Annotated in this window: 53 protein-coding genes and 1 tRNA gene (1 of these 54 running past the window's edge); 33 read left to right on the top strand and 21 right to left on the bottom strand. The window is 72.9% G+C overall.

Translation table 11 applies throughout. The annotated features are described in order from the left end of the window. The 3 genes from IN07_RS13140 to IN07_RS13130 all read right to left on the bottom strand — a co-directional run. Window positions 1–1,194 carry the 5' portion of an MFS transporter gene (locus IN07_RS13140; protein ID WP_081975388.1) on the bottom strand. The gene continues 471 nt to the left of window position 1, outside the view, so 1,194 of the gene's 1,665 nt are visible here — the first part of the coding sequence; it begins with the start codon at window positions 1,192–1,194; the stop codon falls past the left edge of the window. A 229-nt stretch (window positions 1,195–1,423) separates the two neighbouring features. Beyond that, window positions 1,424–4,342 carry an FAD-binding and (Fe-S)-binding domain-containing protein gene (locus tag IN07_RS13135; protein WP_036336348.1) on the bottom strand — a complete coding sequence of 973 codons (2,919 nt, stop codon included), beginning with the start codon at window positions 4,340–4,342 and terminating at the stop codon, window positions 1,424–1,426. After that, a complete protein-coding gene (locus tag IN07_RS13130) occupies window positions 4,339–5,511 on the bottom strand; it encodes a pyridoxal-phosphate-dependent aminotransferase family protein (protein ID WP_036336347.1) in 1,173 nt (390 codons plus the stop codon). Before IN07_RS13130 ends, IN07_RS13135 begins: the two co-directional genes overlap by 4 nt. 239 nt (window positions 5,512–5,750) lie before the next feature. Here IN07_RS13130 and IN07_RS13125 point away from each other — a divergent pair, with 239 nt between their 5' ends. The 3 genes from IN07_RS13125 (at window position 5,751) to IN07_RS13115 (ending at window position 9,353) form a co-directional block, all read left to right on the top strand. Then, entirely contained in the window at window positions 5,751–7,262 is a 1,512-nt protein-coding gene (locus IN07_RS13125; protein ID WP_036336346.1) for an SLC13 family permease, read from the top strand. Window positions 7,263–7,371: 109 nt separating this feature from the next. After that, window positions 7,372–8,586, top strand: coding sequence for a CaiB/BaiF CoA transferase family protein (locus tag IN07_RS13120; RefSeq protein WP_036336345.1), 1,215 nt, complete (start codon window positions 7,372–7,374; stop codon window positions 8,584–8,586). Continuing rightward, the gene (locus IN07_RS13115) at window positions 8,583–9,353 is read left to right on the top strand and encodes an enoyl-CoA hydratase/isomerase family protein (RefSeq protein ID WP_036336344.1); all 771 of its coding nucleotides are present in this window, start codon (window positions 8,583–8,585) and stop codon (window positions 9,351–9,353) included. Before IN07_RS13120 ends, IN07_RS13115 begins: the two co-directional genes overlap by 4 nt. On the opposite strand, the gene IN07_RS13110 is transcribed toward IN07_RS13115, so the two are convergent. Further along, on the bottom strand, window positions 9,334–10,137 hold the full coding sequence (locus tag IN07_RS13110; RefSeq protein WP_036336343.1) for an IclR family transcriptional regulator: 804 nt from the start codon (window positions 10,135–10,137) through the stop codon (window positions 9,334–9,336). The two genes, IN07_RS13115 and IN07_RS13110, sit on opposite strands and share 20 nt — an antisense overlap. 254 nt (window positions 10,138–10,391) lie before the next feature. Here IN07_RS13110 and aceB point away from each other — a divergent pair, with 254 nt between their 5' ends. The 4 genes from aceB to IN07_RS13090 all read left to right on the top strand — a co-directional run bounded on the left by aceB (window position 10,392) and on the right by IN07_RS13090 (window position 16,357). Further along, window positions 10,392–11,993, top strand: coding sequence for a malate synthase A (aceB, locus tag IN07_RS13105; protein WP_036336342.1), 1,602 nt, complete (start codon window positions 10,392–10,394; stop codon window positions 11,991–11,993). A gap of 142 nt (window positions 11,994–12,135) precedes the next feature. Beyond that, window positions 12,136–13,692, top strand: coding sequence for an FAD-linked oxidase C-terminal domain-containing protein (locus IN07_RS13100; RefSeq protein WP_197058473.1), 1,557 nt, complete (start codon window positions 12,136–12,138; stop codon window positions 13,690–13,692). Next, a complete protein-coding gene (locus tag IN07_RS13095; RefSeq protein ID WP_036336341.1) occupies window positions 13,692–14,954 on the top strand; it encodes an FAD-binding oxidoreductase in 1,263 nt (420 codons plus the stop codon). The genes IN07_RS13100 and IN07_RS13095 overlap by 1 nt, the downstream gene beginning before the upstream one ends. Next, on the top strand, window positions 14,954–16,357 hold the full coding sequence (locus IN07_RS13090; RefSeq protein ID WP_081975386.1) for a (Fe-S)-binding protein: 1,404 nt from the start codon (window positions 14,954–14,956) through the stop codon (window positions 16,355–16,357). The genes IN07_RS13095 and IN07_RS13090 overlap by 1 nt, the downstream gene beginning before the upstream one ends. A 38-nt stretch (window positions 16,358–16,395) precedes the next feature. Here the strand turns inward: IN07_RS13090 and IN07_RS13085 are convergent, their stop codons facing one another. From IN07_RS13085 to IN07_RS13060, 6 genes are all read right to left on the bottom strand, one after another. Next, complete coding sequence (locus IN07_RS13085) at window positions 16,396–16,923, bottom strand: MarR family winged helix-turn-helix transcriptional regulator (RefSeq protein WP_231558300.1); 528 nt, start codon at window positions 16,921–16,923, stop codon at window positions 16,396–16,398. 44 nt (window positions 16,924–16,967) lie between these two features. Then, on the bottom strand, window positions 16,968–17,399 hold the full coding sequence (locus IN07_RS13080) for a heat shock protein transcriptional repressor HspR (protein WP_036336340.1): 432 nt from the start codon (window positions 17,397–17,399) through the stop codon (window positions 16,968–16,970). Continuing rightward, the gene (gene dnaJ / locus IN07_RS13075) at window positions 17,396–18,640 is read right to left on the bottom strand and encodes a molecular chaperone DnaJ (protein ID WP_036336339.1); all 1,245 of its coding nucleotides are present in this window, start codon (window positions 18,638–18,640) and stop codon (window positions 17,396–17,398) included. The genes IN07_RS13080 and dnaJ overlap by 4 nt, the downstream gene beginning before the upstream one ends. A gap of 82 nt (window positions 18,641–18,722) precedes the next feature. After that, window positions 18,723–19,475: a nucleotide exchange factor GrpE gene (gene grpE, locus IN07_RS13070; protein ID WP_036336338.1), complete on the bottom strand. Its 753-nt coding sequence runs from the start codon at window positions 19,473–19,475 to the stop codon at window positions 18,723–18,725. Between the two features lie 64 nt (window positions 19,476–19,539). After that, window positions 19,540–21,426, bottom strand: coding sequence for a molecular chaperone DnaK (dnaK, locus tag IN07_RS13065; protein ID WP_036336337.1), 1,887 nt, complete (start codon window positions 21,424–21,426; stop codon window positions 19,540–19,542). A gap of 300 nt (window positions 21,427–21,726) precedes the next feature. Then, entirely contained in the window at window positions 21,727–22,716 is a 990-nt protein-coding gene (locus IN07_RS13060) for a type IV toxin-antitoxin system AbiEi family antitoxin domain-containing protein (protein ID WP_036336336.1), read from the bottom strand. A 304-nt stretch (window positions 22,717–23,020) separates the two neighbouring features. Here IN07_RS13060 and IN07_RS13055 point away from each other — a divergent pair, with 304 nt between their 5' ends. The 3 genes from IN07_RS13055 to IN07_RS13045 all read left to right on the top strand — a co-directional run bounded on the left by IN07_RS13055 (window position 23,021) and on the right by IN07_RS13045 (window position 27,351). After that, complete coding sequence (locus IN07_RS13055; RefSeq protein ID WP_052091229.1) at window positions 23,021–25,312, top strand: (Fe-S)-binding protein; 2,292 nt, start codon at window positions 23,021–23,023, stop codon at window positions 25,310–25,312. A 117-nt stretch (window positions 25,313–25,429) separates the two neighbouring features. Further along, window positions 25,430–25,990, top strand: coding sequence for a hypothetical protein (locus IN07_RS13050; protein ID WP_036336335.1), 561 nt, complete (start codon window positions 25,430–25,432; stop codon window positions 25,988–25,990). A 50-nt stretch (window positions 25,991–26,040) separates the two neighbouring features. Then, window positions 26,041–27,351: a CynX/NimT family MFS transporter gene (locus IN07_RS13045; protein WP_036336334.1), complete on the top strand. Its 1,311-nt coding sequence runs from the start codon at window positions 26,041–26,043 to the stop codon at window positions 27,349–27,351. 2 nt (window positions 27,352–27,353) lie between these two features. Here the strand turns inward: IN07_RS13045 and IN07_RS13040 are convergent, their stop codons facing one another. Both IN07_RS13040 and dcd read right to left on the bottom strand, forming a co-directional pair. Next, window positions 27,354–28,127, bottom strand: a complete 774-nt coding sequence (locus IN07_RS13040) for a methyltransferase domain-containing protein (RefSeq protein ID WP_036336333.1) — start codon at window positions 28,125–28,127, stop codon at window positions 27,354–27,356. Between the two features lie 87 nt (window positions 28,128–28,214). Further along, the gene (gene dcd, locus IN07_RS13035; RefSeq protein ID WP_036336332.1) at window positions 28,215–28,808 is read right to left on the bottom strand and encodes a dCTP deaminase; all 594 of its coding nucleotides are present in this window, start codon (window positions 28,806–28,808) and stop codon (window positions 28,215–28,217) included. 138 nt (window positions 28,809–28,946) lie between these two features. Here dcd and IN07_RS13030 point away from each other — a divergent pair, with 138 nt between their 5' ends. The 5 genes from IN07_RS13030 (at window position 28,947) to IN07_RS13010 (ending at window position 34,826) form a co-directional block, all read left to right on the top strand. Continuing rightward, the gene (locus IN07_RS13030) at window positions 28,947–29,525 is read left to right on the top strand and encodes a PAS domain-containing protein (protein WP_197058472.1); all 579 of its coding nucleotides are present in this window, start codon (window positions 28,947–28,949) and stop codon (window positions 29,523–29,525) included. 1 nt (window position 29,526) lies between these two features. After that, window positions 29,527–30,477 (top strand): methyl-accepting chemotaxis protein, encoded by a 951-nt coding sequence (locus IN07_RS26705; protein ID WP_269429965.1) that lies wholly within the window; start codon window positions 29,527–29,529, stop codon window positions 30,475–30,477. A gap of 123 nt (window positions 30,478–30,600) precedes the next feature. Then, on the top strand, window positions 30,601–33,288 hold the full coding sequence (locus IN07_RS24025) for a S8 family serine peptidase (RefSeq protein WP_052091228.1): 2,688 nt from the start codon (window positions 30,601–30,603) through the stop codon (window positions 33,286–33,288). Between the two features lie 84 nt (window positions 33,289–33,372). Continuing rightward, window positions 33,373–33,443 (top strand) — tRNA-Gly (locus IN07_RS13015). Between the two features lie 444 nt (window positions 33,444–33,887). After that, window positions 33,888–34,826 (top strand): ABC transporter substrate-binding protein, encoded by a 939-nt coding sequence (locus IN07_RS13010; RefSeq protein WP_052091227.1) that lies wholly within the window; start codon window positions 33,888–33,890, stop codon window positions 34,824–34,826. Window positions 34,827–34,895: 69 nt separating this feature from the next. On the opposite strand, the gene fdhA is transcribed toward IN07_RS13010, so the two are convergent. Then, entirely contained in the window at window positions 34,896–36,122 is a 1,227-nt protein-coding gene (gene fdhA / locus IN07_RS13005) for a formaldehyde dehydrogenase, glutathione-independent (RefSeq protein ID WP_036336329.1), read from the bottom strand. 237 nt (window positions 36,123–36,359) lie between these two features. Between fdhA and dhaK the strand changes: the two genes are divergently transcribed. The 3 genes from dhaK to dhaM are packed head-to-tail and all read left to right on the top strand — an operon-like array spanning window position 36,360 to window position 38,406. Then, window positions 36,360–37,361, top strand: a complete 1,002-nt coding sequence (gene dhaK, locus IN07_RS13000; RefSeq protein ID WP_036336328.1) for a dihydroxyacetone kinase subunit DhaK — start codon at window positions 36,360–36,362, stop codon at window positions 37,359–37,361. Between the two features lie 2 nt (window positions 37,362–37,363). Beyond that, the gene (gene dhaL, locus IN07_RS12995) at window positions 37,364–37,993 is read left to right on the top strand and encodes a dihydroxyacetone kinase subunit DhaL (RefSeq protein WP_156119176.1); all 630 of its coding nucleotides are present in this window, start codon (window positions 37,364–37,366) and stop codon (window positions 37,991–37,993) included. Window positions 37,994–37,995: 2 nt separating this feature from the next. Further along, window positions 37,996–38,406 (top strand): dihydroxyacetone kinase phosphoryl donor subunit DhaM, encoded by a 411-nt coding sequence (dhaM, locus tag IN07_RS12990; protein WP_081975384.1) that lies wholly within the window; start codon window positions 37,996–37,998, stop codon window positions 38,404–38,406. A 42-nt stretch (window positions 38,407–38,448) separates the two neighbouring features. Here dhaM and IN07_RS12985 read toward each other — a convergent pair whose 3' ends face one another. From IN07_RS12985 to IN07_RS12975, 3 genes are read right to left on the bottom strand one after another with little or no spacing between them, the layout of a single operon-like run. Next, window positions 38,449–39,477, bottom strand: coding sequence for a type III polyketide synthase (locus tag IN07_RS12985; RefSeq protein WP_081975383.1), 1,029 nt, complete (start codon window positions 39,475–39,477; stop codon window positions 38,449–38,451). A 43-nt stretch (window positions 39,478–39,520) separates the two neighbouring features. Further along, on the bottom strand, window positions 39,521–40,267 hold the full coding sequence (locus IN07_RS12980; protein WP_052091226.1) for a class I SAM-dependent methyltransferase: 747 nt from the start codon (window positions 40,265–40,267) through the stop codon (window positions 39,521–39,523). A gap of 10 nt (window positions 40,268–40,277) precedes the next feature. Beyond that, complete coding sequence (locus IN07_RS12975; protein ID WP_036336326.1) at window positions 40,278–40,631, bottom strand: DUF3140 domain-containing protein; 354 nt, start codon at window positions 40,629–40,631, stop codon at window positions 40,278–40,280. Between the two features lie 48 nt (window positions 40,632–40,679). On the opposite strand from IN07_RS12975, the gene IN07_RS12970 reads away from it, so the two are divergent. The 13 genes from IN07_RS12970 to IN07_RS12925 all read left to right on the top strand — a co-directional run bounded on the left by IN07_RS12970 (window position 40,680) and on the right by IN07_RS12925 (window position 49,680). Beyond that, window positions 40,680–41,177, top strand: coding sequence for a DUF6328 family protein (locus IN07_RS12970; RefSeq protein WP_052091225.1), 498 nt, complete (start codon window positions 40,680–40,682; stop codon window positions 41,175–41,177). Between the two features lie 32 nt (window positions 41,178–41,209). After that, a complete protein-coding gene (locus tag IN07_RS12965) occupies window positions 41,210–42,133 on the top strand; it encodes a ribokinase (RefSeq protein ID WP_036336325.1) in 924 nt (307 codons plus the stop codon). 36 nt (window positions 42,134–42,169) lie between these two features. After that, entirely contained in the window at window positions 42,170–42,334 is a 165-nt protein-coding gene (locus IN07_RS25275; protein ID WP_156119175.1) for a hypothetical protein, read from the top strand. A 339-nt stretch (window positions 42,335–42,673) separates the two neighbouring features. Further along, window positions 42,674–43,729 (top strand): metal ABC transporter solute-binding protein, Zn/Mn family, encoded by a 1,056-nt coding sequence (locus IN07_RS12960; RefSeq protein ID WP_036336324.1) that lies wholly within the window; start codon window positions 42,674–42,676, stop codon window positions 43,727–43,729. After that, on the top strand, window positions 43,726–44,523 hold the full coding sequence (locus IN07_RS12955) for a metal ABC transporter ATP-binding protein (protein WP_036336323.1): 798 nt from the start codon (window positions 43,726–43,728) through the stop codon (window positions 44,521–44,523). Before IN07_RS12960 ends, IN07_RS12955 begins: the two co-directional genes overlap by 4 nt. Window positions 44,524–44,527: 4 nt before the next feature. Beyond that, the gene (locus IN07_RS12950) at window positions 44,528–45,409 is read left to right on the top strand and encodes a metal ABC transporter permease (RefSeq protein ID WP_231558285.1); all 882 of its coding nucleotides are present in this window, start codon (window positions 44,528–44,530) and stop codon (window positions 45,407–45,409) included. A gap of 68 nt (window positions 45,410–45,477) precedes the next feature. Continuing rightward, window positions 45,478–45,600 carry a hypothetical protein gene (locus IN07_RS26700; RefSeq protein WP_269429964.1) on the top strand — a complete coding sequence of 41 codons (123 nt, stop codon included), beginning with the start codon at window positions 45,478–45,480 and terminating at the stop codon, window positions 45,598–45,600. A 156-nt stretch (window positions 45,601–45,756) separates the two neighbouring features. Next, window positions 45,757–46,401 (top strand): TetR/AcrR family transcriptional regulator, encoded by a 645-nt coding sequence (locus tag IN07_RS12945; protein WP_036336400.1) that lies wholly within the window; start codon window positions 45,757–45,759, stop codon window positions 46,399–46,401. Window positions 46,402–46,543: 142 nt separating this feature from the next. Continuing rightward, window positions 46,544–46,966, top strand: coding sequence for a hypothetical protein (locus IN07_RS12940; RefSeq protein ID WP_036336322.1), 423 nt, complete (start codon window positions 46,544–46,546; stop codon window positions 46,964–46,966). A gap of 44 nt (window positions 46,967–47,010) precedes the next feature. Continuing rightward, window positions 47,011–47,166 (top strand): hypothetical protein, encoded by a 156-nt coding sequence (locus IN07_RS25800; protein WP_197058471.1) that lies wholly within the window; start codon window positions 47,011–47,013, stop codon window positions 47,164–47,166. 117 nt (window positions 47,167–47,283) lie between these two features. Then, entirely contained in the window at window positions 47,284–49,128 is a 1,845-nt protein-coding gene (locus IN07_RS12935) for an acyl-CoA dehydrogenase (RefSeq protein ID WP_036336320.1), read from the top strand. 114 nt (window positions 49,129–49,242) lie between these two features. Then, window positions 49,243–49,476: a hypothetical protein gene (locus tag IN07_RS12930; RefSeq protein WP_052091224.1), complete on the top strand. Its 234-nt coding sequence runs from the start codon at window positions 49,243–49,245 to the stop codon at window positions 49,474–49,476. A 24-nt stretch (window positions 49,477–49,500) separates the two neighbouring features. Next, window positions 49,501–49,680 carry a hypothetical protein gene (locus IN07_RS12925; RefSeq protein ID WP_036336318.1) on the top strand — a complete coding sequence of 60 codons (180 nt, stop codon included), beginning with the start codon at window positions 49,501–49,503 and terminating at the stop codon, window positions 49,678–49,680. Window positions 49,681–49,740: 60 nt separating this feature from the next. Here IN07_RS12925 and IN07_RS12920 read toward each other — a convergent pair whose 3' ends face one another. Genes IN07_RS12920 through IN07_RS12900 form a run of 5 tightly spaced genes read right to left on the bottom strand, consistent with a single transcriptional unit; the run spans window position 49,741 to window position 54,772 of the window. Further along, entirely contained in the window at window positions 49,741–50,994 is a 1,254-nt protein-coding gene (locus IN07_RS12920) for an ABC transporter substrate-binding protein (protein WP_052091223.1), read from the bottom strand. Next, a complete protein-coding gene (locus tag IN07_RS12915; protein WP_052091222.1) occupies window positions 50,991–52,226 on the bottom strand; it encodes a branched-chain amino acid ABC transporter permease in 1,236 nt (411 codons plus the stop codon). Before IN07_RS12915 ends, IN07_RS12920 begins: the two co-directional genes overlap by 4 nt. Further along, on the bottom strand, window positions 52,219–53,109 hold the full coding sequence (locus IN07_RS12910; protein WP_036336314.1) for a branched-chain amino acid ABC transporter permease: 891 nt from the start codon (window positions 53,107–53,109) through the stop codon (window positions 52,219–52,221). The genes IN07_RS12915 and IN07_RS12910 overlap by 8 nt, the downstream gene beginning before the upstream one ends. Continuing rightward, entirely contained in the window at window positions 53,106–53,996 is an 891-nt protein-coding gene (locus IN07_RS12905) for an ABC transporter ATP-binding protein (RefSeq protein ID WP_231558283.1), read from the bottom strand. The genes IN07_RS12910 and IN07_RS12905 overlap by 4 nt, the downstream gene beginning before the upstream one ends. Continuing rightward, window positions 53,984–54,772, bottom strand: coding sequence for an ABC transporter ATP-binding protein (locus tag IN07_RS12900; RefSeq protein WP_036336312.1), 789 nt, complete (start codon window positions 54,770–54,772; stop codon window positions 53,984–53,986). Before IN07_RS12900 ends, IN07_RS12905 begins: the two co-directional genes overlap by 13 nt. A 487-nt stretch (window positions 54,773–55,259) precedes the next feature. Here IN07_RS12900 and IN07_RS12895 point away from each other — a divergent pair, with 487 nt between their 5' ends. Both IN07_RS12895 and IN07_RS12890 read left to right on the top strand, forming a co-directional pair. Next, window positions 55,260–56,015: a 3-hydroxybutyrate dehydrogenase gene (locus IN07_RS12895; RefSeq protein WP_036336311.1), complete on the top strand. Its 756-nt coding sequence runs from the start codon at window positions 55,260–55,262 to the stop codon at window positions 56,013–56,015. Between the two features lie 17 nt (window positions 56,016–56,032). Beyond that, on the top strand, window positions 56,033–57,529 hold a 1,497-nt coding region (locus IN07_RS12890), incomplete at its 3' end, for a GAF domain-containing protein (protein WP_064972409.1).

Raw genomic sequence — 57,529 nt, 5'->3', positions numbered from 1 at the left:
GATGCCGACGCCGAGCACGGCGAGGAAGACGCCCAGCACGACCATGTTGGTGGCGTGGTCGATCGTGGCCAGCAGGCCGAACCCGAGGGCCACCAGCAACGAACCGGCGACCAGGTAGCGCTTCCAGAACCCGGTGCGGGTGATCAGGATCCCGGAGACGGTCGAGGAGACCAGCAGGCCACCGACCATCGGGATGGTGAGCAGCCCGGCCGCCGTGGGCGAGTAGCCGCGGGAGATCTGCAGGTACTGGCCGAGGAACACCGTGGAGCCGAACATCGCGACACCGATGGCGACGCTGGCGATGATCGCCAGGGTCGTCGTCCGGTCGCGGAACAACCGGAGCGGGACGATCGGCTCCTCCGCACGCAGCTCGGTGACCACGAACGCGACGAGGGCGAGCACGCCGCCCCCGACGAACAGCGCGGTCTCCAGGGAGGCCCAGGCGAAGCTGTCCCCGGCCAGGGTCACCCAGATCAGCAGCGCCGAGACGCCGGCGGTCAGGAACGTCGCACCCAGGTAGTCGATGGAGACCGCACGCCTGGTGACCGGCAGGTGCAGGGTCCGCTGCAGCAGCACCAGGGCGACGAGGGCGAACGGGACGCCGACGAAGAAGCACCAGCGCCAGCCCAGCCAGCTGGTGTCGACCAGCAGGCCACCGATCAGCGGGCCACCGACGGTGGCGACCGCCATCACCGAGCCGAGCAGGCCGGAGTACCGACCGCGCTCCCGCGGGCTGATCATCGCCGCCATCGCGATCTGCACCAGCGCCTGCAGCCCACCCAGGCCCAGGCCCTGCAGCACCCGCCAGCCGATCAGCGTCGGCAGCGACTGCGAGAGCCCGGCCAGCATCGAGCCGACGACGAAGACCACGATCGCGATCTGGATGAGCAGCTTCTTGCTGAACAGGTCGGCGAGCTTGCCCCAGATGGGCGTGGACGCGGTCGAGGCCAGCAGGGTGGCGGTGACCACCCAGGTGTACTGGCTCTGCGAGCCGCGCAGGTCGGTGATGATCGTCGGCAGGGCGTTGGAGACGACGGTCGAGGACAGGAACGCCACGAACATCGCCAGCAACATCCCCGACAGCGCGCTGAGGATCTGCCGGTGCGTCATCCGGCCCTGCTGCTCGGCGGGGCCGGGCGCCGCCGAGCCGGCGGTCGCCCCGGCGGCCGGCCGGGGCGGTGCGGAGCTGCTCATCCGTGGCTCTCCTGGACGTTGCGAGTACGGGGGCGAGCGCCGTCCGGTGGCCGATCGGCCCCGCGCGCCGGGAACCCGGTACATGTAGACAGCAACCATCGTGCACCCGTTTGTTGCAGCATGCAACAAGGGTGTCCGGTGAGCCGCGTCTCCCGGAAGCAGGACGGGCGGCGACCGGACCTCTGGGGTCCGGTCGCCGCCCGTCCGGCGGTACTCGCTCAGCCTGGGGTCAGGCCGACACCTGCAGCGCCTCGAGCACCAGCTCCGCCGGGTGCCAGGCGGTGCGCTGCGTGCCGTGGAAGATCTGCTGGCGGCAGGACACCCCCGTCGCGGCGATGACCGCGTCGGGCGCGGCGGCCCGGACGGCCGGGAACAGCCGGTCCTCCCCCACCTGCAGGGACACGTCGTAGTGCTCGGACTCGAAACCGAACGACCCGGCCATGCCGCAGCAGCCGGCGTCCAGCTCCTGCACGGTGACCCCGGGGATCCGCGACAGCAGGGCCACCGTGGCCGCCGTCCCGGCCTCGGCCTTCTGGTGGCAGTGGCCGTGGAAGACCACCGTCCGCCCGGCCAGCCAGCTGTCCGCCCGCAACTGCAGCCGGCCGTCGTCGATCGCCTCGACCAGCAGCTCCTCCGGCAGCTTCACCCGCGCCGCGACGTCCCGGACGTTCGGGTCGTCGGGGAGCAGCTCCACGTGCTCGGCGCGCAGCGTGAGGATGCAGGAGGGCTCGCAGCCCACGATCGGCGAACCCGGCTCGGAGCCCTCGCAGAGGTTCGCCGCCAGCTTCTGCGCCTTGCCCCGGGCGTCGTCCAGCAGGCCCTTGGAGATGCTCGCGCGGCCGCAGCAGCCCTTGCTCTCCAGCCGCACCGGGTGCCCGGCGGCCTCCAGCAGCCGCACCACGGCCTGGCCGATGCCCGGCTCGGTGTAGCTGGTGAACGAGTCGGCCAGCATCGTGACCGGCTGCTGGGTGAGCGCCGCCGGCGCCTCGTGCCGCTTGAACCAGCGCATCAGCGTCGTCCGGTGGAAGACCGGCAGGTCCCGCTGGCGCGCGATCCCGAGGCGGGAGTCCATCAGCGCCCGCAGCGGCTTGATCCGCAGCGGCAGGTTGGACAGCGGCGCCGTCGCCGAGCCCAGCCGGTTCAGCGTCCGGATCGCCCCGAACGCCCGCGACCGCAGCGGGGTGCCGTGCACGTCGTGCTTGGCCGCCAGCGCCTCGCTCTTCATCGCCGAGACGTCGACGCCGAGCGGGCACTCGCTCTTGCAGGCCTTGCACATCAGGCACAGGTCGAGCACCTCGTGCAGCCGCTCGTCGGCCAGCGCGGTGTGCGGGTCGCCCTCGCTCAGCGCCTTGACCAGCGCGCCGGCCCGGCCGCGGGTGGAGTGCTCCTCCATCCGGGTGGCGATGTAGGACGGGCACATCGCCCCGGTCGTGGACTTGCGGCACAGCCCGATGTTCATGCAGCGGTCGGCGGCGCCGAACATCCCGCCGACGACGTCGAACTGCAGCCGGGTGCGCAGCGGGCCGGGCGTCGGCGGGTTCGCGTCCCGCAGGTGCTCGGTCATCGCCGGGGAGTCGACGATCTTGCCGGGGTTGAGCGTGCCCTGCGGGTCGAACAGGCCCTTGACCTGCCGCATCGCCTCGTAGAGGTCGTCGCCGAACAGCTCGCGGTTGAACTCGCTGCGGGCCAGGCCGTCGCCGTGCTCGCTGGAGTTCACCCCGCCGTACTCACGCACCAGGTCCTTGATCTCCACCGCCACCGAGCGCATGACCTCGACCTGGCCGGGCTGGCTCAGGTCGACGAACGGGCGGATGTGCAGGCAGCCGACCGAGCAGTGCCCGTAGAAGCCCGCCTCCAGCTGGTGCCGGTCCAGCACGTCCTTGAACCGGGCGGTGTACTCGGCCAGGTGCTTGGGGTCGACCGCGGTGTCCTCGATGAACGCCAGCGGCCGGCGGGCGCCCACGGAGTTGGCCATCAGCAGGCCCAGGGCGGACTTGCGCACCTTGAGCAGCGCGCCCTGCTGGGCCGGGGTGACCGCCCGCAGCGTGTGGTAGCCGTGCCCGTTGCGCTCCCACAGCTCGATCAGCCGGTCCATCGACTCGACCAACTGGGCCTCGTCGTCCCCGGTGAACGAGACGAACAGCAGCGCGTCGGGGTCGCCCTGCAGGATCTTGCCCAGCCCGGCGTACTCGATCTTCTGCCGGGAGAGGTCGAGGATCGTGCGGTCCAGCAGCTCCACCTGGGCGGGGTCGACCGTCAGCGCGTCCTCGGTGGCGTTGATCGCCGCCTGCACCGTCTCGAAGTGGCCCACCGCGAAGACCTGCTTCGACGGCTTGGGCACCAGCCCGACCCGGGCGGCGGTGATGATCGCGAGCGTGCCCTCGGAGCCGACCAGGAACTTGGCCAGGTCGAAGGGCTGCCCCTCGGCCAGCCGGTCGAGCCGGTAGCCCCCGGCCCGGCGCCAGAAGGACGGGAACCCGGTGGCGATCGCCTCCGCGTTCTCCGCGACCAGCTCGGGCAGCCGGCGGTAGATCTCCGCCTCGAGCGTGTCGCCCTGCGCCCGGCGGGCGCGCTCGGCCTCGTCGACGACGCCGAACGTGGCCGTCGACCCGTCGGCCAGGACGACGTCGACCTCCTCGACGTGGTCGATCGTCATGCCGAAGCGCACCGAGCCGCTGCCGGCGGAGTTGTTGCCGATCATCCCGCCGATGGTGGCGCGGTTGGACGTCGAGGTGTCCGGCCCGAACATCAGCCCGGCGGCCGCGGCGGCCCGGTTCAGGTCGTCCTGGACGACGCCCGGCTCGACCCGGGCGGTGCGGGCCTCGGGGTCCAGCTCGGTGATCCGGTGCATGTGCCGGGAGAGGTCGAGCACCAGGCCCGGGCCGACGGTCTGCCCGGCCAGGCTGGTGCCCGCGCCCCGGGCGAGCACCGGGATGCCGGCCTCGCGGGCCAGCCGCACCGCGGCCACCACGTCGGCGGTGTGCGCCGGGTAGGCGACCCCGACCGGGGTCATCGTGTACATCGAAGCGTCCTGGCTGAACAGGTGCCGGGTGTAGTCGTCGAAGGCGACCTCGCCGTCCAGCGCCCGGGTCAGCTCCTGCTCGAGGTCCGCCACCCCCACGCGGGGGCGCTCCGGGGCCGCCGTCATGCCTGCTGCAGGCGCTCGAGGGCCGCCTGGATGCCGTTCGGGTCGATCTGCACGCCGCTGCGGACCAGGCCCATCTGCACGCCACCCAGGGTGCCGACGAGGGTCAGGTCGTTGAAGTGGCCCAGGTGCCCGATCCGGAAGACCTTGTCGGCCAGCTTGCCCAGCCCGGCACCCAGCGACATGTCGTACTCGCGGAGGATCACCTCGCGGATCGCGTCCGCTCCGCCGTCCGGCAGGTAGATGGCGGTCAGCGAACCGGAGTACTCCCGCTCGTCCAGGGCCAGCACCTCCAGCCCCCAGCCGCGCACGGCGGCCCGGGTGGCCTCCGCGTGCCGGGTGTGCCGGGCGTAGACGTTGGCCAGGCCCTCGTCGTCCAGCATCTCCAGCGCCACCTTCAGCGCGTACAGCAGGTTCGTGGCCGGCGTGTACGGGAAGAAGCCGCGCTCGTTGGCGGCCAGGATCGGCTGCCAGTCCCAGAACGACCGGGGCAGCCCGGCGGTCTTCGACGCCTGCAGCGCCTTCTCGCTGACCGCGTTGAAGCTCAGCCCCGGCGGGAGCATGAGCCCCTTCTGCGACCCGGCGACGGTGACGTCGACGCCCCACTCGTCGTGCCGGTAGTCGATGCTGCCCAGCGAGGAGATCGTGTCGACCAGCAGCAGGGCCGGGTGCTCGGCGGCGTCGATGGCCTTGCGCACCTCGGGGACCCGGCTGGTCACGCCGGTGGAGGTCTCGTTGTGGACCACCATGACGGCCTTGATCTCGTGGCCGGTGTCGGCGGCGAGCCGCTCCTGCGCGGCCTGCGGGTCGGCGCCGTGCCGCCAGTCGCCGGGGACGAACTCGACCTGCAGGCCCAGCCGGCTGGCCATGTCCTGCCAGAGGGTGGCGAAGTGGCCGGTCTCGAAGGCCAGCACCTTGTCCCCGGGCGAGAGCGTGTTGGTCAGCGCCGCCTCCCAGGCCCCGGTGCCCGAGGCGGGGTAGATGACCACCGGCTGGGTGGTGCCGAAGACCGGCTTGACGGCCTCGAGGACCTCCAGGCCGAGAGCGGCGAACTCCGGGCCGCGGTGGTCGATGGTCGGGGCGGACATCGCCCGCAGCACCCGGTCGGGCACGTTGGTCGGCCCCGGGATCTGCAGGAAGTGGCGCCCGCCGGTCGTCGTCGTCACTGACATGCCCGTGCCTCCATGGGTGTGGCCCTCTCGTCCGGATCCCCGGCTCGACACCGGAAGTCCACCATGCGGGAGGCTACTACCGGCAGGCGGATTGGCGCAGAGACATCTCGGACGTCCTGTGACCCTTGACACTGGCCGCGCCACGCCATCTAATCCCCGCTAGCGAAAGCGCGGTTCCGTATCGCGGAAGCGCCTGACCGGCGGGTGACACCCGCCTCGACCGAACCCTGGGGACGCCGGTGTCCGTACAGCTCGTGCTGATCTCGATCCTGCTGGTGGTGTTCCTGATCGCCACGGTGATGCCCGTGCACATGGGCGCCTTGGCGCTGGTGGCGGCGTTCATCGCCGGCTACTTCATCTACGGCACCGACGGCGACCCGACGTACGACGACGCGGTCTTCGGCTTCTTCCCCGGGTCGTTGTTCATCGTCCTGGTCGGGGTGACGTACCTGTTCGCCATCGCGAAGAACAACGGCACCGTCGACTGGCTGGTGCACGCCGCGGTGACCGCATCCGGCGGCCGGCTCGCAGCCATCCCGTGGGCGATGTTCGCCGTCACCGGCGTGCTCACCGCCATCGGCGGCGTCGTGCCGGCGGTGGTGGCGATCATCGCCCCGGTCGGCATGTCCTTCGCGCGGCGCTACCAGATCAACCCGGTGCTGATGGGCCTGTTCATCATCAACGGCGCCACCGCCGGCGGGTTCTCGCCGCTGTCGATCTTCGGTGTCATCACCAACACCGTGGTCGCCGACAACGGCCTGGAGGGCAGCCCGCTGTTCCTCTGGGGTGCCTCGATCGTCATCAACATCCTGCTCTCCATCGCCGTCTTCTTCCTGTTCGGCGGCCGCAAGCTGCTCGGCGGCGGGCGGGTCGACCTGACCGACAGGCGCGACGACGACTTCGTGGCGGCCTCCGTCGCCGGGGACGCCACCGAGGACACCGGCGAGGACATCCCCGGCGGCCCTGCCCGCGGCGTGGCCATCGGCAGCACCGGCACCGCCGGTGCGGCGGTCTCCGGCGGCCGGGTCACCGAGGCGCGGCACGGCGAGCCGGGCCACCAGCACTCCCACGTCGAGGACCGCGCCGACCAGAAGGCGCTGCAGACCACCGCGCTGGCCGTCGACAACGCGCCCGACCCGGTCACCACGCTCGACCGGGACCGCACGCTGACGCTGATCGGGCTGGTCATCCTGGTCGTCGGGTCGCTGCTCCCCCTGGGCCTGGACATCGGCCTGATGGCCATCACCGTGGGCGTCATCCTGTCGGTGGTCGCGCCCCGTGGCGCGAAGGGCGCCGTGGGCCAGATCGCCTGGCCGACCGTGCTGCTGATCTGCGGCATCGTCACCTACGTCGGTCTCATGCAGGACCAGGACGTGCCCGGCTGGCTCGGGGACAACGTCGCCCAGCTCGGCCTCCCGCTGATCGCCGCCCTGCTGATCTGCTACATCGGTGCCGTCGTCTCGGCCTTCGCCTCCACCACCGGCATCCTCGGTGCGCTGATCCCGCTGGCCGTGCCCTTCCTCCAGGGCGACAACGCCATCGGGGCGATCGGCCTGATCACCGCACTGGCGATGTCCTCCTCGATCGTCGACTCCAGCCCGTTCTCCACCAGCGGGGCCCTCGTCGTCGCCAACGCCACCGAGGCCGAGCGGGACCGGACCTTCCGGAACCTGACCGTCTGGGGCTTCTCGATGGTCGCGCTCATCCCGCCGATCACCTGGCTGATCCTGATCGTGCCCGGCTGGCTCTGAGCAGGACCCGCACCACCCGCGCCCCGGTCGGCACCCAGCCGCCGGGGCGCGGTCACGTCCGGACCCCGACATCCCGACCACGACGAGACCACCACCCGCGGAGGCAGACGTGAGCACACCCGCACCGCCCGACCAGCCGCCCCTGACCGGCATCACCGTGCTGGAGGTCGGCGTCTTCATGGCGGCGCCGTACGCCGCGATGCAGCTGGCCGACCTGGGCGCCCGGGTGGTCAAGGTCGAGGACCCCCGGTCCGGTGACCCGGTCCGGGCCAGCGGGCCGTTCGTCGACGGCGAGAGCTCGCCGTACCTGCGGCTGAACCGGAACAAGGAGTCCGTCGCGCTGGACCTGAAGTCACCCGCCGGCAAGCAGGCGTTCCTCGACCTGGTCGCCTCCGCCGACGTGGTGATCGAGAACCTGCGGCCCGGCGCGATGGCCCGGCTGGGGCTGGACGCCGAGGGGATCTGGGCGGTCAACCCGCGGGTGGTGCACGCCTCCGGGTCCGGCTGGGGGCAGGACGGGCCGCTCGCCCCGCTCCCCGGGCTGGACATCATGGCCCAGGCGCGCAGCGGGATCATGAGCATCACCGGCACGCCGGGCGGCGAGCCGGTCAAGGTCGGCGTCCCGGTCTGCGACCTGGTCTGCGGCCTCTACCTGGCGCTCGCGGTCACCGCGGCGCTGCGCGAGCGGGACCGCACCGGCGTCGGCCAGTCGATCGACGTCTCGCTGTTCGAGGCCGGGGTCAGCCTCGCGGTGTGGGAGGCCGGCAAGTGGTTCGCCACCGGCGAGGTGGGCGGCCCGCTGGGCTCGGCGCACCAGAGCCAGGCGCCCTACCAGGCGTTCCAGACCGCCGACGGCTGGGTGACCATCGGCGCGAACACCCCCAACACCTGGGCCGGGCTCTGCGCCACCCTGGACATGGCCGACGAGCTCGCCGACCCCGGCTACGCCGACGCCAGCCGCCGGCACGCCCGCCGCGGCGAGCTGCTGGACGTCGTGGAGAGCCGCACCCGGGCCCGCACCACCGCCGACCTGCTCACCGCGCTGGGTGCGGCCGGGGTGCCGTGCGCCCCGATCAACGACTACGGCGAGGTGTTCACCGACGAGCACTTGAACGCCCGGGAGTTCTTCTGGGACGCGCCGCACCCCACGCTCGGGCCGGTGCGGCAGATCGGCTCGCCGATGCGGTTCTCCCGGACCCCCGCCGTCCGCGGCGTCGCCGGCCCCCCGCTGGGCGCCGACACCCGCGCGGTGCTCACCCGGTACGGCGTCCCCGCCGACGTCGTCGACGCCGTCGCCCCATCCAGCCGAGAGGACGACGCATGAGCGAGCTCGAGGTCACCCAGGACGGCGCGGTGCTGACCGTGCTGTTCAACCGCCCCGAGGCCCGCAACGCGATGACCTTCGCGATGTACGAGGGGCTCGAGGAGGCCTGCGCCCGGGCCGACGCCGAGGAGTCGGTGCGGGTGCTGGTGCTGCGCGGCGCCGGCGGCCGGGCCTTCGTGGCCGGCACCGACATCGCCCAGTTCCTGGAGTTCACCAGCGGGGACGACGGGATCGCCTACGAGGCCCGGATCGAGCGGGTGGTCAACCGCCTGGAGGACGTCACCGTGCCGACCGTCGCCGCGGTCGAGGGCTCCTGTGTCGGCGGCGGGCTCGCCCTGGCCGCCGCCTGCGACCTGCGGGTGGCGACGGCGTCGTCCCGGTTCGGCGTCCCGATCGCCCGCACGCTGGGCAACTGCCTGTCGATGAACACCTACTCGCTGCTGGTGCACCACCTGGGCCCCGGTCGCACGCTGGACATGCTGCTGCGCGCGAAGCTGCTGTCCGCCGCCGACGCGGCCGCCGCCGGCTTCGTCGGTGAGGTGGTGCCCGACGGGGAGCTGGACCCGGCGCTGGCGTCGCTCGTCGAGACGCTGCTCGGGCACGCGCCGCTGAGCATGAAGGCCGCCGGCCAGGCGGTGGCGCGGCTGCGCCGGGCCGACCTGCCCGACGGCGACGACCTGGTGCGGGAGGTGTTCGGCAGTGCGGACTTCCGGGCCGGCGTGCGGGCGTTCGTGGACCGTGGACAGGTCAGCTGGACCGGCCGCTGAGCGCGCGGGCGCCGTCCTCCCGCAGCTCGGCGGCCAGCCCGGCGGCGGTCCGCTGCAGCAGCGCCACGATCGCCGGCACGCTCTCCATCGGCACCCGCCCCTCGGGGCCGGAGACCGAGATCGCGGTCTGCGCCGGGCCGCCGGGCACCGGGACGGCGACGCAGCGGACGCCGATCTCCTGCTCACCGTCGTCCAGCACGTAGCCCTGCGCGGCGATCTGCGGCAGCAACGCCAGCAGCTCGTCGGGGTCGGTGATCGTCTTGTCGGTGCGGCGGGGCATGCCGCCGCGCTCCAGCAGCTCACGGGCGGTCGAGACGGGCAGCTGGGACAGCAGCGCCTTGCCGACCCCGGTGCAGTGCAGGTGCACCCGGCGGCCGACCTCGGTGAACATCCGCATCGAGTGCTTGGAGGGCACCTGAGCGACGTACACCACCCGGTCGCCGTCCAGCATCGCCAGGTTCGCCGTCTCCCCGGTGGAGTCGACCAGGTCGCTCAGGTGCGGCCGGGCCCAGGTGCCGAGCGTCCGCGAGGAGCTCTCGCCGAGGTGGATCAGCCGGGGGCCCAGCACGTACCGCCGGGAGGGGAGCTGGCGTACGTACCCGCGGGCGACCAGCGTGCGGACCAGCCGGTGGATCGTGGACAGCGGCAGGCCGCTGTCCACCGCGAGCCGGGAGAGCGCGACCTCGCCGCCGTCCTCCGCCATCAGCTCCAGGAGCAGGAAGGCCCGCTCGAGGGACTGCACGCCCCCGTCGGAACCGCTGATCGCGCCGCCGGTCTCGGCCATGCCACTCCTCCGTCGTCCCGCGCACCCGGGGCCCGCCACCGTGCTCGCTCCCCGGGAACCCGGGGCCGCACGGCCGCCGGGCACCGGAGCGCCCGCGGTCGTCTTGACCCCACTGGTGACCGAGGATACGTTTTCCACATCACAGATGGAACCTTCCGCTTCTCGGAAGGTGACACCACTCGTACGGCCCGTCCCGCCGGCCCGGGGAACGCCTCGGTGGCGCTGCCGGACGGCACCGACCCCCAGGGAGAGCAATGAGCACCGTCGACGGCGTGGAGATCACCGGCCCGATGGGCCCGCGGTTCGACGAGGTCCTGACGCCTCAGGCTCTGGAGCTCATCGCGCTGCTGCACCGCGAGTTCAACGGCCGCCGGCTGGAGCGGCTGCAGGCCCGCACGGAGCGGGTGCAGGCACTCGCCGACGGCGGCACGCTGGACTTCCTGCCGGAGACGGCCTCGGTCCGCGAGGACGACTCCTGGCGGGTGGCCCCGCCGGCCCCCGGCCTGGTCGACCGCCGGGTGGAGATGACCGGCCCGACCGACCGCAAGATGACCATCAACGCGCTCAACTCCGGCGCGAAGTGCTGGCTGGCCGACCAGGAGGACGCGAACTCCCCGCTGTGGGAGAACGTCGTCAACGGTCCGCTCAACCTGATGGACTCGATCGACCGCACCATCGACTTCACCAGCCCGCAGGGCAAGAGCTACGAGCTCAAGCCGGACGACGAGCTGCCCACGATCATCGTCCGCCCCCGCGGCTGGCACCTGCCGGAGAAGCACATCACCGTCGACGGTGAGCAGACCTCGGGCAGCCTGGTCGACTTCGCGCTCTACCTCTCCGCCTGCGGGCAGAAGCAGATCGACCGCGGTCAGGGCCCGTACTTCTACCTGCCGAAGATGGAGAGCCACCTCGAGGCGCGGCTCTGGAACGACGCCTTCAACCTCGCGCAGGACCAGCTGGGCATCCCGCGCGGCACCATCCGGGCCACCTGCCTGATCGAGACCTACCCGGCGGCCTTCGAGATGGAGGAGATCCTCTACGAGCTGCGCGAGCACTCTTCCGGCCTCAACGCCGGCCGCTGGGACTACCTCTTCAGCGTGATCAAGACGTTCCGCACCCGCGGTGAGGACTTCACCCTCCCCGACCGGAACTCGATCACGATGACCGTGCCGTTCATGCGGGCCTACACAGAGCTGCTGGTGCGCACCTGCCACAAGCGCGGCGCGCACGCGATGGGCGGCATGTCCGCGTTCATCCCGAGCAAGGACCCGGAGAAGAACGAGTTCGCGTTCAACAAGATCACCGAGGACAAGAGCCGCGAGGCCAACGACGGCTTCGACGGCTCCTGGGTGGCCCACCCGGGCATGGTCCAGACCGCGATGGACGCCTTCGACAAGGTGCTCGGCGAGCGGCCGAACCAGCTGGACAAGCTGCGTGAGGACGTGTCGGTCAGCGCGGCCGACCTGCTCAACGTGAAGGCCACCCCGGGCGAGGTCACCGAGGCGGGCCTCCGGGCCAACGTCAGCGTCGGCATCCAGTACGTGGAGTCCTGGCTGCGCGGCTCGGGTGCCGCCGGCATCAACGGCCTGATGGAGGACGCCGCCACCGCCGAGATCAGCCGCAGCCAGGTCTGGCAGTGGCTGCACAACGGGGTGTCGCTCAACGACGGCCAGCAGGTCACCACCGAGCTCGTGCAGCGGGTGATCGAGGAGGAGATGGCCGCCATCGCCGAGGCCAAGGGAGATGCGTACTCCTCCGGCCGATGGGACGATGCCCGTGCGCTCTTCACCGAGATGGCCCTGGGCGACGAGTACAACGACTTCCTGACCGTCCCGGCCTACGAGCGCATGCCCTGATCTCCGCCCCTGGGGGCCAAAGTCGCTATTTTGGCCCCCAGGGGCACACCCCCGCTGACCACCGAAATGGCCATTTCGGTGGTCAGCGGGGACCGCACCAGATCGCACGTCACAGCAGGTCCGGCAACGAAGGCGGAACCTCATGAGCGGCATGCACGGCACCGAGACGACGGCCGGCCCGGTCCTCGGCGACACCCCACCCGAGGCCACGTCGGCCACCGGTGAGGCAGGGGACAACGCCGCGGGCATCGCGGCCGTGGGCCGGGTGGCCCGCGAGCTGATGCCCGAGACCGGGGTGATCGCCGACCCGACCCAGCTGCGCACCTACGAGTGCGACGGCCTGGCCCACTACCGGGTCACCCCCGCACTGGTGGTCCTCCCGGAGACGACCGAGCAGCTGGCCGCGGTGGTCAAGGCCTGCTCGGAGCACGGCGTCCCGTTCGTCGCCCGCGGCTCGGGCACCGGGCTGTCCGGCGGTGCACTCCCCCGGGCCGACGGCGTCCTGCTGGTCACCTCCCGGATGCGCACCATCCACGAGGTCCGCCGCGCCGACCAGCGCGCGATCGTGGAGCCCGGCGTGATCAACCTCGACGTCACCAGGGCCGCCACCCCGGAGGGCTACTACTACGCCCCCGACCCCAGCAGCCAGCAGATCTGCTCCATCGGCGGCAACCTGGCCGAGAACTCCGGCGGCGCGCACTGCCTGAAGTACGGGTTCACCAGCAACCACGTACTCGGCACCGAGCTGATCACCCCGCAGGGCGACGTCGTGCAGCTGGGCGGCCTGGCGCCGGACTCCCCCGGCTACGACCTGCTCGGCACCGTCGTCGGCTCCGAGGGCACCCTCGGCATCGCCACCACCGCCACCGTCCGGCTGGTGCGGCTGCCCGAGGAGGTCCGCACCCTGCTCGTCGGGTTCCACACCACCGACGACGCCGGCGCCGCCACCTCGGCGATCATCAGCGCGGGCGTCCTGCCCGCCGCGATCGAGATGATGGACGCGCTGGCCATCGAGGCCGCCGAGGCCGCCGTGCACTGCAACTACCCGGACGGCGCCGGCGCGGTGCTGGTCATCGAGCTCGACGGCGCCTCGGCCGAGGTCGAGCACGAGTACGCCCTGGTCGAGCGGTTCTGCCAGGAGAACGGCTCCTTCGAGCTGCGGCTGGCCACCGACGCCATGGAGCGCGCGCTGATCTGGCGCGGCCGCAAGTCCGCCTTCGCCGCGGTGGGCCGGATCAGCCCCGACTACATCGTGCAGGACGGCGTGATCCCGCGGACCGCGCTGCCCGAGGTGCTCCGGGCGATCGCCGAGCTGTCGGAGTCCTCCGGCGTCCGGGTGGCCAACGTCTTCCACGCCGGCGACGGCAACCTGCACCCGCTGGTGCTCTTCGACGGAGAGAAGGAGGGCGCCGGCGAGGCCGCGGAGAAGGTCAGCGGCGCGATCCTGGACCTCTGCATCACCCACGGCGGGGCGATCACCGGCGAGCACGGGGTGGGCGTGGACAAGGCCGCCTACATGCCGAAGATGTTCACCGACGACGACCTGGACACCATGCAGCTGGTCCGGTGCGCCTTCGACCCGGGCAACATCTCCAACCCGGGCAAGGTCTTCCCGACCCCGCGGCTCTGCGGCGAGGTGCCCGGCAAGCGGAAGAAGGCGCACCCGCTGGTCGAGGCCGGTCTGGCGGACGCGTTCTGATGACCACCGTCGACCTCGACAGCGCCCGTACCGCCCTCGCCGACGCCTGCGGGGAGATCACCGACGCCACGCCCGCCGACGCCGTCGACGGGGTGCCCGCCGCACTCGTCGCCCGGCCCGGCTCCACCGAGGAGACCGCCGCCGTCCTGCGCGCCGCCGCGGCCGCCGGGCTCACCGTCGTCCCGCGCGGCCAGGGCACCAAGCTCACCTGGGGCCGGCCGCCGGAGTCCGCCGACGTGGTGCTGGACCTCAGCCGGATGAACCGGGTGCTCGACCACGCCGCCGGCGACCTCATCGTCGACACCGAGGCCGGCGCGCTGCTCTCCGACGTCCAGCAGACCGCGAGCTCGGCCGGGCAGCGACTCGCCCTGGACGAGCCGATCGCCGGCGGCACGGTCGGCGGCATGCTGGCCACCAACGCCAGCGGTCCCGGTCGGGTCGCCGTCGGCACCGCCCGCGACCTGCTGATCGGCGTGACCGTGGTGCGCGCCGACGGCGTGGTCGCCAAGGCCGGTGGCCGGGTCGTCAAGAACGTGGCCGGCTACGACCTGGGCAAGCTGGTCATCGGCTCGTTCGGCACCCTCGTCGTCGTCACCCGGGCGGTGTTCCGGCTGCACCCCGTGCCGGCCGCCCGCCGGTTCGTCTCTGTCCCGTTCGGCACTCCCGAGGACGCCTCCCGGCTGGTCCAGTCGGTGGTGCACGCGCAGGTCGTGCCGGCCGCCGTCGAGGTGGAGTGGCGCGTCGACGGTGCCGGCACGGTCGGCGTCCTGCTGGAGGGCACCCCGGCCGGCGTCGAGGCCCGGACGGCGAGCACCCGGCAGCTGCTGGGCGACGGCGCGTCCGCCGCCGAGGACGCACCCGCCGGCTGGGGCGTGCTGCCGTGGACCGAGGAGCCCGGGTCGACCGGCCTGAAGCTCACCTGCGCGCTGTCCGGGCTGGCACCGGTGCTCACCGCCGCCCGCCGGGCCGCGGAGGACGCCGGGATCGCCCTCACGGTGCGCGGCTCCGGCGGCGCCGGAGTGCTCTACGCCGCGCTGGGCGCCGACGCCCCGGTGGAGGCGCTGGCCGACGTGGTCACCCGGACCCGGGCGGTCTGCACCGAGCACGGCGGCTCGCTCGTCGTCCTCGACGGTCCCCCGGCGGTCAAGACGGCGGTCGACACGTGGGGCCCGGTGCCGGCGATCGACCTGATGCGCCGTGTGAAGGAACAGTTCGACCCCGAGCGCCGCCTGGCGCCCGGCCGGTTCGTCGGAGGCATCTAATGGTCGAGTCCACCCGCGCCCGTTCCGACGAGCCGCAGAGCGACCCGGACAAGGCCGGCGCACTTGCCGCCGGCCCCGTGCCCGTGGGCACCCCGACCGTGCGCCCCGCCTTCGACGACGACCACCCGCCCTCGGCGGAGCTGATCAGCGACTGCGTGCACTGCGGGTTCTGCCTGCCCACCTGCCCCACGTACACGCTGTGGGGCGAGGAGATGGACTCCCCGCGCGGCCGCATCGACCTGATGAAGGCCGGGCTGCAGGGCGCGCCGCTCAGCGACACGATGGTGCAGCACTTCGACGCCTGCCTGGGCTGCATGGCCTGCGTGACCGCCTGCCCCTCCGGCGTCCAGTACGACAAGCTCATCGAGGCCACGCGCGTCCAGGTGGAGCGGCACCACACGCGCAGCCCGGGCGACCGGGCGATGCGTGCGGCGATCTTCGCCCTCTTCCCCTACAAGAAGCGGCTGCGGGCGCTGCGCGGTCCGCTGCGGGCCTACCAGGCCAGCGGGCTGCCGAGCGTCGTGCGCAAGAGCGGGCTGCTGGACCGGCTCGCACCGAAGCTGGCCGCCATGGAGGGCCTGGCGCCGGTGCTGGAGAAGCGGGAGAAGCTGCCCGAGCGCGTGCCGGCCACCGGCACCCGGCGGGCCGTGGTGGGCATGCTGACCGGCTGCGTGCAGGGCGAGTTCTTCCCCGGCGTGAACGCCGCCACCGCGCGGGTCCTCGCCGCCGAGGGCTGCGACGTGATCATCCCCCGCAAGCAGGGCTGCTGCGGCGCGCTGTCGGTGCACAACGGCCGCCAGCAGGAGGCGGAGTCCTTCGCCCGCTCCACCATCGACGCGTTCGAGGCCGCCGGCGTCGACACGGTCGTGGTCAACGCGGCCGGCTGCGGCTCCAGCATGAAGGAGTACGCCGACGTCCTCGCCGACGACCCGGACTACGCCGAGCGGGCGAAGGCCTTCTCCGCCAAGGTCCGGGACGTCTCGGAGTTCCTCGCCGACCTCGGCAGCGTCGCCCCGCGGCACCCGCTGGAGGTCACCGTGGCCTACCACGACGCCTGCCACCTCGGGCACGCGCAGGGCATCCGGAGCCAGCCGCGCAGCCTGCTGCGGGAGATCCCCGGCCTGCAGGTGAAGGAGATCGCGGAGGCCGAGGTCTGCTGCGGCTCGGCCGGGATCTGGAACGTGCTGAACCCCGAGCCCGCCCGCGAGCTGGGCGACCGCAAGGCCCGCAACATCGCCGGCACGGGGGCCCAGCTGCTGGTGACCGCGAACCCCGGGTGCCTGATGCAGGTCTCGTCCTCGCTGGAACGGCAGGGCACCCGGATCGGCCTGGCCCACACCATCGAGGTCATCGACGCCTCGATCCGGGGTCTCCCGGTCAGCACCCTCGGCCCGCAGCACTGACGAACGGCCCGCCCCGGTTGGGGCGGGCCGTTCGGCGTTCAGTCGGTCTGGCCGGTGACCTCGGCCTCGTGCGCCTCGCCGAGCCGGTTCAGCCGGCCCAGCAGCAGGGCGAGGGTCGCGACGTCGGAGGTCTCCCAGTCGGCGAGGTCGGCCTCCCAGCGCGCCCGACGTGCATCGCGCAGCCGGCTGAGCCGCCGGTGCCCCTCCTCGGACGTCGACAGCACCTGGGCTCGGCCGTCGTCGGGGTCGGCGACCCGGTCGACCAGGCCGAGGTCGACGAGCGAGGACACCTGACGGCTGACCGTGCTCTTGTCCAGCCCGAGCCGCGCGACCACGTCACTGGCCCGCAGCGGGCCGGCGTCGTCCAGCAGCACCAGCAGGCCGTACGCCGCGCCGTCGAGGTCCTGGTGCAGCTGGCCACCCAACCGGCCGGAGATGGCCCGAGCTCGGCGGAGCAGCAGGGCCACCTCGCGTTCGAGCGCGACGTAGGCGGCATGCGGGTCCTGCGCGGCGCTGTCCACGTCGGCTCCGTCCGGGGTGGCGCGAGCTGCGCTGTCGACGGTCACACCGTTCTCCACGTCCGAGGCGGACTCGGCGTTCCCGAAACGCGTCACTGCCGGCCTGTCGGCCGCCACACCACCAGGGCAGAACTGGACGTGCGGGGCACCAGGTCCCGGCGGTAGGCCGCCGCCACCGCGGACTCGGCCGCGATCCGGTGGGCCTCGGAGAGCTCCAGCTCGTCGAGCAACTCGGCCACCCGTGCCTGCAGCGCCTCGACCCGGGACTCCAGCTCGATGATCCGCTTGATCCCGGCCAGGTTGACGCCGTCCTCCTGACTCAGCCGCTGCACCTCGCGCAGCAGCGCGACGTCCCGCGGGCTGTACCGGCGGCCCCCGCCGGCCGTGCGACCGGGGCTCACGAGGCCGAGCCGGTCGTACTGCCGCAGCGTCTGGGCGTGCATGCCGGCCAGCTCGGCGGCGACGGAGATGACGAAGACCGGGGCGTCCTCGGCGAAGGAGCGGCCGGGGTCGGGGAGCGTCATCGCGCCGCTCCGTTCCGCAGCGCGGCCGTGACCTCCGGTCGCGGGTCGTCGGGCAGCTCGGCGGCGAGCTTCTCGATCGCCTCCCGGGCACCCGGGGTCAACCGACTGGGGACGGCGACCTCCACGGTGACCAGCAGGTCGCCGGTCGTGCCCTTGGCCGGCACGCCGCGCCCGCGGACCCGGAAGGTGCGGCCGCTGGAGGTGCCGGCCGGGACCTTCAGCGACACCGACCCGTCCAGGGTGGGCACGGTGAGCGTGGTGCCCAGCGCCGCCTCGGCGAAGGAGACCGGCACGGTGAGGGTGAGGTCGTTGCCGCTGCGCCCGAAGAGCTCCGAGCCGCTGACGTGGACGACGACGAACAGGTCGCCCGCCGGGCCACCGCGTCGCCCGGGGGCGCCCTTGCCGGGCAACCGGATGCGCTGCCCGTCCTTGACCCCGGCCGGGATGCGCACGGTGATGGTGCGGGTCTGGGTGGTGACCCCGCCGCCCTTGCACTCCGGGCAGGGGTCGTCGACCACCGAGCCGGTGCCGCGGCACTCCTTGCACGGCTCGGAGAAGGCGAACGCGCCCTGGCTGCGGCTGGTGACGCCCGCGCCGTTGCAGACCGGGCAGGTGTGCGGGCTGGTGCCCGGGCGGGCACCGCTGCCGGCGCAGGTCGGGCAGGTGCCCGGGCTCTGCATCCGCAGCGGCACGGTCACGCCGAGCACGGCCTCGTCGAAGGCGAGGGTGGCCTCCGTCTCTACGTCCTGACCTCGGGCCGGACCGGATGCGGCCTGGCTGCGGCCGCGCGCGGAGCCACCCGGGCTCGTGGCGCCGCCGGTGAACAGGCCGCCGAAGATGTCGCCCAGGCCACCGGCCCGCCCGCCGGCGCCGGGGGCGCCGGACGCGCCGCCGAAGAGGTCGCCGAGGTCGAACGGCTGGCCCGCGCCGGCACCGCCCCCGCCGGGGAAGCCACCGGGGAACCCGCCGGGCGCACCGGCGCCGGGCCGGAAGCCACCAGCACCGAAGAGCCGGCGCGCGTCGTCGTACTCCGCCCGCCGCTTCGGGTCCGACAGGACGTCGTAGGCCTCCGAGACCTCCTTGAAGCGGGTCTCGGCCTGCGAGTTGCCCGGGTTCTTGTCCGGGTGCAGCTCACGGGCCAGCTGTCGGTAGGCCTTCTTGATGGCGGCGGCGTCGGCGTCCTTGGCGACGCCCAGGGCCGCGTAGTAGTCCTTCTCGATGAAGTCCCGGGTGCTGCTCATCGGGCGCCTCCTCTCTGCTGGGCGGGGGACGGGCCGGGCCGGCCTCCGGGAGACGGAGGCCGGACCGGCCGGGGGGTCGGGCTCAGCCGGCGGCCGGGCCGGAGCCCGACTGATCGGCGTCCGCGGCGGTGTCGACCACCTCGGCGTCCACGACCTCCGGTCCCGCAGCCGCAGCAGGTGCGGCCGGGGCCTCCGGCTCGCTCACGCCGACCATCGCGGTGCGCAGCACCCGGTCACCGCGCTGGAAGCCCGGCCGCAGCACCGTGGTGGCGGTCGGCTCGCTCACCTCCGGGGAGGTGTCGTGCAGGACCGCCTCGTGGAGGGCCGGGTCGAACGGGTCGCCCGGCTTGCCGAACGAGGTGACCCCGAGGCCGTCGAGCAGCCCCAGCACCCGGTCGGCGACGACCTTGAAGGCGCCGGTGAGGTCGCCGTGGTCCCGGGCGCGCTCGATGTCGTCGACGATCGGGAACAGCTGGCCGGCGAAGCGCTCGGCCGCCTGGTCGACGACGAGCACCCGGTCACGCTCAACCCGGCGCCGGTAGTTGGCGTACTCGGCGGTGACCCGCTGCAGGTCCTCGGTCCGCTCGGCCAGCTGCCGCGCGGTGTCGTCGGCCCCGCTCTCGATCCCGCCGGTCACCGGCGGTTCGACGACCGGGCCCGCTCCGTTCCCGGAGCCACTCGTGTCGTTCTCGTGCTCGCTCATGTGTTCTCCCTGCTCCGGCGTGGCACCGGCCGGCTCGTCACCGGCCGGCACACGGACCGTGCCGCTGGTCGGGTCGATGCGCCGCTCGTCACGGATGACGACCCGCGGCGCCTGCTCGTCCTGCTGGCTCATCGTCTCCCGCTCGGTGCACCGGCCCGGTCACCCGGGCCGGTGCAGCTGCGCGTCGACGGTGAGGTCAGCGCTTGTCGGACTCGTCGTCCACGATCTCGGCGTCGACGACGTCGTCGTCCCCAGTGGCCCCGGTCGAGGTCGCACCGGTGGCATCGGTGCCGCCGTCGAAGCCGGCGCCACCTGCCGCACCGTCGGTGGCCCCGTCGGCCTGCGCCTGGGCGTAGAGGGCCCCACCGACCTCCTGGGAGATGCGGGCGACCTTCTCCTGCGCGGTCTTGATCGCGGCGATGTCCGACCCACCGAGGGACGACCGGAGCTCGGTCAGCGCCTCGCCGAGCTCTTCCTTCTTCTCGGCCGGGATCTTGTCGCCGTTCTCGGCCAGGAACTTCTCGGTCTGGTACTGCAGCGACTCGGCGAGGTTGCGGGTCTCGGCCTCGTCGCGGCGCTTCTTGTCCTCCTCGGCGTGCGCCTCGGCGTCGGCCATCATCCGGGCGATGTCGTCCTTGGGCAGGGCCGAGCCGCCGGTGATGGTCATCGACTGCTCCTTGCCCGTGCCGAGGTCCTTCGCGTGGACGTGCACGATGCCGTTGGCGTCGATGTCGAAGGCGACCTCGATCTGCGGGACGCCGCGGGGCGCCGGCGGCAGACCGGTCAGCTCGAACATGCCGAGCTTCTTGTTGTAGGACGCCATCTCGCGCTCGCCCTGGAAGACCTGGATCTGCACGCTCGGCTGGTTGTCGTCGGCCGTCGTGAAGATCTCCGAGCGCTTCGTCGGGATCGTGGTGTTGCGCTCGATGAGCTTGGTCATGATCCCGCCCTTGGTCTCGATGCCCAGGGAGAGCGGGGTGACGTCGAGCAGCAGGACGTCCTTGACCTCACCGCGGAGCACGCCGGCCTGCAGCGCGGCACCCACGGCGACGACCTCGTCGGGGTTGACGCCCTTGTTGGGCTCCTTGCCGCCGGTCAGCTCACGGACGAGCTCGGTGACGGCCGGCATCCGGGTCGAGCCACCCACCAGGACGACGTGGTCGATGTCGCCGACCTTGACGCCGGCGTCGCGGATCGCCTGGTTGAACGGGGCCTTGGTGCGGTCCAGCAGGTCCTGGGTCAGCCGCTGGAACTCGGCGCGGGTGATCGTGACGTCCAGGTGCATCGGGCCGTCGGCGCCGGCCGTGATGTAGGGCAGGTTCACGTTCGTCGACTGCGCGCCGGACAGCTCGATCTTGGCCTTCTCAGCGGCCTCACGCAGACGCTGCATGGCCAGCTTGTCCTTGGCCAGGTCGATGCCGGACTGGGCGTTGAAGGTCTGCACGAGGTGCTTGACGACCCGCTCGTCCCAGTCGTCGCCACCGAGCTTGTTGTCACCGGCGGTGGACTTGACCTCGATGACGCCGTCGCCGATCTCCAGCAGGCTGACGTCGAAGGTGCCGCCGCCGAGGTCGAAGACCAGGATGGTCTGCTCGGTCTCGCCCTTGTCCAGGCCGTAGGCCAGGGCCGCGGCGGTGGGCTCGTTGACGATGCGCAGCACGTTGAGGCCGGCGATCTCACCGGCCTCCTTGGTGGCCTGGCGCTGGGCGTCCTCGAAGTAGGCGGGGACGGTGATGACGGCCTCGGTGACCGGCTCGCCCAGGTAGGTCTCGGCGTCGCGCTTGAGCTTCTGCAGCACCCGCGCGCTGATCTCCTGCGGGGTGTACTGCTTGCCGTCGATGTCGCCGGTCTTCCAGGTGGTGCCGATCTCGCGCTTGACGCTGCGGATCGTGCGGTCGACGTTGGTGACCGCCTGGTTCTTGGCCGACTGGCCGACCAGGACCTCGCCGTTCTTGGCGAACGCGACGACCGAGGGAGTGGTGCGCGCACCCTCGGAGTTGGCGATGACGGTGGGCTCGCCGCCCTCGAGGACCGCGACGACGGAGTTCGTGGTGCCGAGGTCGATTCCGACTGCTCGTGCCATGGAAGGCCTCTCCTAGCGTTGCTGACGGGATGGTGCTGGTCTGGAGTCGAGGGCCGGCACCGTCCATCGATGGGCCTTGCGCCTGGTCCGCTCAACTTTCCTGGCCAGCCTAACGGCAGGGGTGGCGGCTGTGTTCCCAGGGGCCGACCTCGTGACACGCCCCTCATCGACCGGGCGCCGTCGCCGCGCCGTCACCGTCGCGCCCCCGTTGCACCGGGATCAGGTCACCTGGTCATGTGGGCACCTACCCCGCGGCCGACCGTTCGGTAGGTGCCCACACGGTCAGGTAGGACGTCGACCTCAGCCGGTCAGGCCGGGACGGCGCACCACCCGGAACCCGCGCGGTCCCACGTACGGAGTGAGCAGCAGGGTCCGCAGCCGGCCGCGGACGCCAGACCACGGGGCCCCGAGGTCCGCCTTCGCGATCCGCACCGGGCGTGCGCCGGCGGCCCGCATCCGGTCCTCTCGTCGCTTCTCCTGCCAGAGCACCTCACCGGGCGAGCGCCCGCCGCGCGGGTCCAGGTACTTGACCGCACCGTCGAACTCGAGAGCGACCGCCGCGTCGTCGTACCACCCGTCGACGCGGCCGATGAAGCCCTCGTCGTCCCACAGCTCGACCTGCAGCTCGGGCACCGGGAGCCCGCTGGTGACGATCTGGACCCGACCAGCGCTCTCCAGCGGCGACTCCGCGCGACCGTCGGCCAACCGCACCGCCCGGGCAGCGCGGGCCGAACCCTCCCAGTGGCGCGCACCGGCCACCGCCTCGCGGAGGAGCAGGGGATCGGTGAGACCCCGGTGGAGCGCGTCGTCCAGGGCGACGACCGCGTCGACGAGCTCCCACTCCCGCGCACAGTCGACCAACGTCCGGGCGACGGCGGTGACCGAGAAGGGTCCCCAGTCGGCCACCGCACGGGCGGGCAGGCCACCCTGGGAGACCCGGTAGCCGCGGCCCACGCGCCAGTTGTACGGGTCCGTGAGCCGCACCTCGGTCAGCCCCCGGCGCGGGACGAGCAACCCGTGCACGGCCGCCGCCGATGCGTGGCTGACCGCCGGGCGCCGCGGTAGGGCGACCAGGACGGCGGCGACGTCGAGCAGGTGGGCGAGCCGTGGGTCGCCTGCGGCGCGGGCCGCCACGTCGCCGGCGCAGTAGACCCCGCGACGTCGCCGGCTCCACGCACCCGTGCGCAACAGCGTGCGCACCTCGTCGCGGGAGTGGCCGGCAGCGAGCGCCTGGGCGGAGGTGAAGACGCCGAACTGGCGCGCGGCGATCTCGTCGAGGACCGGGAGCACTCGTCGAGGGTCACCCCGCGACCGAGCCCGAGGCGGCCTCGCGGTCCAGCTGTGGACGGCAGGACGAGATGTGGACGGCGACGTCCTACCTCGCGTGGTGGGCACCTACCGCGCGGCCGGCCACCCGGTAGGTGCCCACGTGACCAGGTGACCTGATCCCAGAGCTGGTGGGCTCGGCCGGCGGGGCGCCGCGGCGACGCCGTCGTGGGCGGGGCTGGGGGTTACCCGCGGGTAGCCTGTGGGCGCCCGGTTAGTGTCCGTGCCGGGTGGGCGACGACGCCCGCGCACGCACGAGAGGGAGCTCATGGGCCCGTTGCAGATCGTCCTCGGCACGCTGGCCGTGATCCTGCTGGTCGTCTCGGTGGTCTACGCCACCAAGGCCGTCCGCGCGATGCTGCGGATCTTCCGCACCGGACAGCCCGACCCGACCCGCTCCGGCCCGGTCGGCCCGCGGCTGAAGACGTTGGCGGTCGAGTCGCTGGGGCACACCCGGATGCTCAAGTGGTCGGCCATCGGCGCCGCCCACTGGTTCGTCTTCATCGGGTTCTACGGCCTCTTCCTCACCCTCGTCGAGGCGTTCGGGGAGGTCTTCAACCCGGAGTGGCACCTCCCGCTGATCGGCGAGTGGGCGCTGTGGAACCTCTTCGTCGACCTGATCGGCGCGGCCACGGTGCTCGGCATCCTGTACCTGATCGTCCGGCGCCAGCTCGACCACCCGCGCCGGCAGGGCCGGGCCAGCCGGTTCGCCGGGTCGAACGAGGGGCGCGGCTACTTCGTCGAGGCCGTCGTCCTGACCATCGGCATCTGCATCCTGCTGATCCGCGCGATCAAGGTCGCCGCCGACCTCACCGACGCGCCGGCCTGGTCGCACCCGGTCTCCGGCCTGCTGGCGAACGTCGTCCCGGCCAGCCCCGACCTGCTGTCGGTCGTCGCGTTCGTGAAGATCGTGGTGAGCCTGGGCTGGCTGATCACCATCTCCCGGGTGCTCAACATGGGCGTCGCGTGGCACCGGTTCAGCGCCTTCTTCAACATCTACTTCAAGCGTGAGGACGACGGCAGCCAGGCCCTGGGCCCGCTGCCGGCGATGACCTCGGGCGGCAAGCCGATCGACTTCGAGGACCCCGGCGAGGACGACGTCTTCGGTCGCGGCAAGATCGAGGACTTCACCTGGAAGGGGATGCTGGACTTCACCACCTGCACCGAGTGCGGGCGGTGCCAGAGCCAGTGCCCGGCCTGGAACACCGGCAAGCCCCTGTCGCCGAAGATGGTGATCATGGACCTGCGGGACCACCTGTACGCCAAGGCCCCGTACCTGACCGGCGCGACGAAGGCGTCGGACAACGCCCCCGACTTCGCCGACTACTCCACCCTCAAGCCCAGCGACGAGCAGGTCTGGGCGTCCGGCTACGCCCGGATCGAGGGCACCAACGACGCGCAGGCGCACCGCCCGCTGGTCGGCACCCTCGAGGAGGGCGGGGTCATCGACCCCGACGTGCTGTGGAGCTGCACCAACTGCGGCGCCTGCGTCGAGCAGTGCCCGGTCGACATCGAGCACGTCGACCACATCATGGACATGCGCCGCTACCAGGTGCTGATCGAGTCCTCCTTCCCCTCCGAGGCCGGCGTGATGATGCGCAACCTGGAGAACCGCGGGAACCCGTGGGGCGTGGGCGGCAACGTCCGCGAGGAGTGGATGAAGGAGCTGGACTTCGAGGTCCGGCAGGTCGAGGGCGCGATCGACGACGACGTCGAGTACCTGTTCTGGGTCGGCTGCGCCGGCGCCATCGACGACCGCGCCAAGAAGGTCACCAAGGCCGTCGCCGAGCTGCTGCACATCGCCGGCGTGGAGTTCGCCGTCCTGGGCAACGGGGAGACCTGCTCGGGTGACCCGGCCCGCCGGATGGGCAACGAGTTCCTCTTCCAGCAGCTGGCGCAGGAGAACGTGGAGACGCTCAACGCCGTCTTCGAGGAGCGCCCGGCCGGACGGCGGAAGATCGTCGCCACCTGCCCGCACTGCTTCAACTCGATCAACCGCGAGTACCCGCAGCTGGGCGGCGACTACGACGTCGTCCACCACACCCAGCTGCTCGGCCAGCTGGTCGAGGAGGGGCGGCTGACCCCGGTCACCCCGATCGACCGCAAGGTCACCTACCACGACCCGTGCTTCCTGGGCCGGCACAACAAGGTCTACACACCCCCGCGGGAGATCCTCGACTCCGTGAAGGGCCTGTCCACCCAGGAGATGCACCGCTGCAAGGACCGCGGCTTCTGCTGCGGCGCCGGCGGCGCGCGGATGTGGATGGAGGAGAAGATCGGCAAGCGGATCAACGTCGAGCGCACCGAGGAGGCGCTCGAGCTGGACCCGGACGTCATCTCCACCGCCTGCCCGTTCTGCATCACCATGCTGTCGGACGCGGTGACCAGCAAGCAGCAGGCCGGCGAGGCGAAGTCGCACGTCGAGGTGCTGGACGTCAGCCAGATCCTGCTCCGCTCGATGGCCCCCGCAGGTGCGCCGGGCACGGAGTCCGGCCCCGGCGTGGGCACCGAGCCCGACGACCCGGCCGGCACCGGCTCCGCCGCCACCCAGCACAGCTGAGCCGCCGCCGCGAGCAGTGATCAGGTCACCTGATCAGCGACCGTCCCCCCGCACCAGCGCTGGTGCGGGGGGACAGTCGTCGGTGCAGGGGGACGAGCCGGAGGGACACTGGGCACCATGAGCTCTCCGTACGGCGGCGGTCGTCGCCGCGGGGAGGCCGAACGGGCCGCCGCCTCCCGCAGCACGCGCATGCACTACGCCCGCGACGTCAACGACGAGCGCGCGCTGGCCGACGACCGCCCGACGATCCGGCGCAGCCGCCACTGGACCTGGCTAGCCGTCGCGATCGTGGCGATGTCGGTGCTCGCCGTCGTCGGCGGCCGCGGCGCCGAGGACGTGCCGATCACCGCCGACTGCGACGCCCCGCAGATCGCCGTGGCCAGCAGCGTCGTCACCGCCGGCCAGCCGCTGCGGTTCCGGGTGACCGGGGCCGAGGACGTCGACTACGTGATGACCCTGGACGGCGAACCGGTCCGCGGGGACGCCGGCACCACCGTCAGCTACACCGAGACCCCTGCCGGACCGGCGTTCCGGCTGCCCCAGTGCCTGAGCCCGACCCTGCGGCTGGCCGCCCCGGCCGGTGACGGCGTCCACGACCTGGCGATGCTGCGGGTGGCCGGCGACGGCACGACCGAGCAGGTGGCCGCGGTGCCGGTCACGGTCACCGGTACCGGGTAGGAGCACCCGACTCCCGGGCGGCGGCGGCTCGGGGAGGAGGATGAGCGGACGTGACCCGCACCGCCGCCCCACCGCCGACGCGCACCTCCTCCCGGCAGGGGCTGGTCCTGGTCGGGACGGCGATCGTGCTGACCGGGTTCAACCTGCGCACCGCGGTGAACAGCGTCGGCCCGGTGCTGGAGGAGATCGAGCGCGGTCTCGGCATCTCCTCCGGCCTCGCCGGCCTGATCACCAGCATGCCGTTGATCTGCTTCGCGCTGATCGGCTTCGCGGGCCCGCCGCTGGCCGCCCGGTATCGCGACGGGCACGTGCTGGCCGCGGCCCTGCTGGTCATGGCGATCGGACTGCTGCTGCGGGTGTCGGTGCCGAACGTGTGGGTCTTCCTGCTCGGCACCGTGGCCACGATGGTCGGCGGGGCGCTGGGCAACGTGCTGCTGCCCGGGCTGGTCAAGCGGTGGTTCCCGGACCGGACCGGTCTGCTGGTGGGCGCCTACAGCACGGCGCTGGCGATCGGCGGGGCGGTCGCCAGCGTCTCCACCGCGCCGATCGCCGAGGCGGCCGGCGCCGAGGGCTGGCGCTGGGGACTGGGCATCTGGGCGGTGTTCGCCCTGGTCGCGGCGCTGCCCTGGCTCGCCGTCCCGGTCCGGCCGGGCGCCTCCCGGGGCGGGCACGCCGCGGTGCGGCTGCGCGCGCTCGGGCGCAGCCGGCTGGCCTGGACGATGGCGGCCTTCTTCGGCCTGCAGGCGATGCAGGCCTACGTCATCGTCGGCTGGACGGCGCAGTACCTCCGCGACCAGGGGATGTCCGCGGAGGCAGCCGGGTTCCTGGTCGGGCTGAACGCGCTGATCGTGATCCCGCTCAACGCCGTCGTCCCGCTCGGCACGGTCCGGCCGACCTGGCAGCGGCCGATGCTGCTGGCCTTCGTCGCCTGCTACCTGGCCGGCTGGACCGGCCTGCTGCTGGCACCGCTCACGCTGACCTGGCTGTGGGTCTGCCTGCTCGGGCTGGGCATGGGCACGTTCGCGATGATCCTGGCCCTCTTCGGGCTGCGCGGGCGCACCCCGGAGTCGGTGAGCGCCCTCTCCACCGTCGCCCAGGGCTGGGGGTACGCACTGGCCGGGGTGGGTCCGCTGCTGGTCGGCCTGCTGCGGGGCCTCACCGGCGGTTACACCGGCATGTTCGTGCTGGTCTACGTCGGCGTCGGGTTGCTGCTGGCCACCGGCTGGAGCATCTGCCGACCGAGGTACGTCGACGACGAAGTGCCCGCGCTCGGCGGCCCGGCCGGTCGCCCGGGGGACTTCCCGGAGACCGAGGTCGCCGGCGCCGAACCCCCGGTCCTGCTCCCGCGCCCCGAGCGCTGAGCTCAGACGGGCAGCTGCAACGCGCGCAACAGCTCGGTGGACCGGTCCCGGCGCAGCTCCGGTGACCGGGTGAGCAGTGCGACGGCGACGACGTAGGAGTCCTCGCCCGCCCAGCCGCGCCCCTCCGCGGTGAGCTCGGCGATGTGCTCGCGCACCTTGGGCTCCCCGCTGTACGCACCGAACTCCAGGCCCATCGCCAGGAAGTTGGCCACCTGGTACCCGAGGTCGCGGGCCGTGGCCAGGGTGCCGGCGGGGTCGGAGTAGCTGGGCAGCGCGACCAACAGGTGCTCGAAACCGGCCTTGAGCAGCCGGAGCACCATGTCGTTGCCGTACCAGCCGCCCCACAGCTCGGGCATCAGGATGTCGGCATCCGGTGCCGGGATGTAGGGCGGGTTCGCGATCACCGTGGAGACGTCCCGCCCGCTCGGGGAGTCGGCCCAGGCGAAGAAGTCACCGTGCTCGACGGCGTAGCGGTCGGCCACGCCGAGGCCGCTGATCGTCTGCCGGGCCCGCTCGACCGACGTCGCGCTGATGTCGGTGCCGTGCACCTGCAAGCCGGGCACCGCCCGGACGACGTGGGCGATGGCCCGTGCGTCACCGCTGCCGAGCTCCGCGACACCCTCGGTCTGCCAGGGCACCAACGTCGCGTACTGGGTCAGCAGGAGCTGCACCGAGAACGCGTAGTGAGCCGACTCCTCGGCGCAGTCGAAGGAACCGTCCACGATGTGGTTGCCCGACGGCTGGGGCAGGAGAACAGCGGTGTCCCGGGGGTCCATGGGACAGGCCTACCCCGGAAGGCGGTCCGTCATCCAGCCACGCCCGACCGTTCACCGAGTGGGCGGTCACCCGCCACCGCGGGACCGTCAGGCCGGGTCGGCGCGGCGGGTCTCGGCCCGGTTGAAGTTGCGGAACGACCGGGACGGCGTCGGCCCGCGCTGGTCCTGGTAGCGCGAGCCGTAGACCGCCGAGCCGTAGGGGTGCTCGGCGGCCGAGCTCAGCTGGAACAGGCACAGCTGGCCGATCTTCATACCCGGCCACAGCGTGATCGGCAGGTTCGCCACGTTGGACAGCTCCAGCGTGATGTGCCCGTTGAACCCCGGGTCGACGAACCCCGCCGTCGAGTGGGTGAGCAGCCCGAGCCGCCCCAGGGAGGACTTCCCCTCCAGCCGGGCGGCGAGGTCGTCGGGGATGCGGACGACCTCCAGCGTCGACCCGAGCACGAACTCACCCGGGTGCAGCACGAAGGCATCGTCACCGGTGGGCTCGACCAGGGTGGTCAGGTCGTCCTGCTGCTCGGCCGGGTCGATGTGGGTGTACCGGGCGTTGTTGAAGACCCGGAAGAACCGGTCGAGCCGGACGTCGATGCTCGAGGGCTGCACCATCGCCGGCTCGTAGGGCTCGATCCCGAGCCGGCCGGTCGCCAGGGCCGCTCGGATGTCGCGGTCGGACAGCAGCATGGCGCGGAGTCTAGGGACAGCGGTGCTCGGGACCTTCGTCCCGTTCCGGCCGCCCCGGGTCGACAGCGGCGCACAGCTGCCGATGTACGCGAGACACGACAGAGTGCCGGAACGGCAGTGGACGGAAAGCAGGGGCCCGTGGTCCTGACGATGACGACACCCGGTGCACCTCGCGCCGAACGGCGCGCCGTGCGCCCGACCGGGGTCGAACGCACCTTCTCCCCCGACGAGCTCATCGTCTCCAAGACCGATGCCCGTGGGGTGATCACCTATGCCAACGACGTGTTCCTGCGGGTCGGCGCCTACTCCCTCGACGAGGTCATCGGCCAGCCGCACAACCTGATCCGGCACCCGGACATGCCCCGTGCGGTGTTCGCCCTCCTCTGGGAGACCCTGGCCCAGCGGCACGAGCTGTTCGCCTACATCGACAACCTGGCCGCCGACGGCGCCCACTACTGGGTGCTCGCACACGTCACGCCCTCCTACGGGCCGGACGGCTCCGTGGTGGGCTACCACTCCAACCGGCGCCGGCCCTCCCGCGCCGGGATCGCCGCGGTCAAGCCGCTCTACGACCAACTGCTCACCGAGGAGCGGCGGCACCCCACGGCACGGGCCGCGGTGGCGGCGTCCAGCGAGCTGCTCCGCCGGCTGATCGCGGAACGGGCACCCAGCTACGAGGACTTCATCTGGTCGATCATCAGCGAGAAGGGCGACTGAGGTGCCACGGCGTCCCTCCTCCACCGGCGCGGCCCAGCTGGCCGTCTACCGGGCCTTCGTCCAGCAGCTGACCGAGGCCTGCGATGCCGCAGCCCGGGGCGACCTCGAGGCGCGCAGCCGCCCGGTCCCCGGGTCCGACGGCGTCCCCGAGCTGGTCGCGCTGCAGCACAGCGTCAACCGCGCGCTCGACGTCTCCGATGCCTTCATCCGGGAGTCCAGCGCCGCGCTGACCTCGGCGGCCGAGGGCCGTTTCCACCGGCAGGTGCTGCTCACCGGCCTGCCCGGCGCCTACCGGCAGAGCGCGTCGGACATCAACGCCGCCCGGGACGCGATGCGGTGCAGTGCCGATCGAGTGGTGGAGGCCCGGGACTCCCGGCTGCGGCTGGCCGACGAGTTCGAGTCCGTGGTGCTGGCGATGAGCGAGGGCGTGGCGACCGCGGCCACCGAGCTCAGCGCCTCCGCCGCCGGGCTCACCGGGGCAGCCACCGCCGCGAGCACCGAGGTGGAGCGCGCCCGCGACTCGATCACCTCGCTGGGCCGCTCCTCGACCGAGATCCAGCAGGTCATCGCGCTCATCGACACGGTGGCCGACCAGACCCGGCTGCTCGCGCTGAACGCCACCATCGAGGCGGCTCGCGCCGGCGAGGCGGGCAAGGGCTTCGCCGTCGTCGCCTCCGAGGTCAAGGACCTCGCCGACCAGACCGCCCGGGCCACCGAGCGGGTGACCACCCAGGTGGAGTCGGTGCGCGCGGCGTGCGACGACGTCGCGACCGTGATGAGCAACGTCGGGAACACCGTGACGGAGATGAACGGGCTGGTCGACGGGATCGCCGCAGCGGTCGACGGTTCCGCGTCACTGGGACCGGCCGGCAGCGACACCACCGGGCTGTCCCAGATGGCGGAGAAGCTGCGGTCGCAGATGACCGGCTTCCTGGGCGAGATGCGGGGCTGAGGTCCGGGGTCCCCCGATGGGGGGAGCGGCGACGGGGGCGCTCCAGCGGGGGACCCGCCGGGCCGATGCCCCTCCTTCGAGCACCGCCGTGACGGCACGGGGTGCACCTCGGAGGAGGACCGGATGGATCTCGTGGGCCACCAGGGCAGTCGGCTGCCCGCGCACGGCCGGGGCGTGCGCGTGGTCGCCGTCGTCGCCGCTGCGCTGACCGGCTTCGGCGGTGCCGCAGCGGTGGACGCGCTGGTCGGCCCGCCGGCGCTCCCCGTGGCCGAGGGCTTCGGCCCCGGGGACGGGCTGACCCGCTACGTGGTCACCGCAGCAGCGGGGGACGCGACGCCGGAGTTCCTGGCCGGACTGGACCAGCAGGACGGCGTCGACTCCGCGCAGCGGCTCTTCGACGGCACCGCCCTGGTCGCCGTCGACGGCCCCACCCTCCCCCAGCTGCGCACCCTGCCCGGCGTCGCCGCGGTGGAGCTCTCCCCCTCGGTGCCGGTGTTCGGCACCGCCTCGGACCCGTACTACGCGCCGTACGCCTGGCACCTGGAGAACACCGGGTCCAACGCCTACGGCCAGTCCCCGGTGGTGGCCGACGCCGACATCGACGGCTCGGTCGGCTGGGACGCCTCCACCGGCGCCGGGCTCATCGTCGCCGTCGTCGACACCGGCTTCGACTCCGACCACCCCGACCTGGTCGGCTCGCTGTGGACCAACCCGGCCGAGTCCTGCGGCTCGGTCGACGTCGACGGCAACGGCCTGGCCGGCGACTGTCACGGCTGGAACTTCACGACCAACAGCCCCGACGTCGACAACGGCGCCGGCGGCGGGCACGGCACGTCGGTCGCCGGCGTCATCGGCGCCCGCAAGGACAACGGGGCCGGTTCGGCCGGCGTCGCCCCCGACGTGACCCTGATGCCGCTGGTGATCGGCTCCGGCGAGGGCGTCGACGTCAACCTCGGCGCCCAGGCGATCCGGTACGCCGCCGACCACGGCGCCACCGTCGTCAACGCCTCCTGGGGCGGACCGGTGACCGGGTCGGCGCTGGACAACCTGCGCGCCGCCGTCGCCTACGCCGAGGCCAAGGGCGTGCTGGTCGTCGCCGCGGCCGGCAACGACGCCGCCGACCGGGACACCTCGCTGGTCTACCCGGCCAGCCTGACCGAGCCGAACGTCGTCACGGTCGGCAACTCGACCGCCGCCGACACCGTCGCCGCCTCCTCGGCCTACGGCGCCACCTCCGTCGACCTCTTCGCCCCCGGCGAGCTCGTGGTCACCACCTCCAACAACGGCGACTACCAGCTGGTCAGCGGGACGTCGATCGCCGCGCCCCAGGTGGCCGCCGCACTGGCGCTCCACCGGGCCACCATGCCGACCGCGACCATCGCCGAACTGCGGGCGGCGCTGCTGGCCGACGTCGACCCGATCGCCGCCTTCACCGGGAAGTCGGTCACCGGCGGCCGGCTGAACGTCAGCCGACTGGACCCCGGTGCAGCCTCCGTCGGCTACCAGTTCACCTCGATGACGGCCCCGACGGGCCCGGCGACGCCGCGGGTCCGGGCGACCGGCCCGGAACTGGCCGGGACCTACGAGATCGTGCTCGGCCTGGGCATGGAGCACGGCGGCGAGGTCTGGGCGCTGTCCGGTGAGCCGGTCACGGTCGCCGGGACGACGCTGACCACCGACGACGCCGGCCAGGTCACCGTCCCGCTGGGCACGCTGACCACCGTGGAGGGCCTGGAGCTCGCCCCGTCGGCCGACCTCGCCCCCGGCCGTTACGCGCTGAGCGCACAGCTGCTCGTGGACGGTCAGCCGTTCGGCGGCACGTTCGCCGCGCCGCTGCTGGTCGGCGACACCTCGGCTCCCGCACCGGACGGCGGGACGACGCCGGGGACCGACCCGGGCACCACCGACCCCGGCACCACCGACCCGGGCACCACCGACCCGGACACCAGCGAGCCCGGTACGACGGACCCCGGCACCACGGACCCCGGCACAGGCGGGAGCACTCCCGGCACCACCGACCCGGGCACCACCGACCCCGGCACGAGCGATCCGGGCACGACGGACCCCGGCACCACCGACCCCGGGACGACCGACCCGGGCACCACCGACCCCGGCACCACGGACCCCGGCACCACGGACCCCGGCAACTCGGACCCCGGCACGAGCGATCCGGGCACGACGGACCCCGGCACCACCGGCCCCGGGACGACCGACCCGGGCACCAGTGACCCTGGGACGACCGACCCAGGGACCACCGGCCCTGGGACGGACCCGGGGACCACGGAGCCTGCGCCGGGCGACAGCACCCCGCCGCCGTCCGTCGTCACCTACCCGGAGGTCGGGCCGTTCGGCCTGACCAGCATCTCCCCGGCGGTCGTCAGCACCGCCGGCGGGACGCGGGTCACGGTCACCGGGACCAACGTCCCCGACGGCGCACGGGTGCGGATCGGGGACACCCGGGAGGCCACCGTCGTCAGCTCCGACAGCACGTCGGTCGTCTTCACCGCACCGGAGCTGGTGGCCGGGGTGTACGACGTCTTCGTCTTCGGTCCGTCCGGCACCGAGTCCTCGGTGCTGGCCGACGGCCTCACCTACGTCGAGGACCCGGCCGGCGGCGGCACCACGCCGGGCACGGACGACGGGTCGACGCCGGACTCCGGCAGCACGCCGGGCACGGGCGGCGGCTCGTCCCTGGTCACCGCGGTCGGGCCGAACGGCGAGCGGCTGGTGCGCTCGGCGGCCTTCGGGCGGCTGGGCAGCTCGTTCTGGTCGCTGGACTGCAGCACCAGCTGCCGAGGCGTCCTGCTCTGAGCCGCTGAGACACAGTCGCCCCCGACCGGGTTCCGGTCGGGGGCGACTGCCTTGCTAAGCTCTCCGACAGGTCACTGACCTGTCGCGGGTGTAGTTCAATGGTAGAACATCAGCTTCCCAAGCTGACAGTGCGAGTTCGATTCTCGTCACCCGCTCCGCGTACACGCGCTCCCCGAGTGGCACGCCAGGCATTCTGGGCCCCTCGGCCGACGCCGAGACGCAGCGCAGGGCCACAGCGCCCCTTCCGCCGCTCCCCTCGTGCACCGGGGCCACGCGACGCTCGCTCAGGTCGACAACCGCTCACCTGACCGGGCGCGGCCTCCTGCGCCGGCCGCGGACACCCGGCGCCAGCCGCTCGGCGCCGGTGCGCCTCGTCGAGGGACCGGCGTGCGTCGGGGGACCGGCGTGCGTCGGGGGACCGGCGTGCGTCGGCGTCCGAGACCCGCCCGCCTCCGTCCCCGCGGCGCCTGGGGTCCTCCTCCCGACTTGACTTAGGCGAGGCTCACCTAATACAACTCACAGGCTCGCGCCCTTCGGCCGAGGCTCGCTCGACACATGCTGCGGCCAGTGCCGCCGCCTGCCGAAAGGAAGTGCGCCCCGTGCGCCTGCGATCACTCACCACCGCCATCGTCGCGGCGATGGCCCTCAGCGCCTGCGGCTCCGACGCCGGAGACCCGTCGGCGACGCCCGGTCAGGAGAGTGAGGGTCCGGCGACCCGGTCGGTCACACACGTCCTGGGGACCACGGAGGTGCCGGTCGACCCACAGCGGGTCGTCATCCTCGACACCCCGCACCTGGACACCGCACTGGCCCTGGACATCACCCCGGTCGGCTCGGTGCAGTCCGACACCGACACGGGCTTCCCCGAGTACCTGGGCGACCGGACCGAGGGCATCGACACCGTCGGGACGATCGAGGAACCGGACCTCGAGACGATCGCGGCACTGGAACCCGACCTGATCCTGTCCTCGAGCGTCCGCCACGAGGACATCTACGACCAGCTCAGCCAGATCGCCCCCACCGTCTTCACCGACTACCAGGACGGCTGGCGGTCGATGTTCACCACGACCGCCGACGCCCTGAACCGGGCCGAGGAGGGCACGGACGCGCTGGCGGAGTACGACGCGCGGGTCGACGAGGTGGGTGAGGCCGTCGGCGCCGAGGGGGCGACCGCCTCGATCGTGCGCTTCCTGCCCGAGGAGACACGGGTCTACGGGCCCGACACGTTCTCCGGCAGCCTGCTGACCGACGTCGGGTTCACCCTGCCGGAGCTCGAGTACGACGAGTACTCCATGGCCTACGTCAGCGCCGAGCAGATCGACCAGGCCGACGCCGACGTCGTCTTCTCGACCACCTACGGCGACCCGGCTGCGACCACCAAGGGCGTGGTCACCTCCGTCTGGGACTTCCTCGAGGCCGTGCCCGACTGTGCCTTCGAGGTCGAGGATGACGAGTGGATGCTCGGCATCGGTCTGCTCGGCGCCGAGGTCGTCCTCGAGGACGTCGAGTCGACCCTGGCCGCATCCGACTGCGTCTGAGCACGCCCCTGCCGCACGACCGTCCCCCGCCGCGAGGGTGCTCGCGGCGGGGGACAGCAGGGCCCTCCGTCAGGCGGCTCGCTTGCCGACCATCCCGTGCGGGTCGATCACGTACTTCTTGGCGGCACCGGAGTCGAAGTCCTGGTACCCCTGCGGCGCCTCGTCCAGGGAGATGGTCGTGGCGTTGACCGCCTTCGCGATCTGCACCTTGTCGTGGAGGATCGCCTTCATCAGCCCGAGGTTGTAGCGCATCACCGGGCACTGACCGGTGGTGAAGGAGAGCGACTTCGCCCAGCCGGTGCCCAGGCTCAGCGACAGCGAGCCGACCTTGGCGGCCTCGTCGATGCCACCGGGGTCGCCGGTGACGTAGAGCCCCGGGATGCCGATCGCGCCGCCGGCCGCAGTGACCTCCATCAGCGAGTTCAGCACCGTCGCCGGCGCCTCCTTGCCCGCTCCCTCGCCGTGGCCACGGGCCTCGAAGCCCACCGCGTCGACGGCGGCGTCCACCTGTGGCTCGCCCAGGATCTGCTCGATCTGGTCCTGCGGCGAGCCCTTGGACACGTCGACGGTCTCGCATCCGAAGCTGCGCGCCTGGGCCAGCCGCTGCTCGACGAGGTCGGCGACGATCACCACCGACGCGCCCAGCAGCTGGGCGCCGACGGCCGCCGCGAGCCCCACCGGGCCGGCTCCGGCGATGTAGACGGTCGAGCCGGGCTTCACCCCGGCGGTGACCGCCCCGTGGAAGCCGGTCGGGAAGATGTCCGAGAGCATGGTCAGGTCCAGGATCTTCTCCATGGCCTGGTCCTTGTCCGGGAACTTCAGCAGGTTCCAGTCGGCGTAGGGCACCGTCACGTACTCGGCCTGCCCGCCGACCCAACCGCCCATGTCCACGTACCCGTAGGCCGCACCGGGACGTGCCGGGTTGACGTTCAGACAGATCCCGGTCTTGCCCTCCTTGCAGTTCCGACAGCGCCCGCAGGCGATGTTGAACGGCACCGAGCAGAGGTCGCCGACCTCGATGAACTCGACGTCGGACCCCTTCTCCACGACCTCGCCGAGGATCTCGTGGCCGAGCACCAGGTTCGGCGGCGCCGTCGTCCGGCCGCGGACCATGTGCTGGTCGCTGCCGCAGATGTTGGTGGTGACCACCTTGAGGATCACCCCGTGGTTCAGCTTGCGCCCCACGTTGGCCGGGTTCACCCCCGGACCGTCCTGCAGTTCCAGCTTCGGGTAGTCGGTCTCGTGCACCTCGACCTTGCCGGGCTCGATGTACGCAACGCCTCTGTTGCCAGCCATCTGGGAGCTCCTCTGTCCTGGGGGGGGGTGAAGCGGGTCCTGGGTCGTGCCGCCCTCCCGCGCCCGACTCCTCGTCGTGCATGCAGCGGAGAGCATGTGAGCCCGAGTGTGCTCCAGATCACGAATTGGTGCACAGTCCCCACCTGGCCGGTGCGACCATGCGGACCGGGAGGGGTTTGCCCTGAGAGCAGCACCACTCCTACGGTTCGCTCGCCCCCTCTCGATCAGGAGCCTGCGATGAAGAAGCTCATCAACGACCCGGCCGACGTCGTCGACGACGCCCTGCGCGGCATGGCCGCCGCCCACCCGGAGCTGCGGATCGACGCCGAGCACCGGGTCGTCTTCCGCGGAGACGCCCCGGTGGCGGGGAAGGTCGGGCTCGTCTCCGGAGGCGGCTCCGGCCACGAGCCGCTGCACGGCGGGTTCGTCGGGCTCGGCATGCTCGACGCCGCCTGCGCCGGCGAGGTGTTCACCTCCCCCGTCCCGGACCAGATGGTCGCCGCGACCCAGGGCGTCGACGCGGGTGCCGGCGTGCTGCACATCGTGAAGAACTACACCGGCGACGTCATGAACTTCGAGATGGCCGCCGAGCTGGTGGCCGCGGAGTCCGGCACCGAGGTGGTCGCCGTCGTCACCGACGACGACGTCGCCGTCCAGGACAGCCTGTACACCGCCGGCCGGCGCGGCGTGGGCGTCACCGTGCTGGTGGAGAAGCTGGCCGGCGCCGCCGCCGAGGAGGGCCGCCCGCTGGCCGAGGTCGCCGAGGTGGCCCGCCGGGTCAACGGGCAGGGCCGCAGCATGGGCATGGCGCTGACCTCCTGCACCGTGCCGTCCGCCGGCAAGCCCACCTTCGACCTGCCCGCGGGGGAGATGGAGCTGGGCGTGGGCATCCACGGCGAGCCCGGCCGCCGCCGGGTCCCGGTGGCCCCGGCCCAGGAGGTCGCCGAGATGCTGCTGGAGCCGGTGCTGGCCGACCTGGACTTCACCGGCGGCGACGGGGTGCTCGCCTTCGTCAACGGGATGGGCGGGACGCCGCTGCTCGAGCTCTACGTGGTCTACGCCGAGGTGCAGGCGGTGCTGGCCAAGGCCGGCGTGACGGTGGCCCGCTCGCTGGTCGGCTCGTACATGACCAGCCTGGAGATGGCCGGTTGCTCGGTGACGCTGCTCAAGGTCGACGACGAGCTGATCCGGCTCTGGGACGCGCCGGTGCGCACCCCTGCGCTGCGGTGGGGGGTCTGACCATGGCCGCGCTGGACACCGACGCCCTCGGGGCCTGGGTGCGCGAGTACGCCCGCGCCGTCACCGAGCACCGCGAGGAGCTCACCGAGCTCGACTCGGCCATCGGCGACGCCGACCACGGCACGAACATGCACCGCGGGATGACCGCGGCCGTCGCCGCCCTCGACGCCACCCCGCCGGCCGACGCCGCCGCGCTGCTGAAGACGGTCGCGATGACCATGATCAGCAAGGTCGGGGGCACCAGCGGCCCGCTGTACGGGACGTTCTTCCTCCGGATGTCCGGCGCCCTGGACGACGGCTCCCCGGCTGCCTTCGCCGCTGCGTTCCGGGCCGGGGTCGAGGGCGTCGTCGCCCGCGGCAAGGCCGAGCTGGAGGACAAGACGATGGTCGACGCGCTGCTGCCGGCCGCCGACGCCCTCACCGAGGCGGTCGAGGCCGGGCAGGAGCTGGACACCGCGCTGCGAGCCGCCGCCGACGCCGCCGCGAAGGGGCGGGACTCGGTCACGCCGCTGGTCGCCCGCAAGGGCCGGGCCAGCTACCTGGGCGAGCGCAGCGCGGGCCACGTCGACCCGGGGGCCGCGTCGGCGGTGCTGCTGGTCGAGGCCGCCGCGACGACCCTGCCGGGGAGCTGACCGTGGCCGCCGTGGGCATCGTCGTCGTCTCGCACAGCCGGCCGCTGGCCGAGGCCGCGGTCGAGCTGGCCCGGCAGATGCTGCCGAACTCGACCCTGGCCATCGAGGTGGCCGCCGGGACCGATGACGGCGGGCTGGGCACCGACGCCGTCGCCGTCTCCACCGCGATCACGACCGCGGACACCGGCGACGGCGTGGTGGTGCTGATGGACCTGGGCAGCGCAGTCATGTCGGCCGAGACGGCGCTGGAGCTGCTGGACGACGACGTCCGGGCGCGGGTGGTGCTCAGCGCTGCCCCGCTGGTCGAGGGCCTGGTCGGCGCGGCCGTGGTCGCCGCCGGCGGCGCCGACCGGGATCGGGTGGCCGCCGAGGCACTGCGCGGCCTGGCCCCCAAGCAGGCCCACCTGAGCTGAAGGACGGGCCTGAGCCTCCGGTCGACTCGGCCCGGCCGGGCCTCAGGCGGGGAGCAGCAGGGTGGCGTAGAGGGTCAGGCCGGGGCCGAAGGCCATCGCGACCACCGGGCCGTCGACGTCCCCGAGCTCGTCGAGCACCAGGAGCACGGTCGCCGAGGAGCAGTTGCCGTGCTCGGCGAGCACGCGGCGCGAGGGGGTCATCTGCTCCTCGGCGAGCCCGAGCTCGTCCCGGACGACGTCCAGGATCCGCGGCCCGCCCGGGTGCACGGCCCAGCCCGCGACGTCCTCGACCCGCAGGCCGGCCTCGGTGAGCAGCTCCTCGACCACGCCGCCGACGTGCCGGGCGAGCACGTCGGGCACCCGGGGCGACAGCCCCATCCGGAAACCGAGGTCGGTGACGTCCCAGGTCATGTGGTCGGCGGTGGCGTGGTCGGTGCGCGCCACCATCCCGGCGACCCGCCGGCCCCGTCGCGCGGCGGGTTCGACGACGACCGCGGCCGCGGCGTCGCTGAACAGCGCGTGGGTGACGACCTGCTCCAGGTCGGCGACGGCCGGCTGCACGTGCAGGCTGGTCAGCTCCAGGCACAGCAGCACGGCCGGCCGGGAACGTGCGGTGACGAAGTCGCTGACCGCAGCCAGCCCGGGCAGCGCCGCGTAGCAGCCCATGTGGCCGACGAGCAGCCGCTGCAACCCCAGCGGCATGCCCAGGTCACTGGAGAGCCGGATGTCCAGCCCCGGGGTGGCGTACCCGGTGCAGGTGGCGACGGCGAACTGCCCGACGTCCCCGGGAGCCAGCCCGGCGGCGTCCAGCGCCGCGGCGACGGCCTGCTTCCCCAGCGGCAGGCCCTCCGTGACGTAACGCTCCATGCGGGCTCCGGTGCCCCACTGCGAGACGTCCTCGTCGACGGGGTTGACCACCGCGTGCCGGCTCCGGACGCCGGCGGCGTGGAACACCCGCTCGGCGGCCCGCAGCCCGGCGTACTTCTCGGCGAAGTAGCCGTCCCAGACCTCGCCCTGCTCGTACCTCGCCGGCAGTGCCCGACCCGATCCGGTGATGACGGCGGCGCTCACCAGGCCGTTCCCGGCGCGTGGGGGGTGGCGGGACCGCAGACGCTCATGACCCGACGGTACGTGCGGAGCCCGGCGTCCGCCGCTCGGCGCCGGTCTCTGCACGCTTGGTCGCCGAGCCGGCGAACAAGATCCCGGTCCAGGGCATGGTGCGCATCCGCACGGTGTCCCGTCGTCCCCGCCGCCAGGCGACCAGGTCGCGCACCGACGGGCGCAGACCGACCAACCGGAGGTCCAGCCCCAGCCGGTCCGCGGTGGCCAGCAGCGCCCGCCGGTCGACGAACAGCGCCGGGTCGTGGATGCCCGGCGGCGGCCCGCCGGGCATCCGCTCGGCGATCCGGACGGCCACCAGCGGGGCGAGCCGGGTGGCCGCGATCGAGTCGATGACCAGCAGGCCCCCCGGTTTGAGCAGCCGGGCGCTCTCGGCGAGCACCTGCCCGGGGTCCTCGACGTGCTCGAGGATCTCCCCGGCGGTCACGACGTCGGCACACCCGTCGGCGAGCGGGACGGCGAGCACCGACCCGCGCACGACCCCGACCCCGTGCCGGCGGGCGACCTGCAGCCCGGCGAGGCCGATGTCGACCCCGACGTGCCGGTACCCCAGCCGCTGCACGTGCGGGGCCATCAGGCCACCACCGCAGGCCAGGTCGACCAGGACCGCACCGGGTGTCGACGCCGGTGGCACGTGACCGGCCCGCGAGGCGGCGATCCACTGGAGCATCGCGAAGCCCCCGCGCGGGTCCCACCACTGGTCGGCCAGCTGGTCGTACTGCGCCGGGTCGTTGCGCTGCACGCCGCGGACGCTACTTGCCCTTGAGCGGGTCGTGGCCCCAGTTCATCAGCGACCACCGCCACTTCGACGTCTCGACGTCCTCCTTGGCAGGCTCCTGCGCCAGGTGCCGCTGCACGTAGCCGTGCACCTTGCGCATGTGTGCCAGGTCGTCGTCGGTGAGGTCGGCCTTCTTCGTGCGCAGCAGCTGCACGATCCGCCGACCCGACTCGTGGCCGGTGGACTCCGCCGACCCGCTGCTCTTCTGCCCCACCGACTGCGACTCCTCGGTGGCCAGCCACTCCTCCAGCTCGCCGGCGGTCATGTTCACCGCCTCGCCGAACTCACGGCGGATGCTGTCGGCGTCCTCGGCCTGGTGCTCGGGCATGCGCGTCTCCCGGGTGTCGATCGGCTGCGGCTGCGGTACCGCAGGCAGGTGGCGGAGAAACTGTTCGACGCGCAGCGGTCTGCACTGGCTCGTGGCGAGACGCTCGACCAGGTGCTGGACCGCAACGTCAACGAGGTGCTGCAGGAGATCCGGGTGGCGATCACCGCCGTCCAGGTCCTCTTCGCCTTCCTGCTGACCCTGCCGTTCCAGGCGCGCTTCGCCGACCTGGGCGTCTTCGGGACGGCGGTCTACTCGGTCACCATGACCAGCACCGGCCTGGCCACCGTCGTCCTCATCGCCCCGGTCTCCTTCCACCGGATGCTGTTCCGGCGGCGGCAGAAGGCGGCGATCGTCCAGTTCGCCGACCGGTCGCTGATGATCGGCCTCGGCCTGCTCCTGGTCGGCGTCGTCAGTGCGGTGCTGCTCGTGCTGGACGTGGTCCTCGGCCGATGGCCGGCGATCGCGGTGTGCGCGGCCATCGGCGTCGTCGGGCTGACCACCTGGTACCTGCTGCCGCTGCGGCGGCGGACCGAGCGGCCCTCCTAGGCTGGCCGGGTGCTGATCACCGGGAGCGCGCCGTGTCCGTGACCGTGGTGGGGAGCCTCAACGAGGACGTCGTGGTGACCGTCGACCGGCTGCCCGGCCGCGGGGAGACCGTCATCGGCTCATCGGTCGCCGTCCTGCCCGGGGGCAAGGGCGCCAACCAGGCCGCCGCGGCCGGCCGGCTGGGCACCGGGGTGCACATGGTCGGCCGGGTCGGCACCGACCCGGCCGCCGGCCGGCAGCTCGCCGCACTCGCCGACGCGCGGGTCAACGTGGGCCGGGTGCACCGCACCGAGGGCGTGCCCACCGGGACGGCGACGATCCCGGTGGAGGCGGACGGCGGGGAGAACCTGATCGTGGTGGTGCCCGGCGCCAACGCCGAGCTCACCCCGGCGGACGTCGACGTGGAGTCGGTGCACCGCGCAGGCGTGCTGCTGCTCCAGCTGGAGACCCCGCTGGACACGGTCCGAGCCGCGGCCGCCGCCACCCGGGGCACCGTCGTGCTGAACCCCGCGCCGTCGCAGCCACTGCCGGCCGACCTGCTGGCCCGGGTCGACGTGCTGGTGCCCAACGAGCACGAGCTGCGCCGGCTGGCCGGCGCGCCGCCCGGCGACCTCTCCCCCGCCGAGCTGGCCGAGCTGGCCCGCGGGCTGGGTGTGCGGTCGGCGGTGGTCACCCTCGGCGCGCGGGGGGCACTGGTGGTGCCGGCGGACGGCCCGGCGCTCGTGCAGGGGCCACCGCCGGTCCGGCCGGTCGACACCACCGGCGCCGGAGACTGCCTCTGCGGTGCGCTGAGCAGCGCACTGGACCGGGGCGAGACGCTGGCCGACGCGGTCCGTTACGCGGTCACGGCGGCGGCGCTGTCGACCACCGGGCCGGGGGCACGCGGTGCGCTGCCGGACGACGACGAGGTCCGGGCGCTGCTGGCCCAGACTCCCGCGGCGACGCCGGTCGGCTGATGGTTGCGCCGCGCCGGACGGGGGCACGGGGCGGACATGACCGAGAGCAACGGACGCACCCCGCACCCCGAAGAGCCCGCCGAGGGCGAGGCCCGCGCCGACCAGCACGACACCGGGCGCACGCCACACCCCGAGCAGCCGGCCGAGGGGGCCGACCCGGCGGCGGGCGTGGACCCGGAGAACCGGGTGACCGGGGCCTGACGCCCGCCTGACGCGGGCCGGTACCGGCTCAGTCCCGGCCCGGCTCCTCGGGGCCCGGCTCCTTCGGGCCCGGCTCCTCGGGGCCCGGCTGGTGACGGCCCGGCGGGGCGGGGGCCGGTGCGGGCCCGGGCCGACGGTCCGGCGTCCGCGGCGTCCGCCGGGGTGGGGCGGTCGGCGGACGGACCGGAGTACGTCCGGGCTGGATCGGCACGCCCGGACGGTAGCGGGCCGGGACCGGGGCGGGCTCACTGTGGGAGGGCCGACATCGACACAGCGCACGGCTGGGGTGATACTGATTGTGACGACCATTCCCAGTAACTGCCCCCGTGAGGAACTCCCGTGCGCCGCCTCGACCTGTTCCGCCGTCCGACGCTCGCCGCCGTGGCCGCCACCGCCACGCTGACCCTCGCCGCCTGCGGCGGCTCCAGCGCCGGCGCCGGGACCACGACGACCCAGGCCGACGAGGCGGACTGCCCCGGTGAGGTGCTCGACGTCGTCGTCTCGGTGAGCCAGTGGGGCAGCATCGTCGAGCAGCTGGGCGGCGACTGCGCGAACGTCACCACCGTGCTCGCCTCCTCCGCGGTCGACCCGCACGACTACGAGCCGACGACCGCCGACATCGCGGCGTTCTCCGACGCCGACCTGGCCGTGCTCAACGGGGCCGACTACGACCACTGGGCCGCCGACGCCGTCGCCACCTCGGGCTCCGACACCGCCGTCGTCGATGCGTCCGAGGTGGTCGGCATCGAGGAGGATGGGCACGCCGAGGACGAGGAGCACGCCGAGGAAGAGGAGCACGCGGAGGGCGAGGAGCACGCCGAGGAAGAGCACGCCGAGGGCGAGGAGGGGCACGCGCACGGCGGGGTGAACCCGCACCTGTGGTACTCCCCGGAGTACGTCCAGGACGTCGCCGCCGCGGTGACCGAGCAGCTCAGCGAGCTGTCGCCCGACGCCGCCGACCACTTCGCCGAGCAGGCGGAGGCCTGGGAGGCGGACCTGCAGCCCTACCTGGACGAGCTGGCGGCGCTGGAGACCGCGGCCGCCGGGCGTTCCTACGCCGCCACGGAGAGCGTGTTCCAGTACACCGCCGAGGCGATCGGCCTGACCGACGCCACCCCCGAGGGCTACCGCGACGCCGCCAGCAACGAGACCGACCCCGCGCCCGGCGACGTGGCCGCCTTCGAGGCGGCGCTGACCGCCGGCTCGGTCGACGTGCTGGTGTACAACTCTCAGACGGAGGGCAGCGTCCCCGAGCAGCTGCGCGCCGCGGCGGAGGCGGCCGACGTGCCGGTCGTCGAGGTCACCGAGTCGGCGCCGGACGGGGAGTCGTCCTTGGTGTCCTGGCAGCTGGACCAGCTGCAGCAGCTGTCGAACGCACTCGGTGGGGGTCAGTGACAGACGTCCCGACGGCTGACCCGGCCGCCGCGCGGCCAGCGGCGCTCGTCCTCGACGACGTCTCGGTCGTCCGCGGTGGCCGGGTCGTCTGGTCGCAGGGCACGCTCACCGTGCCCACCGGCGCCGTGGTCGGGGTCATCGGCCCCAACGGCGCCGGGAAGACCACGCTGTTCCAGCTGGTCCTCGGCATGCTGCCCCCGGCCGGCGGGCGGGTCGAGGTGCTGGGTCGCACCCCCAGCCGCGGCGACCGCCGGATCGGCTACGTGCCGCAGAACTACACCGCCGCACTGGGCGAGGCGGTGCGCGCCCGCGACCTGGTGATGCTCGGCCTCACCGGGGGCCGCTTCGGGCTGCGCCGCGCCTCGGCCGCCGAGCGGGCCCGGGTCGACGACGCGCTGCGCCGGGTCGGCGCCGACGGCTACGCCGACCGGCGGATGTCCGAACTGTCCGGCGGCCAGCAGCAGCGGGTCGCGATCGCCCAGGCCATCGTCGACGACGCCGAGCTGCTGCTGCTCGACGAGCCGCTGGCCAACCTCGACCTGCGCAACCAGCACGAGGTGGTCGCGCTGCTCGGCGAGCTCACCCGCGAGCGCCGGGTCACGGTGCTGGTCGTCGCGCACGACCTCAACCCGCTGCTGCCCGTGCTCACCGACGCCGTCTACCTGCTCGACGGCCACCCGCACCACGACCCGATCGACGCCGTCGTCACCGAGGACCTGCTCACCCACCTGTACGGCACCCCGGTCCGGGTGGTGCGCACCGCGCAGGGCGATCTCTTCACCCGGGGCGGTTGAGCCGGTGGTCACCTTCCAGGAGAACTGGCTGCAGGTGCTGCAGACCACGTTCATGCAGCACGCCCTGCTCGGCGGTTCGATGGTCGCGCTGGCCGCCGGGCTGATGGGCTGGTTCGTCGTCACCCGGCAGAACGCCTTCGCCGCGCACGCCCTGGCCCACATCGGCTTCCCCGGCGCGACCGGCGCCATCCTGGTCGGCGCCCCGGTGACGCTGGGCCTGGCGGTGTTCTGCGTCGGTGGCGGGCTGTTGATCGGGCTGTTCGGCAAGCGGGTGGCCGACCGCGAGGTGGCCACCGGCACGATCCTCGCGTTCGCCACCGGCCTCGGCGTGCTGTTCGCCTCGCTGGCCACGGCCAACGCCAGCGCCACCACCACCGTGCTGTTCGGCAACCTGCTGGCCATCTCCACCGACCAGCTGTGGGTCTTCGGCGGGTTCACCCTGCTCGTGGTCGGCGTGCTCGCGGTCATCGCCCGGCCCCTCGTGTTCGCCTCGGTGGACCCGACCGTGGCCGAGGCCCGCGGGGTCCCGGTGCGGGCGCTGGGCGTGGCCTTCGTCGTCCTGCTCGCGCTGACCATCACGATGGCCGTGCAGGTGGTGGGCACGCTGCTGCTGTTCGCCCTCGTGGTCACCCCGGCCGCGGCGGCGCTGCGGATGACCGCCCGGCCCGGGCTGGTGGCCGCGATCGCCGTGGCCATCGCCCTGGGCAGCGTCTGGTTCGGCCTGGTGCTCTCGGCGATGGTCAACCTGCCGCCGAGCTTCTTCGTCACCACCCTCGCCGTGCTGACCTGGGCGGTCACGCTGCCCCTCACCCGGGCCCGCGCCCCGCGGGAGACCCCCGCCCCGGTGCTGGACGTGCCACACCTGGTGCCCGACCGCACCAGGTGATCGACGTCTCCGTCGTCCACCCGTCCGGGGGCTGTCCCTCCGCAGGCCCGACGGGGAGGGTGGGACACGTGCACGACGACGAACGCGACCCGCAGCTGGACGACACCGCCACCCCCGACGAGGAGCAGACCGCGCAGCAGGCGACGGCCATCCGGATGCTGGCCAACCCCCGGCGGATCCGCCGCAACTGAGCGGGCGCGACCAGCTCTCCTGGCGGAGAGTCACACCCGCCTCACAGTCCCCCGCCGCCCCGGGATGCCCCTCCCGCCCCGGATGCCCTGGTCAGGGCCCTGCGCACCCCGGCGTGCCGCGAACCGCTCCGTCACGATGTGCTGCACGATCAGACCGTGACCGCCGCAGCACTCTCCCTCCACGCACCTGAGGACGGCACCGTGCCGGCCCGTCGTTCCCGCGCGGAGCGGCAGGAGATCGTCCTGGACACCGCCGAGCGTCTCTTCTCGGCGCGCAGCTCCCGCAGCGTCGGGATGGACGAACTCGTCCGGGAGACCGGCCTGGGCAAGATGACGGTCTACCGGCTCTTCAAGAGCAAGGACGACCTGGTCGGCGCCTACCTCTCGCGCAAGGCCGCCACCGTGCTCGCCTCCATCGACGCCGAGCTGGCCCGGCACCGGGACGACCCGCGGGCCGCGCTCCTGGCGGTGGTCGACGCCGTCGACTCCGACGTCACCAGCGTCGGTTTCCGCGGCTGCCCGTTCACCAACGTCAGCAGCGAGTACGACGACCCGCAGCACCCCGCCCGCAGCGCGGCCGCCGACTACAAGTTCGAGCTGCACGCCCGGCTCGAGGGCCTGGCCGACCAGCTGATCCCCGGCGGCGGCGACGACCTCGCCGCGCAGGTCCACCTGATCATCGACGGGATGTACCTCTCCGGCGGCCTCCTCGGCCCCGACGGCCCCGCCTCGCACGGGCGCCGGCTGGCCGAGCAGCTCATCGACTCCGCCGTCGCCGGCTCCCGGCCCCCCGCCGCCTGATCGACGTCGATCAGGTGCCCTGATCCAACGCTGCCCTCCCGCACCAACGCTGGTGCAGGGGGACAGCCGGTGATCAGGGCACCTGATCACTGCTGAGCGGGGCCGCCGGGCAGGACGACGCGGGCACCCGCAGGATCGGTCCATGACCGACCGCTCGCGTCCGGACCTGGACGACGCCACCATCGCCGCCCTCGGCAAGCTCTCCGAGTCCCTCGAGACCGTCGAGCAGGCCCGCGGCCTGCTGTACGGCTTCCACCAGCTCACCGGCAAGGCCGACCTCCTCCTGCAGGACGCCGTCGCCGGCCTCCGCGACGCCGGGCACACCGAGCTCGCCGACGACCTCGACCGCGACCTCGTCGGCCGCAACGTGCTCGCCGACCGGTGGACCTTCCAGGTCGTCGAGGACTACGACGCCAACTACTGGAGCACCTACCGCGCCTTCGACCAGCGCGCCCGCGACGAGCTGGCCGGCGGTGACCGCCACGTGCTCGAGGCGCGGATGAAGCAGGGCGAGCGCACGTCCGGGCACCCTCGCCACGAGGCCGGCCCGGTCCTGGACGACTGACCCGCCGGCTCGCCGCCCGGCCGCGCGCGGTCGAGACTCGGGACATGACCAGCTCAGCGCAGGGACCGCAGGACGACCGGGACGTCGAGCCGCTGGGCGGCGCCGTCTCCCCCACCCAGGGCGAGGACGACGCCGACGGCATGGCCGGCCCGGTCTACCCGCCGCCGGAGACCGAGCCCGACGCGCACGGCAGGGGCTGACCCTCCGGAGGGCCGGGCGCGGCGCGGCGCTTGCCCCTGGCGACCGGGCGGTAATAGCGTTTGTTACCCGCGAGTAGGACCTGCTCGCGGGCAACAGCGAGCACGGGAGCGCCCTCCATGAGCCACTACACGGCAAACCTGCGCGACCTCGAGTTCAACCTGTTCGAGTTCCAGAGCACCAAGGACAGGTTCGGCACCGGGCCGTTCGAGCAGATGGACGCCGAGACGGCCCGCGGGGTGCTGGCCGAGGTGCGGCGGCTCGCCGAGGGCCCGCTCGCCGCCTCCTTCACCGACGCCGACCGGAACCCGCCGGTGTTCGACCCGGCGACGCACTCGGTGACGCTGCCCGAGTCGTTCAAGGCGTCGGTCCGCGCGGTCAACGCCGGCGAGTGGTGGCGGCTCGACCTGCCGGACGAGCTCGGCGGGTTCGGCGCACCGTTCAGCCTGCGCTGGGCCGCCTTCGAGATGATGCTCGGCGCCAACCCCGCGGCGTTCATGTACGGCTCCGGCCCCACCTTCGCCGCCATCCTGCACTCCCTGGGCACCCCGGACCAGCAGCGGCTGGCCGAGCTGATGATCGAGCACCTCTGGGGCGCCACCATGGTGCTCACCGAGCCCGAGGCGGGCTCCGACGTCGGCGCCGGGCGCACCAGGGCGGTGCAGCAGCCCGACGGCTCATGGCACCTCACCGGGGTGAAGCGCTTCATCACCTCCGCCGAGCACGACCTCAGCGACAACATCGTCCACCTGGTCCTGGCCCGGCCCGAGGGCGCCAAGCAGGGCACCAAGGGCCTGTCGCTCTTCGTCGTCCCGAAGTACCACGTGGACCTGGCCACCGGCGCGCTCGGCGAGCGCAACGGCGTGTACGTGACCGGCGTGGAGAAGAAGATGGGCCTGAAGGTCTCCACCACCTGCGAGCTGAGCTTCGGCGACGGCCCGGTGCCGGCGAAGGGCTGGCTGGTCGGGGACGTGCACGACGGCATCGCCCAGATGTTCAAGGTGATCGAGTACGCCCGGATGTTCGTCGGCACCAAGGCGATCGCGACCCTCTCCGCCGGCTACCAGGTCGCGCTGGCCTACGCGAAGGAGCGGGTGCAGGGCGCCGACCTCACCGCCGCCAGCAAGGACGCCCCGCGGGTGACCATCACCCACCACCCCGACGTCCGGCGCTCGCTGATGCTGCAGAAGGCCTACGCCGAGGGCATGCGTGCGCTGTACCTGTACACCGCGACCTTCCGCGACCAGGTCATGGAGGCCGAGGCCGCCGGCACGGCCGACAGCCCCGACGCCGTCCTCGCCGCCAAGCTCAACGACCTGCTGCTGCCGATCGTCAAGGGCCACGGCTCCGAGCGGGCCACCCAGCTGCTCACCGCCGAGTCGCTGCAGACCCTGGGCGGTTCCGGCTACCTGCAGGACCACCCGATCGAGCAGTACATCCGGGACTCCAAGATCGACACCCTCTACGAGGGCACCACGGCGATCCAGGGGCAGGACTTCTTCTTCCGCAAGATCGTGCGGGACGGCGGGGTGGCGCTGACCTGGCTGGCCGAGCAGGTCCAGGCGACGATCACGGCGGAGGCCGGCAACGGGCGACTCAAGGAGGAGCGGGCGCTGCTGGCGACCGCGCTCGGCGACGTCCAGGGGATGCTGACCGCGATGTTCGGCCAGCTCACCGCGGCCCAGACCGACGTCCGCAAGCTCTACGAGGTCGGCCAGAACACCTCCCGGCTGCTGCTGGCCACCGGTGACCTGATCACCGCCTGGCTGCTCGTCCGTCAGTCCGAGGTCGCGCTGACCGCGCTGGCCGGCGAGGTGTCGGAGTCCGATCGGCACTTCTACGAGGGCAAGCTCGCCGCCACCCGCTTCTTCTGCGCCCAGGTGCTGCCGACGCTCACCAGCGAGCGGTTCATCGTCGAGCACACCGACAACGCCCTCATGGACGTCGACGAAGCCGCGTTCTGAACGAGGACCCCACTGCCGGCCGCCTCCCCGCACCGGGGGAGGCGGCCGGCAGTGCATGGGGTCCGGGGATCGCGGGCATGGGCGGGGGACGACGTCCACGCGAGGAGGACCGCGATGAGCGAGACCGGCGGCAGCGACCGCATCCAGCAGGACCTGCCCACTGCCTCGGGGACGGGCGACAACAGCGACCTCGGCACCGGCGCAGAGGACACGGACGCGACCGGCACGCGGGAGGGCGTCCCGCTCACCCGGGACGCCGCGCTGGAGCGGGACGCGCAGAGCGACGACCTCCAGCCGGAGCGCACCCCGACCGAGCCCTCCCTGGCGCAGCGCGCCGACCCGACCTGACCCCCTGATCGAGAGGCCCACCCCATGACCGAACCCACCAGCAGCGGCTACCACGACTCCCCGGCGACCTCGGACCCCGAGGGCGACCTGGTCGACGGCACCCCCGGCCACGACCGCGGGGACGGCGGCGAGAAGGACACGGTCCTGCTCACCGACGACGCCGCCCAGCGCGACGACTCCGTCGCCCGCCCCGGCAACGACTGAGGAGATCCCCGAGCGCCCCTCCCCCGCGGGGGAGGGGCGCCGCGCGCTGGTCGTACGCGGTCAGCCGGCGATGGCTGTGGCGAATTCGCCCTCGAAGGCCTCCTGGAGGACCGTGGCGCCGCCGGGCACGTCAGCGGGCTGGAGGATGAAGCTCTGCAGGCTCGGCGACTGACCCACCTCGAATCCCCGGATCGGGACGACGAGGCCACCGGTGTCGACCTCCTCCAGCTCGTTGAAGGCGGTGACCACGCCCTCACGGGTGAGGTCCCCGTTCTCGCAGGCCGCGTCGAGCACCTGCTTCATCATCTCGGCCATGCCGAAGCCGACGACCACGCCGAGACTGGGCACGGCGTCGGGGTAGGCGGCCTGGTACTCCTCGAGCAGCTCGGGGTGTGCGTCGAAGGACGACACCGGCGAGGCGATGTAGAGGTCCTCCTTGATCTTCGCCGCCGCGGGACCATCCAGCAGGCCGGGCGCGAAGACCGGGTTGCTGCCCAGGATCGGCACGTCCAGGCCCTGGGCCTGAGCGACCGTGGCGACCGACGCGAGCTGGCCGGGGGCGACGGTCAGTGCGATCGCGTCCACGCCCGCTGCGCGGAACTGGGTGATCTGGGCGCTCATGTCCTGGTCGGTCGGCTTGATCTGCGCCTCGATCACCTCCAGCCCCTTCTCCGCGGCGACGGCCTGGGTCCCGGCCAGCCCGTTGGCGCCGTACTCGCCCTCGAAGTAGATGTGGCCGACGGTGTCGCCCTCCTTCAGCAGGCCCTCCTGGAACAGGTAGTCGTAGCCGTTGGCGATCTCGACGTCGTACGTGGCACCGACGACGCCGGTGCCGGGGATCTCGGTGAGGGTCTTGGACCAGGCGGAGGGGAAGTTGACGATCTGGTCGGACTCGTACTCCGGCGCCAGTGCGGTGTTGATCGGCGACCCGATCGTCTGCTGCATCGCCAGGATGCTGTCCTGCATGCCGCTGTACAGCTGGACGCCCTGCTGCGGGACGTAGCCGGTGTCCTGGACGTCGAGCTCGACGTCGTAGGTGTCGCAGACCTGGTTGTTCTCCCAGAACAGCGAGTTGGCGTTGGTGATGTCCTGGCCGAGCGCGGCGAAGACGCCGGTCAGGTCGGTGAGGACGCCGAGGGTGATGGTGTTCCCCTCGATGCCCACGTCGGTGATGACGTCACTGGCCGCCGCCCCGCCTTCGCCGCTCCCGCCGCCACCGGAGCTCTCCGGGGCCTTGGTGCTGCAGCCGCTGGCCGCCACCGCCAGGGCGGCGGCGAGCATCGTGGCACCGGTCGAACGATTGCTCAGTCTCACGTCGTGCTCCCTTGGGCTGGTTTCTCTGACGGGACAGGGCTGGTGGAACGGCTGGAGGTGTCGGGCGCGCTCTCGGTGACGCGGCCGCCGGGACGGCGACGGCCACGGCCGGTCACGCGTCTGGCGATCCCGGCGAGGCCGGCGGGTTCGAAGAGGATGACCAGGACGATCGCCGTGCCGAAGAGGAAGCGCGCTGCCTCGCCGGCGGCGAGCCCGCCCTCGCCTCGCCCGCCCACGAACGGGATGACGTCGGCGTAGCGCTGGAAGACCAGCGGCAGCGCGCTGACGAACAGCGCCCCGAGCACCGCGCCGTTCACCGAGCCCAGCCCGCCGAGCACGATCATGGCGAGGTAGAGGATCGACACCTCGAGGCCGAAGGACTCCGGTGCGATGCTGCCGATGGACAACGCGTACATCACGCCCGCCAGCCCGGCGTACATCGAGCTGACCAGGAAGATGCGCGCCTTGTAGCCCTGGACGTTGACGCCCATCACCGAGGCCGCCACCTCGCTGTCCCGCAGGGTCTGCAGTGCTCGGCCGGGCCGGCTGCGCAGCAGGTTGCGGGCGAAGAGGTAGGCGGCGATGGCCAGCACGAGCCCGAGGTACCACAGCCGCTCGGACTCCCGGAACGGGACACCGAGGACGTAGAGCTCCGGGTCCCGGCTCGCGAACGTGAAGCCGAACAGGGCGAACTCCGGCGCCGCACGGCCGTTGAAGCCGCCCGTGACCGAGGTCCACGCGTTCAGGACGTGGACGCCGATGAACACCAGGGCCAGCGATGCGACACCGAGGTAGATGCCGCGCAGCCGGGCCGCGAGCGGGCTGAAGACCAGCCCGGCGAGTCCGGCCAGGAGGACCCCCACGATCATCCCGACGACCGGCGGCAGCCCGAGCCCGCTCAACTCCGCGACCCCGAGCCCGCCCGGTTCGCCGGACACGTAGACGTAGCTGACCGCACCGACGGCGAGGAAGAAGGCATGGGCCAGCGAGAGCTGACCGGTGTTCCCGACCAGCAGGTTCAGGCCGATGGCACCGACGATCGCGCCGAACGCCGCGAACCCGGTCCGCAGCCAGAACTCCTCGACGTACAGCGGGAGCAGCAGCAGCACGACCAGCAGCGCGACCAGCAGCAGTGGCCGCAGCAGCCTGCGGCCCTGCGACGGCCCCGCCGCAGCAGGCCTGGCCGTGCTGGCGGTCGATCCGCGCGCGGCCGTGGCGGTCGATTCAGACACGGGTCAGCTCCCTGGTCCCGAAGAGCCCGGACGGCCGGAAGAGCAGCACCGCGATCATCACGATGAAGGGGACGACGGCGCTGAAGCCGCGGCCGAGGAACAGCAGCTGGTCCTGGTACCCGGCGGCCAGCGCCTCGGCGATCCCGATCAGCAGCCCGCCGACCAGCGCACCGCCGACGGAGTCCAGCCCGCCGAGGATGGCAGCCGGGAAGGCCCGCAGCGCCACCGCGTACGCCGCGGGGGTGACGCCGGGGGTGGGTGATCCGACGAGGAACAACGCCGCGACGGCGGCCAGCACACCGGCGACGACCCACGCCAGCGCGGACACCTGGCCCTGCCGGATCCCCATCAGCGCCGCGGTCTCGCCGTCCTCCGCCGACGCGCGCATCGCGATGCCCCAGTTGGAGTACTTGAAGGCCGCGAAGAACAGTGCGATGAGCACCGCCGCGACGAGGATCGCGATCAGCCGGTTCTGACTGAGGCCGACGTTGCCGATCCGGAAGGACTCCCCACCCCACGGGTGCGGGACGTTGAGGATGTCCGAGCCCAGCCGCCGGATCAGCTCGGTGAGCAGGATGATGTCGACGCCGATGGTGACGATGGCCAGGCTGATCACCGGCGCTCCCCGCAACCGGTTGATGATCAGCCGCTCCACGATGAACGCCGCGGTCGCGGTGATCAGCATCCCGACGAGGATGGCGGGGAAGAAGCCGAGCGGCCCGGACAGCCTCGCGATGGAGTAGGCCCCCAGGAGCAGCAGGGAGCCGTGCATGAAGCTCACGACCTCGCTGGCCTTGAAGATGATCACGAACCCCATGGCGATGAGGGCGTACAGCACGCCCAGCGAGATGCCGTTGAGCAGCAGCGACAGGAATTGAGTCACGAGCGGGTCCCTGACGTGTCGGAGGGGTGGCTGCTGGCACCGTGGGCGGCAGCGGCGTCCGAGGGGTCGATCTCGTCGCCGGAGCCCAGGTACGCCCGGATGACCTCCGGGTCGGCCTGTACCTCGGCCGGTGTGCCGTCGGCGATCCGGCGGCCGAAGTCGAGCACGGTGATCCGGTCGGCCAAGGACATGACCATGCCCATGTCGTGTTCGACGAGGATGATCGAGATGCCCAGCGCTGTCCGGATCTCGCGGATCGACTCGGCCATGCGGCCGGTCTCCTCCGCGTTCATGCCGGCCACCGGCTCGTCGAGCAGCAGCAACCGCGGCTCGGTGCACAGCGCCCGGGCCACCTCCACCCGCTTCTGGTCGCCGTAGGACAGCACCCCGACCGGCGTGTGCAGCTTGTCGCCCAGCTCGAGGAACTCGGCGATCTCCGCCACCCGCTCACCGTGTCGCCTCCCCTCCCGGGTGGCTCGCGGCAGCCGCAGGCCGGCGGCGATGAACCCGGCTTTGGTGAGGTGGTGCCGGCCGAGCATCAGGTTCTCCGCGACCGACTGCGTGGCGGACAGGGCGATGTTCTGGAACGCCCGGGCGACGCCGATGCCGGCGATCCGGAACGGCCGCATCTGGTCCAGCCGGTGCTCGCCGAACCGGACCTGGCCCTCATCTGCCTGGTACACCCCGGACAGGACGTTGAACATCGTCGACTTGCCTGCACCGTTGGGCCCGATGACGGCGTGGATGGCGCCGGGGGCGACGGTGAAGGAGACGTCGGACAGCGCGGTGATGGCCCCGAACCGGACGGTGACGTTCTCCACCTCCACCGGCGGGACGTCGGTCGAGGTGCCCCGCCCGGCGTCGGCCGGCGCGGTCACGCGGTCCACCGGGAGAGGGTGCGGCGCGGAGCCGAGGCGGTGACGGCGGCCGTCTCGTCGCTGCCGTGCCCGAGGTAGAGCCGCTGCACCTCGTCGGAGCGGGACAGCTCCGCGGCCGGGCCGGACAGCGACACCTCGCCCACGTCGAGGACGTAGGCCCGATCGGCGACCCCCAGCGCCATGGTGGCGTTCTGCTCGACGAGCAGCACCGAGGTGCCCTGCCGGTTGATCTCGGCGATGACCTCGCCGATCTGCCCGATGATGCGCGGGGCCAGCCCCAGCGACGGCTCGTCGAGCAGGAGCACCTTCGGGCTGGCCATCAGTGCCCGGCCGATGGCGAGCATCTGCTGCTCGCCGCCGGACAGCAGGGCGCCGCGCTGGCCGCTGCGCTCCTGCAGCACCGGGAACAGCTCGTACACCCGGTCCCGCGCCCGGGCCTTGGCCGCCTTGTCCCGGTTGCCCATCCCGCCGGCCCGGAGGTTCTCCTCGACGGTCAGCCGGCCGAAGATGCGCCGCCCCTCCGGCACCTGGACCAGCCCCATCCGCACCGTCTGCGCCGGGTCGCGACCGCTGAGCTGGTCGTCACCGAAGCGGACCGACCCGGAGTCGACCCGGCCCCGGTGCAGGCGCAGGGTGCCCGAGATGGCGCGGAGCAACGTGCTCTTGCCGGCCCCGTTGCTGCCCAGGACGGCAACGACCTCGCCGTCGGGGATCTCCATCGACACACCGCGGAGGGCCTGCACGGCACCGCCATAGGTCACGTGGAGAGCGTCGATGCTCAGCACGGACAGCTCCTCTCTGGGTGGGCCGACCGGAGCCCGTGACCGAGGTCGGGCGTCGGGTCGTGCCGGTCGGCGACAGGGCACTTCACCGGGCGCTGCGCAGTCGACGGCGGACTGTGATCCATGTCGCGGCGTGCCATGGGTCCACGACGGAACCGTGACCACCACGACCCGTGGTGGGAGCACGTGGTCGGCACGCCTGCCCCGCGCACGGCGGGCGCCGCCACCAGCGGTGGAGCGGACATGTGGACTCCTCGGTCGACGCCGACGGTCAGCGGGCGCAGTGGACGCTAGGGCCGGCTCCCGATGCCCACCATGTGCTCAGGACCGAAGAAAGTGACCTGGCTCATGTGGGCAGCCGACATAGCCGCACCCTTCCAGGACCACAGAGGACAGGGACGTCGCATGTACCGCCACACCACGCCCTGGGAGTCGACTGTGTGCGGGGCGGCCATGGGCGTGCACCGGTCGGCGTCCTAGCCTCGCCGCCATGGCCTCCTCCGAGCCCCTGTCCGGACGTCGCGCGATGGTGACCGGGGGCGCCTCGGGGATCGGGCGGGCGTGTGCCGTGCGACTGTCCGCAGCGGGCGCGGACGTCGTCGTCGTCGACCGCGACGGGGAGCCGGCACAGCAGGTGGCCGACGAGGTCGGCGGCACCGCCGTCGCCGTCGATCTCTCCGACCTGACGGCGATCGACCGACTGGACCTGGCCGTCGACGTGCTGGTGAACAACGCCGGCATGCAGCACGTCGCCCCGCTGCACGAGTTCCCGGTCGACCAGTTCAGCTACATCCTGCGGCTGATGGTCGAGGCCCCCTTCCGGCTGGTCCGGGGTGCGCTGCCGTCGATGTACGAGCGGGGCTGGGGCCGGGTGGTCAACATCAGTTCCGTGCACGGGCTGCGGGCCTCGCCGTTCAAGTCGGCCTACGTGACCGCCAAGCACGGGCTCGAGGGGTTGTCCAAGGTCATCGCCCTGGAGGGCGCCGAGCACGGGGTCACCTCGAACTGCGTCAACCCGGCCTACGTACGGACGCCGCTGGTGGAGGGGCAGATCGCCGACCAGGCCCGGGCCCACGGGCTCACCGAGGCCGACGTGGTCGAGCAGGTGATGCTCGCCCCGGCCGCCCTGAAGCGGCTGATCGAGCCCGAGGAGGTGGCCGACGCGGTGGCCTGGCTCTGCTCACCGGCCGCGACGTCGGTGACCGGCAGCTCCCTGGTGATGGACGGCGGGTGGACCGCCCACTGACCGTCCGACCGGTGAGAATGCCGGTCGTGACGACGTCGCCCGACTCCCCGTCGGTCATCCCCGGCCCGGCTCTCGGCGGCACCGCCGAGTTCCTGGAGCTGCTCCTCGGCGACGCGGCGGCCATCGAGTACGAGCGACCACTGGTGCAGGCCCGGGCCGCCGGAGCCCAGGCCGCCGAGATCGCCGAGCTGGAGCGGGCCAAGGTGCTGGCCCTGCAGGTGCGGGAGGCATTCCAGGCGCGCCGTCGCCGAGAGGCGGAGCTGTCGGCGCTGTTCGACACCGCCGGCGACCTGGCCCGGCTGCGCAGCGTCGACTCGGTGCTGACCGCGATCGTCCACCGGGCGCGCCAGCTGCTGGGCACCGACACCGCGTACCTGACGCTGAACGACGACGCCCGCGGGGACACCTACATGCGGGTCACCGACGGGACGGTCTCGGCCTGGTTCCAGGGGCTGCGGCTGCCGATGGGCGCAGGACTCGGCGGCCTGGTCGCCCAGACCGCCGCCCCGTACGCGACGGCCAGCTACTTCACCGACACCCGTTTCCGGCACACCGAGGACATCAACGGCGGGGTCGCCGAGGAGGGACTGGTCGCGATCCTCGGGGTGCCACTGCTCCGCGGGTCGCAGGTCATCGGGGTGCTGTACGCCGCCGACCGCACCGAGCGCACCTTCGAGCGCTCCGAGGTCGCACTTCTGGGCTCGCTCGCCGCGCACGCGGCCATCGCCCTGGACAACGCCCGGCTGCTGGAGGAGACGCGGGCGGCGCTCGAGGAGCTCTCGGTCACCAGTCGCGAGCTGCGGGCGCACAGCGCCTCGGTCGAGCGCGCCGCCGGCGCGCACGACCGGTTCATCGACCTGGTGCTGCGGGGCGGCGGCGTGGAGGAGGTCGCCGTGGCGGTCACCGAGGTGCTCGGCGGGCGGCTGACCGTGCTGGACCAGGACGGCCGGGCGACCCCCAGCGGGGGCGATCCGGGGCCACCCGACCCCGCCGGCGCGCTCAGCCTGGCCCGCGCCACCGGCCGCACCGTGCGGGACAGCGACTGGTGGACCGCCGCCGTCACGGTCGACAACGAGCTGATCGGCGGCCTCGTGCTGTGCCGCGAGGAAGAGCTCTCGGACTCCGACCAGCGCATCCTCGAGCGCGCCGCGCTGGTCACCGCGCTGCTGCTGCTGATCCGGCGCTCCGCGGGCGAGGCCGAGCACCGGGTGCGCGGAGAGCTGCTCGGCGAGTTGCTGACCACGCCGGGCCGTGACCCCGACGGCCTGCGCGAGCGGGCCCGGCGACTCGGCGCCGACCTGGACCGGCCGCACGCCGTGGTGGTCGTCCAGGTCGCTGACGGCGCGCGCACCCGGGCCGCCGCCGCCGCCGGGCACCTGGCCGCCGTCCGCGGCGGGCTCGCCGGTCTGCACGACGGCCGGGTCGTCGTCTGCCTGCCCGACATCGCCGCCGGCGTGGCAGCGGAGGCGGTGCGCGTCGAGCTGCGCTCGGCGGCCGGGGTGGTGACCGCAGGT

This window comes from Modestobacter caceresii (genome assembly GCF_000761485.1).
Classification (GTDB): domain Bacteria; phylum Actinomycetota; class Actinomycetes; order Mycobacteriales; family Geodermatophilaceae; genus Modestobacter; species Modestobacter caceresii.
Note: the sequence above shows the minus strand (reverse complement) of the source record. Positions and strands in the feature narration are given on the sequence as shown.

Coding starts and splice junctions, on each gene's coding strand:
- IN07_RS13115 (WP_036336344.1), top strand. CDS start 8,583: ATGAGCGAGCTCGAGGTCACCCAGGACGGCGCGGTGCTGACCGTGCTG.
- IN07_RS13090 (WP_081975386.1), top strand. CDS start 14,954: ATGGTCGAGTCCACCCGCGCCCGTTCCGACGAGCCGCAGAGCGACCCG.
- IN07_RS13110 (WP_036336343.1), bottom strand. CDS start 10,137: ATGGCCGAGACCGGCGGCGCGATCAGCGGTTCCGACGGGGGCGTGCAG.
- IN07_RS13095 (WP_036336341.1), top strand. CDS start 13,692: ATGACCACCGTCGACCTCGACAGCGCCCGTACCGCCCTCGCCGACGCC.
- IN07_RS25275 (WP_156119175.1), top strand. CDS start 42,170: ATGACCGAGAGCAACGGACGCACCCCGCACCCCGAAGAGCCCGCCGAG.
- dcd (WP_036336332.1), bottom strand. CDS start 28,808: ATGCTGCTGTCCGACCGCGACATCCGAGCGGCCCTGGCGACCGGCCGG.
- IN07_RS12925 (WP_036336318.1), top strand. CDS start 49,501: ATGACCGAACCCACCAGCAGCGGCTACCACGACTCCCCGGCGACCTCG.
- dhaL (WP_156119176.1), top strand. CDS start 37,364: ATGGCCGCGCTGGACACCGACGCCCTCGGGGCCTGGGTGCGCGAGTAC.
- IN07_RS25800 (WP_197058471.1), top strand. CDS start 47,011: ATGACCAGCTCAGCGCAGGGACCGCAGGACGACCGGGACGTCGAGCCG.
- grpE (WP_036336338.1), bottom strand. CDS start 19,475: ATGAGCCAGCAGGACGAGCAGGCGCCGCGGGTCGTCATCCGTGACGAG.
- IN07_RS13055 (WP_052091229.1), top strand. CDS start 23,021: ATGGGCCCGTTGCAGATCGTCCTCGGCACGCTGGCCGTGATCCTGCTG.
- IN07_RS13080 (WP_036336340.1), bottom strand. CDS start 17,399: ATGACGCTCCCCGACCCCGGCCGCTCCTTCGCCGAGGACGCCCCGGTC.
- aceB (WP_036336342.1), top strand. CDS start 10,392: ATGAGCACCGTCGACGGCGTGGAGATCACCGGCCCGATGGGCCCGCGG.
- IN07_RS13100 (WP_197058473.1), top strand. CDS start 12,136: ATGAGCGGCATGCACGGCACCGAGACGACGGCCGGCCCGGTCCTCGGC.
- IN07_RS12930 (WP_052091224.1), top strand. CDS start 49,243: ATGAGCGAGACCGGCGGCAGCGACCGCATCCAGCAGGACCTGCCCACT.
- fdhA (WP_036336329.1), bottom strand. CDS start 36,122: ATGGCTGGCAACAGAGGCGTTGCGTACATCGAGCCCGGCAAGGTCGAG.
- IN07_RS13135 (WP_036336348.1), bottom strand. CDS start 4,342: ATGACGGCGGCCCCGGAGCGCCCCCGCGTGGGGGTGGCGGACCTCGAG.
- IN07_RS12940 (WP_036336322.1), top strand. CDS start 46,544: ATGACCGACCGCTCGCGTCCGGACCTGGACGACGCCACCATCGCCGCC.
- IN07_RS13050 (WP_036336335.1), top strand. CDS start 25,430: ATGAGCTCTCCGTACGGCGGCGGTCGTCGCCGCGGGGAGGCCGAACGG.
- IN07_RS12975 (WP_036336326.1), bottom strand. CDS start 40,631: ATGCCCGAGCACCAGGCCGAGGACGCCGACAGCATCCGCCGTGAGTTC.
- IN07_RS13130 (WP_036336347.1), bottom strand. CDS start 5,511: ATGTCAGTGACGACGACGACCGGCGGGCGCCACTTCCTGCAGATCCCG.
- IN07_RS12935 (WP_036336320.1), top strand. CDS start 47,284: ATGAGCCACTACACGGCAAACCTGCGCGACCTCGAGTTCAACCTGTTC.
- dnaJ (WP_036336339.1), bottom strand. CDS start 18,640: ATGAGCAGCACCCGGGACTTCATCGAGAAGGACTACTACGCGGCCCTG.
- IN07_RS12895 (WP_036336311.1), top strand. CDS start 55,260: ATGGCCTCCTCCGAGCCCCTGTCCGGACGTCGCGCGATGGTGACCGGG.
- dnaK (WP_036336337.1), bottom strand. CDS start 21,426: ATGGCACGAGCAGTCGGAATCGACCTCGGCACCACGAACTCCGTCGTC.
- IN07_RS13040 (WP_036336333.1), bottom strand. CDS start 28,127: ATGGACCCCCGGGACACCGCTGTTCTCCTGCCCCAGCCGTCGGGCAAC.
- IN07_RS24025 (WP_052091228.1), top strand. CDS start 30,601: ATGGATCTCGTGGGCCACCAGGGCAGTCGGCTGCCCGCGCACGGCCGG.
- dhaK (WP_036336328.1), top strand. CDS start 36,360: ATGAAGAAGCTCATCAACGACCCGGCCGACGTCGTCGACGACGCCCTG.